The sequence below is a fragment of the Lyngbya sp. CCY1209 genome, from assembly GCF_035615495.1.
In the GTDB taxonomy this organism is placed as follows: domain Bacteria; phylum Cyanobacteriota; class Cyanobacteriia; order Cyanobacteriales; family Microcoleaceae; genus Limnospira.
In genome coordinates this window covers 1-44,768 of the sequence record NZ_JAJENU010000495.1, presented here as the reverse complement: position 1 = coordinate 44,768, position 44,768 = coordinate 1, and the positions used below count along the sequence as shown (strand labels likewise).

24 protein-coding genes are annotated in these 44,768 nt (G+C 55.3%); 10 read left to right on the top strand and 14 right to left on the bottom strand.

Annotated features, from left to right (window positions below):
* The first annotated feature begins 23 nt into the window (after positions 1 to 23).
* Together LKE08_RS15530 and LKE08_RS15525 are read left to right on the top strand one after the other, a co-directional pair.
* Positions 24 to 3,374, top strand: coding sequence for a hypothetical protein (locus LKE08_RS15530; RefSeq protein WP_324705150.1), 3,351 nt, complete (start codon positions 24 to 26; stop codon positions 3,372 to 3,374).
* Positions 3,375 to 3,497: 123 nt separating this feature from the next.
* The gene (locus LKE08_RS15525) at positions 3,498 to 4,535 is read left to right on the top strand and encodes a serine hydrolase domain-containing protein (RefSeq protein ID WP_324705149.1); all 1,038 of its coding nucleotides are present in this window, start codon (positions 3,498 to 3,500) and stop codon (positions 4,533 to 4,535) included.
* Between the two features lie 118 nt (positions 4,536 to 4,653).
* On the opposite strand, the gene LKE08_RS15520 is transcribed toward LKE08_RS15525, so the two are convergent.
* The 3 genes from LKE08_RS15520 to LKE08_RS15510 all read right to left on the bottom strand — a co-directional run bounded on the left by LKE08_RS15520 (position 4,654) and on the right by LKE08_RS15510 (position 11,376).
* The gene (locus LKE08_RS15520) at positions 4,654 to 9,204 is read right to left on the bottom strand and encodes a PAS domain S-box protein (protein WP_324705148.1); all 4,551 of its coding nucleotides are present in this window, start codon (positions 9,202 to 9,204) and stop codon (positions 4,654 to 4,656) included.
* 264 nt (positions 9,205 to 9,468) lie between these two features.
* Positions 9,469 to 10,017: a DUF3124 domain-containing protein gene (locus tag LKE08_RS15515; RefSeq protein ID WP_324705147.1), complete on the bottom strand. Its 549-nt coding sequence runs from the start codon at positions 10,015 to 10,017 to the stop codon at positions 9,469 to 9,471.
* Between the two features lie 126 nt (positions 10,018 to 10,143).
* The gene (locus tag LKE08_RS15510) at positions 10,144 to 11,376 is read right to left on the bottom strand and encodes a potassium/proton antiporter (RefSeq protein WP_324705146.1); all 1,233 of its coding nucleotides are present in this window, start codon (positions 11,374 to 11,376) and stop codon (positions 10,144 to 10,146) included.
* Between the two features lie 236 nt (positions 11,377 to 11,612).
* On the opposite strand from LKE08_RS15510, the gene LKE08_RS15505 reads away from it, so the two are divergent.
* Positions 11,613 to 12,497 (top strand): hypothetical protein, encoded by an 885-nt coding sequence (locus LKE08_RS15505; RefSeq protein ID WP_324705145.1) that lies wholly within the window; start codon positions 11,613 to 11,615, stop codon positions 12,495 to 12,497.
* Between the two features lie 111 nt (positions 12,498 to 12,608).
* Here the strand turns inward: LKE08_RS15505 and LKE08_RS15500 are convergent, their stop codons facing one another.
* Positions 12,609 to 13,184, bottom strand: coding sequence for a hypothetical protein (locus tag LKE08_RS15500; protein WP_324705144.1), 576 nt, complete (start codon positions 13,182 to 13,184; stop codon positions 12,609 to 12,611).
* Positions 13,185 to 13,650: 466 nt separating this feature from the next.
* On the opposite strand from LKE08_RS15500, the gene LKE08_RS15490 reads away from it, so the two are divergent.
* Entirely contained in the window at positions 13,651 to 15,486 is a 1,836-nt protein-coding gene (locus tag LKE08_RS15490; protein ID WP_324705142.1) for a glycoside hydrolase family 15 protein, read from the top strand.
* A 170-nt stretch (positions 15,487 to 15,656) separates the two neighbouring features.
* On the opposite strand, the gene LKE08_RS15485 is transcribed toward LKE08_RS15490, so the two are convergent.
* Positions 15,657 to 18,632 (bottom strand): exonuclease domain-containing protein, encoded by a 2,976-nt coding sequence (locus LKE08_RS15485; protein ID WP_324705141.1) that lies wholly within the window; start codon positions 18,630 to 18,632, stop codon positions 15,657 to 15,659.
* A 250-nt stretch (positions 18,633 to 18,882) separates the two neighbouring features.
* Between LKE08_RS15485 and LKE08_RS15480 the strand changes: the two genes are divergently transcribed.
* A complete protein-coding gene (locus LKE08_RS15480) occupies positions 18,883 to 21,270 on the top strand; it encodes a DNA phosphorothioation-associated putative methyltransferase (protein WP_324705140.1) in 2,388 nt (795 codons plus the stop codon).
* Between the two features lie 188 nt (positions 21,271 to 21,458).
* Positions 21,459 to 22,406, top strand: coding sequence for a pentapeptide repeat-containing protein (locus tag LKE08_RS15475; protein WP_324705139.1), 948 nt, complete (start codon positions 21,459 to 21,461; stop codon positions 22,404 to 22,406).
* Positions 22,407 to 22,441: 35 nt separating this feature from the next.
* Here the strand turns inward: LKE08_RS15475 and LKE08_RS15470 are convergent, their stop codons facing one another.
* From LKE08_RS15470 to LKE08_RS15460, 3 genes are all read right to left on the bottom strand, one after another.
* On the bottom strand, positions 22,442 to 26,008 hold the full coding sequence (locus LKE08_RS15470) for an AAA-like domain-containing protein (protein WP_324705138.1): 3,567 nt from the start codon (positions 26,006 to 26,008) through the stop codon (positions 22,442 to 22,444).
* Between the two features lie 244 nt (positions 26,009 to 26,252).
* Positions 26,253 to 29,705 carry an AAA-like domain-containing protein gene (locus LKE08_RS15465; RefSeq protein ID WP_324705137.1) on the bottom strand — a complete coding sequence of 1,151 codons (3,453 nt, stop codon included), beginning with the start codon at positions 29,703 to 29,705 and terminating at the stop codon, positions 26,253 to 26,255.
* 194 nt (positions 29,706 to 29,899) lie between these two features.
* Positions 29,900 to 32,626, bottom strand: coding sequence for a valine--tRNA ligase (locus LKE08_RS15460; protein ID WP_324705136.1), 2,727 nt, complete (start codon positions 32,624 to 32,626; stop codon positions 29,900 to 29,902).
* A gap of 112 nt (positions 32,627 to 32,738) precedes the next feature.
* On the opposite strand from LKE08_RS15460, the gene LKE08_RS15455 reads away from it, so the two are divergent.
* Complete coding sequence (locus LKE08_RS15455; RefSeq protein ID WP_324705135.1) at positions 32,739 to 33,371, top strand: hypothetical protein; 633 nt, start codon at positions 32,739 to 32,741, stop codon at positions 33,369 to 33,371.
* Between the two features lie 284 nt (positions 33,372 to 33,655).
* Here LKE08_RS15455 and LKE08_RS15450 read toward each other — a convergent pair whose 3' ends face one another.
* Positions 33,656 to 35,059 carry a phospholipid carrier-dependent glycosyltransferase gene (locus tag LKE08_RS15450; protein ID WP_324705134.1) on the bottom strand — a complete coding sequence of 468 codons (1,404 nt, stop codon included), beginning with the start codon at positions 35,057 to 35,059 and terminating at the stop codon, positions 33,656 to 33,658.
* 280 nt (positions 35,060 to 35,339) lie between these two features.
* On the opposite strand from LKE08_RS15450, the gene LKE08_RS15445 reads away from it, so the two are divergent.
* A complete protein-coding gene (locus tag LKE08_RS15445) occupies positions 35,340 to 35,555 on the top strand; it encodes a hypothetical protein (RefSeq protein WP_324705133.1) in 216 nt (71 codons plus the stop codon).
* Positions 35,556 to 35,776: 221 nt separating this feature from the next.
* On the opposite strand, the gene LKE08_RS15440 is transcribed toward LKE08_RS15445, so the two are convergent.
* The 5 genes from LKE08_RS15440 to LKE08_RS15420 all read right to left on the bottom strand — a co-directional run bounded on the left by LKE08_RS15440 (position 35,777) and on the right by LKE08_RS15420 (position 42,462).
* A complete protein-coding gene (locus LKE08_RS15440; RefSeq protein WP_324705132.1) occupies positions 35,777 to 36,136 on the bottom strand; it encodes a rhodanese-like domain-containing protein in 360 nt (119 codons plus the stop codon).
* 518 nt (positions 36,137 to 36,654) lie between these two features.
* Positions 36,655 to 37,527, bottom strand: a complete 873-nt coding sequence (locus LKE08_RS15435) for a calcium-binding protein (protein WP_324705131.1) — start codon at positions 37,525 to 37,527, stop codon at positions 36,655 to 36,657.
* A 71-nt stretch (positions 37,528 to 37,598) separates the two neighbouring features.
* Positions 37,599 to 39,347 carry a DNA repair protein RecN gene (recN, locus tag LKE08_RS15430; RefSeq protein WP_324705130.1) on the bottom strand — a complete coding sequence of 583 codons (1,749 nt, stop codon included), beginning with the start codon at positions 39,345 to 39,347 and terminating at the stop codon, positions 37,599 to 37,601.
* Positions 39,348 to 39,492: 145 nt separating this feature from the next.
* On the bottom strand, positions 39,493 to 39,702 hold the full coding sequence (locus LKE08_RS15425; protein ID WP_324705129.1) for a hypothetical protein: 210 nt from the start codon (positions 39,700 to 39,702) through the stop codon (positions 39,493 to 39,495).
* Positions 39,703 to 42,462, bottom strand: coding sequence for a GAF domain-containing protein (locus LKE08_RS15420; RefSeq protein ID WP_324705128.1), 2,760 nt, complete (start codon positions 42,460 to 42,462; stop codon positions 39,703 to 39,705).
* Positions 42,463 to 42,616: 154 nt separating this feature from the next.
* Between LKE08_RS15420 and LKE08_RS15415 the strand changes: the two genes are divergently transcribed.
* Together LKE08_RS15415 and LKE08_RS15410 are read left to right on the top strand one after the other, a co-directional pair.
* The gene (locus LKE08_RS15415) at positions 42,617 to 43,765 is read left to right on the top strand and encodes a quinone-dependent dihydroorotate dehydrogenase (RefSeq protein WP_324705127.1); all 1,149 of its coding nucleotides are present in this window, start codon (positions 42,617 to 42,619) and stop codon (positions 43,763 to 43,765) included.
* Between the two features lie 256 nt (positions 43,766 to 44,021).
* Positions 44,022 to 44,696, top strand: a complete 675-nt coding sequence (locus tag LKE08_RS15410; RefSeq protein WP_324705151.1) for a glycosyl hydrolase 108 family protein — start codon at positions 44,022 to 44,024, stop codon at positions 44,694 to 44,696.
* The last annotated feature ends 72 nt before the right edge of the window (positions 44,697 to 44,768 follow it).

Sequence of the window (44,768 nt, the reverse complement as noted above, 5' to 3'; positions counted from 1 at the left end):
GAGCCGTGTGAGGTGAAAGTCTCATGCACGGTTCTGAATGGGAGGGGGAGAAGGCGACTTCTCTCTCGACCCCTAATTGCGAGTTGGACGTCCCCGACCACCGCCCCCCGCGATGGCGGGCGGAGCGGGTCGAGCCGGGGGAAACGGGCGACAAATTCGACCGTCGCGCGGATAATAGTCGAGATGAGCGTGAAAGTGTCTTGGTAAGGGATTGGTCAGCATTAACCCAATGGTCTCAGGATGCCGTCGGTTCGGCCGAAGTTCAGGTGCAGACTCGGCTGCGGGGGAATCATCTGCACGTTTTGTGCGAAGCGCCCCGGTGTCCCCCGGAAAAGCGGGTGGTGTCCGACTTTGAACGGGCCCTGGAGCGCACCCGCCTGGAATCACTCCTCCCCCCCGATGCCCCCAAAATTTACAAAATCTTCCTCTGCGGCCGTTCCGCCGGTGCCAAACGCCCGGACTGGACGGTTAAATTGGAATACCCCGCATCCGAACCGGACGACTCCCCCCGGGCGGAAGAACTCCCCGGGGAATCCAACCCCCTGCTGAAGTGGTTCGCTCCTCGCAAAGCCGAAGCCGAGCCGATGTCCCCCGCCCCGGCGGCGGAATCCGTCATTTTGACCCCCGTGCGGGAAGCGTCCGAGGAGGAGAGTCAACCCCCGGCCACCCCGGAACCCGCGCCGCCGTCACCGCCCGCCACCCCCGCTCTGGCCGTCTCCACCGAAAATCTGGCCCGCCGCGGCAACCCGGACGCGATCGCCCGCGTCCTCAGCGAGATCCTCGGGGGGCTGGGGGTGAGCGTCCAAGTCAACATCCGGGGCGACCGGCGGGGCAAATCGGCCGGACGGCGGCTGTGGGTGCTGTGCGAATCGGCCTACAGCCCCGACCCGTCCCTGCTGGCCGAACCCATCGCCGGACGGCTGCGGGAATTGCAACTCGAAGACTTCCGCGACGCCTGCATCCTCCTGCAAGTTCGCGGGGAAACCACCCCCGACTGGATGCTGCGGATCGACCTCACCCCCCCCGATCGCATCCTCCGGGACTGGGCGCGGTGGGGGGACGACGAGGCGATCGCCCGGCTGCTGAATCAAAACCTCGCCGAGCGCCACATCCAGGTGCGGGCCACCCGCAAAGAATCCACCCTGCACCTGTTCTGCCACCGAGCCCGGGAACCCGAAAAGCGCCGCCGCCGGAAGGCACCGGACAAATCGACGGTCCTCAAAGCCCTACAACCGCTTTTAGACGCGATCGCGCCCCAGGGCATCCGGGCGGCCACCCTCTACGGTCTGGAACTGCGGGCGGACGGCCAGGAGGCCGAAACCCCCGTCTGGATCGACTGGCTCAACCTGCCGGCGTTCGGACACCCCGACCTGCAAACCCCCACCGCCACCCGGGCGGCTCGGGGGGATATCGACGCCCTGAAATTCCTGCTGGAACGGCTGATCAACCCCGATCTGGACGCGAAGCTGGCGACGGGGGGAATTCGGATTTTGGCCCTCCGCAAGGGGAAGCTCCTCCACGTCATGAGCGAGGCCCCCACCTGCCCCTCCCAGTCCCGGGTCGCCCTCCCCATCGCCCGGTTCCTGCGATCGCTCGAAATCGAAGGAATCGCCGGTGTCCGCATTTACGGCCGTCGGGCCGGACAGAAATATCCCCTCTGGCGCTACGGCATCGCCCTGAAACCCGCCCCGGCCGAACCGACGGATTTCCCCACGGAAGAGACGTTCGCGCCCTCCGAGGCGGCGGGGACTCCGGGACGGGCGGGGCAGTTGGTTTGGTCTCCGGCCATCCACCTCGACCGGGGAGACGAACCGTTTGCCGTCGAATCCGACACCCTGCCCAAACTGCACCGCCTGGCGGGGTTCCTCCAACAAGGCCTGATCGCCACCGGGTTGTTCGCCACTCCGGCGGGGGGGGCGGTGGCGGAGACTTCGCGATCGCGCCACTATTTGAAGATAGGATTGGCCGCGGCCTGTTCGGCGGTGGGGTTGCTGCTGGTCTGGCAGGGCGATCGTCTCCTGGGAGCGGGCCTGGACTCCATCGCCGAACTGCCCGCCCCGACGGTTCCCCAAACGACAGAAGCGCTGGAAGTTTCCGCCGTCGCCGAGAACCGCCAGACGGGTTGGCTGTCCGGTTTGCAGGCTTTGGCACTCAATTCGGAACCGCCCCCCGACTCCGACGGTGCCTTCAACGCCTCCGGGTTTACGGCCCGCCCCGGGAACGATGCGGCGATCGCGGCTGAGTGTAAAGAGGGAGAAGAAACCTCTTCCAAATGTCGCTTATCCCGATTCCTCTACCCCACGTTCAGAAGTCAGCAACTCGACGAACAACTCGCCCGCTACCAACACTATATCGCCACCCACAAGCGCCCCCCAGATATTTTAATTATCGGCAGTTCCCGCGCCCTGCGCGGGGTCGATCCGGAGGTTTTGGAACGGGGGTTAATTGAGCCAGGTCATCGGCCTTTGAAGGTGTTCAATTTCGGCGTCAACGGGGCGACGGTGAAGGTGGTGGATTTAATTATCCGGCGCATTTTGCCGCCGGAACAACTGCCCCAATTGATCGTTATCGCCGACGGCGTGCGGGCCCTCAACAGCGGCCGGGAAGATCGCACCTACGAGGCGATTTCCACTTCTGAAGGCTACCAACAAATCAGCCAGGGTACGTTTGAAATTGTCGCGCCCCCCGAGTTGGAAGCGCCCCCCACCCTGCAAGAAACGTTGCTGGAATTGGCGGCGACGGCCCTGAAAGGACAGTTGAATTTGGATCGACTCGGGGAGGCGACTCAGGAGCAAATTTCCCGGGCTTCGGGAGCCTACGCACGGCGCGATCGCCTGAAAGCCATCTTGCAAGCGATCGCCAACGGCCGCGCCTTCCAACCCCCAAAACAGACGGCTGACGTGACAGAAACCGGGGGAGACAATCAGAATGAATCGCCCCGATTTGAAGCGAACGGTTTTTTGCCCCTGTCTGTCCGGTTCGACCCCGAAACCTACTATCAAAATCATCCCACGGTTTCGGGATATTATGACGGAGATTATCAAGGATTTGAATTGGAAGGAAAACAAACCCAGGCGTTAAAAAATACGGTCGCCTACGTCCAATCCTTTCAAATTCCGGTGGTGTTCGTGAATATGCCCCTGACGGAGGAATATTTGGACCCGGTTCGCAGTGCCTACGAGGAAAAATTCCGCGACCACATGGAAGCGGTGGCCGCAGAAACTGGGCTGGTATTCGTCGATTTGACATCCAGGTGGCTTCGGAACTATGATTATTTTTCCGACCCCAGCCACCTCAACCAATACGGTGCGGTGGCCGTCTCCGAACACCTGGCGACGGTGAAGACCATTCCCTGGCCGGGGGGTGGGGAATAGGGGATAGGGAATGGGGAATGGGGAATGGGGAAGAATTGACCATTTTTAATTCTATAATTTCAGCTTGAAAAACGCGAGAATAACCATCAAAATATCATCGAAAACTGAGGGTTAAGACTGATAATGCCACTGACTCAAACGCTGCAATTTTTGTTGGATGAAGCCATCCACGACCAGAAGGTTCCGGGGGCGGTTTTGTATTTGGGAACGCCCGATCGCCACTACGAAATTGCCTCGGGAATTGCTAATCAAAAAAAGCGCCGCTCCATCAAACCCCGCGATCGCTTCCGGATCGCCAGCATCAGCAAAATGTTCGTGGCGACGGTGGTTTTACAATTGCATGAAGAAGAAGAATTGGATTTGAGCGATCGCCTCCCGGACTGGCTGCCGGAGGAAATGTGCGATCGCCTGGAAAATAGCGATCGCATCTCCATCCGCCACCTGTTGAACCATACCAGCGGCTTGGATGACTATCTCGAAACGGAGGAATTTCAAGAAGCCGCCGCCGGACGAGATTACAAAGACATTTGGACTCCCCAAGAGGCGATCCGATTCGCCTACGATCTCGAATCTTTGAATCCCCCCGGGGAAGAACGTTGCTACTCCAACACCAACTATATTTTGTTGGAATTGATCGTCGAAGCGGTGACAGGAAATCCGCTGTATGTGGAAATGCGCGATCGCATCCTGGAACCAATTGGCCTGAAACATACGTTCACCGAAGCCCGAGAAACCCTTCCGGGCGGCTTCGTGGAAGGTTACGAAGATTTGGACGAAGACGGCGTTCAAGACTGCACCAGCCCACTCAATTTCGGCGCCGGTTTGGGCGACGGGGGCCTGATTTCTACCGCCCGGGATGTCGGCAAATTTGCGGAAACACTGTTCATGACCGACGACCTCCTCGACGAAGACAGCTTCGATAAAATGATCGATTGGATGGAGGATGGCGAAGGGGGTTTTTACGGCCTGGGGGTGAACAGTTGGGATACCGAAGAATGGGGCGACGTGTGGGGACACGCAGGGGGAGTCGAGGGATATTCATCGACGTTATGGCACCTTCCCGACGAAGAAATGACGGTCGTTGTTTTGACCAACGACGGCGATCGCGCCCACCCCGATGATATCGTCGAGCGGGTTCTAGAAGTGGTGATGAGGAATTAAAAATTATTAATTATTAATTATTAATTATTAATTATTAATTGTTAATTGTTCCCGATGATATCGTCGAACGGGTTCTAGAAGTCGTTTTGAGGAATTAAAAATTATTAATTGTTAATTGTTAATTATTAACTGTTAATTTTTCGTCAGAATCCGGCGCGATCGCGTACTGATTTCGGCCCCGTTCTTTAGCTTGATAAAGAGCCGCGTCGGCCCGGTCTAACAACGTTTTAATGGGGGTAATATTGTGAAAATCGGTGGCGGTGATGCCGAAGCTGAGGGTGACGTGGGAGGCGGATTTGTGGGCTTTGTGTTCCCGGTTGAGATCCGCGATCGCCGACTGCATTTTCTCGACGATGAAAACCGCCCCTTTCAAATTAGTATAAGGTAAAATAACGACAAATTCTTCGCCGCCGTAGCGAGCCAGACAGTCCGTTTCCCGGTTGATGCAACGCTGCAAAGTTTGGGCGACGGCCACCAGACAGGCATCCCCCGCCGGGTGGCCGTAGGTGTCGTTGTACTGCTTGAAATAATCGATATCGCACAAAACCAAAGAGAGCGTCATCCGTTCCCGCCGGATGCGCCGCCACTCCTGTTTGAGTCGCTCGTCGAAGTGGCGGCGGTTGGCGATTTGGGTGAGGGAGTCGGTGTTGGAGAGGCGTTCGAGTTCCTCGTTGGCTGCGTGCAAGCGCCGGTACAATTCCGACTGTTGGATCGCGATCGCCAACTGGTCGGCCACCTGTTCCAACAATGCCAGTTCCTCCGGCTTCCACCGCCGCCGTTCGCCACAGGCGTGGGCGACGATCAACCCCCAAACGATCGCCGAATTATCCTCCCCCCGCTGCACGATGGGGGCGACCATCTTGGAGAGCACGCCGATTTCCCCCATGAACTCCACCAGGCAACTCCCCCAGTCGTCCCGGGCGACATCGGGGACGATGCGCCCCCGTCCCTGCCGGTAAAAGTCGTAGCACTCGGAAGGGAAACACTCGTCTTCCCAGCACAGGGTGGCAGTGACGGGATATTCGGGCTTAACTGCCTCTTGAATGACGACCCCGGCACGGTCGGAGGTGAGTTGAAAAATAATAGCGCGGTCGGTGGCGAGCGATCGCTGGATTTCGGTGACGGCGGCGGATAGGATCGCGTCGAGTTCCAAAGTTTCTCGGATGCGTCCGGCGATCAGCCGCAGGGTGTGTTCCTGTTCAACCTGCTGTCGCAGGGCATTTTCGGCCCGTTTCAAATCGGTGATATCCCGGGCGACGACCAACACCGACGCCACCTCCCCATCCGGCCCGAGTTCCGGCGCGATGCGGGAGTAGAAGACGTGATTTCCATCCGGCAGCGACATTTCGTATTCCAGGGACTGTTCCTCTCCGGCGGCAAAGACGCGATCGATCGCCTCGTGCCAAACCGCGACCAGATCCGCCGAAAATCCCAACTCCTCGGAGGTTTTGCCCCAAAAGGCGGTATCGGGCAACCCCGCCAAACTGGCGACGGTGGGGTTGACGTACAAAAAGCGGTAGTGGCGATCGCAGCGCATGATGCAATCCGGCGAATTTTCGGCTAGGGCGCGAAACGCCTCTTCCCGCTCCCGCAGGTCATTTTCCGCCCGTTTACGGGCCGTGATGTCCCGCTGGATGCCGAAATGTCCGGCGATCCGGCCCCGGTCGTCGTAGATGCAAACGTAGTCTCCCTCGACGATCATCGGCGTGCCGTCGAATTTGCGCTCGTCGGTTTCGATTTGCAGGTGTCCGGTATCGAACAGGCGTTTCCAAACGTCCCGCCCATGTCGGGGGTTGTGTTCAAATAAATCAGCCGGAGTCCGACCCAAAAATTCCTCGCGGGTGGCACCGTATTGCGCCAGCAGGGCATCGTTGACCCGGGTCATTCTTTGATGAGTCAAAACGTAATCCAAAGCGGCTTCCACGTCATCGACTTGCTCCCAGGCGATCGCCTCGTCCAACATCATAAAAAAGAACCCGTCCAAGGATTGGGAAAAAAACAAATCGAGCAGGGCTTCCGACGCCTTCAATGCGGTTTCGAGTTGAATCCGTTCCGTCACTTCCCAAAAGATGCCCTGGGTGCCGACAATATTGCCGTCTCCGTCCCGGATGGGAGATTTCACCACCTGCACATAAATGAGCTCATCTCGATGGGGGACCCGATGTTGTTCGACGGTATCCAAAATGTGACCCGTTTCCAACACCCGGGCATCGTCGGCGGCATATTGGGCAGCCAAAACCGGGGGATAGACATCGTAGACGGTTTTGCCTAACAGATCCGCCTCGGCCATCCCGGACCATCTCACCAAAGCCGGATTGACGTAGGTGACTTTCCCCTCGCCATCTTTGCGGTACAAACATTGGGGCATGGCTTCGGCCAGGGATTGATAGCGGGAAATGCTTTGGCGGAGGGCCGCTTCCGATGCCTTGCGATCGCCGATATCTTCGATGGTACCGAGGATGCGGACGGGGTTGCCTGCCCCGTCCAGGATCGCCCGCCCTTTCGCGGCGATCCAGATGTAGTGTCCCCGTCGGTGCCGCATCCGCATTTCGCCCCGGAAGGATCGCCCGGATTCGACGGACACCTGAAATTCGCCGTAGAGCGCCCCCCGGTCGTCGGGGTGAACCCGCCCCATTTCCGCCTCGAAGCTGGTGTCGGGTTGGCGTTTGGGGTCGTGGCCGAGAATTTCCCAGTAGCGGTCCGACACCCGGACGCGATCGCTGGTCAAATCCCGGTCCCAGATTCCCTCGCCGATGCTTCGCAACACCAGGGCATATTGTTCGTGGGAGTCTTGGAGTTGCCGGTAGAGGTTGGCTTGGTGGATTGCGATCGCCAGTTGATCGGCCACCCGCCGCCCCAGATCCATTTCTTCCGGGTCCCAGGGGGTGGCTTGGTAGGGTCGGGCTAGGGTCAAACTGCCCCAAATTTCCCCGTTGACGGGGATGGGGACGAGCAACCAGGCCCCCGGAAAGGCCCGGGCCAGTTCCCGGTTGATCGGGTCGGCGACTGTCGCTGTATTGTCGATCTGCACCACCTGCAACTGTTTGAGTCGCGCCGAAAACGGGTTGCCCGCGTCGGGGATGTCGGTTTCGAGTTGCTTGGGATAGCTGCTGCCCTGATTCCGGACGATCCGATTCCGCCAGCACTGCCGTTCGGGCAAATACTGCACGATGGAGACTTCGCCCTTCAACAGGCTGGCAATTTCGACCGTCGCCGCCTCGAAGATGGCGTCCAAGTCGAGGGATTGGCGGAGGGCTTTCACCACTTCGTTGAAAGTCCGTTCTCGGCGGGACTGTTGCTTTAAGGCCCGTTCCGCCGCCTTGCGATCGCCGATATCGATGTAAACGATGGCGACACCGTAATTCGGCAGGGGGATGGGGGCCGCGCTGACGGATATCCAGGAGATCCCGCCGTCCGGACGCACGATTCCCTTTTCCACCCCGGCGACGACTCGCCCTTCCCGCAGGGCCCGCACGCTCGCATATTCGTCTCGGGGCATCGGAGTGCCGTCGGGGTGAATGATTTGCCAAACGGGGGCGTCGCAGGTGCGCCGGTCGTGTTCCGATCGCGGAATGCCCAAAATCCGCTCGGCGGCGGGGTTGGCTTCGATCAGGTTGCCCTCGGCGTCGGCGACTGACACCCCCACGGGCAGAATTTCAAATAGGGTATGGTATTTTTGTTGGCTTTCCCGCTGAGATTCTTCGAGTCGTTTGCGCTCCGTGATATCGACGGAGGTACCCACCACCCGCCGCGGTCTGCCGTCGGCTTTCCGGGTGACGACCTTGCCGCGATCGAAAATCCACTTCCAACTCCCGTCTTTCGCCAAAATCCGATATTCGCTTCGGTAGGTGGGGGTGCGTCCGCTGAAATGGTCGCGCATCTGGTCCCGGACGCGATCGCGATCGTCGGGATGAATGCGACTTTCCCATTCTCTCAAGGTATCCTCCAGTTCGCCCTCATCGTAGCCCAGCATGGCTTTCCAGCGGTGGCAAAAAAAGACTTCGCCGGTTTCGACATTCCAATCCCAAACCCCATCCCCTGCCCCCTCTAAAGCCCCCTGCCAGCGGGATAGTTCGTTGCGACTCGCTTCCAGGTGGCGTTGCATTTCCAACCGTTCTAAGGCTAATCCCATTTGGGTGGCGACGTGTCGGATGGCGTGGCGGTGGATGGGGGTCCCAACCCGGGATTTGCAGGAGTTTTGCACGATTAACAGACCCCACAGTTGGGGTTCGTCGTCGGTGGGGACGGGCGATCGCACCCACACCGGGGCGACCAACAGGGCTTGGATTTGGAGGTTTCGGAGCGATCGGATGTGGCAGGGTTCTAAGCCGCTTTTTTCGAGATCGGAAATCGCCCAGAGGTCTGGCCGGCGATCGCGATCTTTCCACCGAGTTTCTAAAGCCAACAACCAGCCATTGTCCGCCGAGGGTTCCGGGTTGGAAGGGTGGCGGAGTCCGCCGGACTCCGCCACCACCGCACCGCCATTTTGTCGCCCCCGATACATCAACACCCGATTGGCTTTGAAGCCGGCGCGGACCTGGGCGAGTCCGTAATCCAGGATACTCTCTGCGGTTTTCAGTTGATGTAAGTTTCGGGTGACATTCCCCAACCATTCCAAGATCGGTTCCAATGTAGTTACCCCTTGGGCGGACTGACTCAGTGGTGGCATTGAGTTGAACGGATTATTATCAATTGCAAATATACTATCACGGCTCTTTTTGACCGGCTATCCGCCTTGAATTTCGGGCGACTAGCATCTGCCCGCCGGAATGATTCTCCCGCTCGGTCGCGATCGCCCCGGCTTCAAGTCCGGTAAAATCGATCATTGATAATCGATAATCAAGATGGGAAATTCAGTTGAAATTTGAGGGCAAAAATTTGCAAGTTTTTTCCAAAAAATTCCTTTCTTAAAATCCAATAAAATTGTTAATTGTTAATTGTTAATTGTTTTCCCCCGACTGGTGAACGCCAATCCCTGAGTCCCCGAAACGCCGACCATCACCGCTTCGATGACGGGTTCGGATAGGGCTGTTTCGGATATCCACTCCACGATAAAGTTGGCGCCCGATCCCCCCCGGGTGTTGCTTTGTTCCACGAAAAAATCCATGCTACCCAGGGGGGGCAGTTTTAACGCCTGTTCGAGATAGCTGTTGACCAAATTTCCTTCGGTATTGTAATATTTGACTGCCGTCACGATCAGCGGATTTTCCAGGTCGGTATTGCGGACACTCAACGTGGTCGCCAGGTTGTAAACTTGCTGGGTATTGCGATAGTAAATGTGCGAATAAACCGGGACGTAGACTGTATGGCCGGCGATCGCTTCAATTTGTGTAATATCAACGGGTTCCGCCGCCCGGGTCAACTGTTCTATCGTCGGGCCGGAAGATTCCGAGGCGATTGGCCCCCCGGTTGGCGGGGATTCGCAACCCGTCAAAATTGAGAAAGCGATCGCGATCGTAAATAAAAGAGATAATTTCATCATGATTCTAGGGTGACTCCTTAACCATTTGAAAATTGTCTCGCCCCCAAACCCCCAATTCTGGGGGCTTTGAGTGGAGCGAAATTTGACGAATCATTTCACACGGCTATATTTTCAATTTTCGCTCAATTATGCCTCCTCAGCCGATGCCATCAGACCCAACTTTTTCGCCAAGGGTGACAGCGACAAACCCTGCATCAGCAGGGAGATGAGAACCATAAAAAACACGAGATTGAACATTTTATCCGCGTCGGCGATACCGCTGGTCAGCGGGAACGTCGCCAGGACGATGGGAACCGCCCCCCGCAACCCCACCCAGGACACGAACAGTTTTTCTTTGACCGGCATCTGCAGCAATCCCAGACAGGAAAAAACCGCGATCGGACGGGCGACAAAAATCAGAAACAGTCCGATGGTGATTCCCACGGCGGCGACGGAGGGCAATTGAGAAGGGAACACCAACAATCCGAGGGTGAGAAACATGACAATTTGCATCAGCCAGGATAGGGTATCGTAGAAGCTGATAATATTATTTCCCGCCGCCGGAAGGGGATAATTTCCCACCACCACCCCCGCCACATAAACCGCGAGAAATCCGTTCCCCCCCACATTTGTACTCACGCCGTAGGTGAGTAACACCAAAGCCAACGTCATCACCGGATACAGGCCCTCGGCGGTCAGATGCAGGCGGTGAATCGCCCACACCGTCCCGCGACCCAAACCGTATCCCAACGCCACCCCCGCGACAATTTGCAAAATCAGCGACAACGCCAGACGCCACAGGGAAACTTCCCCTGTCGCCACAATTGCCACCATTTGGGTCGTCAACAACGCCGCCATCGGGTCGTTGCTGCCGGATTCGAGTTCGAGTAACGGTTGCAGGGTCCCCCGCAGGCCCAAATTACCCGATCGCAAAATCGAAAATACCGCCGCCGCATCGGTGGAGGAAATAATCGCCCCCAGCAACAATCCCTCCGTCCAGGTGATCCCTTGCCGGCCGATATCGAAGCTGGAAAAGGAACCGAGAACGAACCAGGCGAACGTCCCCAACAAAAGGGCCGTCATGCCGACACCGACGGTGGCGAGGGTGAGTCCGGGCGCCAACACGGGGCGAATTTTTGACCACTGGGTATCCAATCCCCCAGCGAATAAAATAACGATCAGGGCCACATCTCCGATCGCCTTCGTCAGTTCGGGATTGTCGAATTGGATGCCGCCCAACCCCTCCGAACCCGCCAGCATTCCGATCAGCAGAAATAGCAGCAAACTGGGGACACCGAAGCGGCTGGCGGCTTTGCTGGCGAGGATACTGGCCAGCAAGAGGAGGGCGATGATGATGGAAAGTTCCGCGATCGCGATCATGAATTCCGGTCTAATTTTCAGTCATTTTGAGGTTATCCCATCTGGCTTTGATTTTCAACAACGTCGCCCGAAATGCCGGTCAACTCTCTTTTGTTTCCGGTTTGGGGGTTCTCCCCGGCGAACCGATACCCGCCGCTGTCAAATGCCGGTTTTGACGGTTTCTATTTTTTATGGTATACCCAGTTTTTGGAGCGATAAAATTGCACGCTATAGTTGTGACGAGAGGGTGGGGATCGGTGAGAAAAATCAATGGCGATAGCCCGCTTCCGGCCGGGATATTCGCGATCGCATTGGCGACTCTGGTTTCCGGTTTGACGGCCCTACAGTCACGATCGCAAACTCCGGTTCGAGAAACGGGATTTGTTTTTGAAGGCGAAGGGACAATGAACCGAGTCAGTGCTCTGATGGTAGAATATACTGGCGAGTGTCCGGGAAAAGATGAACCCCCCGATATGACGGCCTGGTTTATCTCCGACTCGACGCCGACGGGACGGCGGCGGCGGGTCCGCATTACCAACGTGACGACGGGTTTAGATCCGAATCGATTGCCCTATACGGATCGAGGTTACGAGCAGAACAAATCCTCGGAAAAAATTTCGTTCCGATTTGGCAACAAACACGGCGATAGTCGGTTTCGAGTCCGGCCGGGTTTGAACCAATTTCAGTATCAAATTCGGGAGGGAAATGATCGGATTTTGGAAGAGGGAACGTTTGCTGCGAACTTCGACCTGGAGACGCGATCGCAGGTTCGCAACAGTCAGCTAATCTCCTCCCAAGTCTGCGCGAATTCGAGCATTTCCTTGAATCGATGCGCGGATATTCGCACGGAAAATAAGTGGCAATGTCCGAATGGGAGCGTCGTCCGCCGGGAGATTTCTCCCCCAGGCCCGCCACAAACGGTGATTCGCAACGATTCCCCCGATACGGTGTATTTTCAAGTCAATAATGGCGATCGCGTTCTCGGGCCCGGGGAGGCGATGGAACTGAGGGGGAACAGTCCGGGTTCGGTTCGATATTCCCAATCCTCCGGCGATCGCTTGAATCGGACAATGTTTTTGCAGCCGGCGGTATTGTATCGCTTCCGGCGATCGGGCAATTCCCTTAATCTCGTCGATCGGTGACGTTTTTTGCGTTCTGCCGAGAGGGGAATTCCGCCGGTTTTCAATTCCCCTCACCGGTGACATTAACTCAATTTGACGCGGACAATCCGGGTTTCGCGTCTCATCGAGAATTTAAAACAACTCCATAAAATTGTTGATCGCCAACGGATTACCCGACGGCTGAATCAAATTGGGGATATCTTCTTTGGTCAGCAGCGTATTCTCCAATACGGCCAAAACTTGACCGGTTGCCGCGATAATGATAGCGGTGCTGTTTGATGCGACATCGGGAGTGAGCGTCACATCATTTGCGGTCAAACCCGATCCGGTTTCTAAGAAAAGAATATCCCGGCTATTCGGATCGAAGCCTTGAATTCTGTCGGCGTCAGCGGAGTTGAAAACCTGATCTTTCGGCGTGATGGTAAAAATATCCCTGCCGGAGCCGCCGACTAAAGTATCTCGGCCGAAATCTCCGCTAAGGTTCGTCACACCACTACCGCCGATAATTGAGTCGTCACCTTGTCCGCCGTATAAAAAACCTTCATTAATAAAGAGTGTATCGTTCCCTTTATTGCCATACAGAAAGTTTCTGGAAGCCGAATCCGGCGGGGATGAATCGGTTAGATTATCATCGTCCTGACCCCCAAAGAGGGTATCTGCACCCGCACCGCCCCGGAGGAAATCGCCCCCTTGATTGCCAAAAATCAAGTCGTTGCCATCGTCTCCTTGAATGAAGTCGTTATTTTGCAGGCCAAAAAGGGTATCATCTCCCCCAAAACCCAGTATTGTATCGACCTCCTGAGTTCCCATTAAATTGTCGGGGCCTTGGGTTCCGTTGATTTCCGCCATGATTGTTTCATGCTGTAAAATTAGGGTCAATTATTGTTCATAGCACGGAACGGAATTTTTGACAATTTTCGGACTCGTTGGCGGTGGTATGGCCAGTTTTGGGCGGCGATCGCCCCATGAATTCGGTTCCGGAGAGGGACTCTGGGAAGACCACAAAGGGCTACAACCAACGACAATATTTGATGTTAAGTGGGGTTAAATATGATATAATACGGAGACGGTTTTTGATAAAAATAACCGCAAAAACAACCCAAAAATCTACCTTTTGGGGGATGACGATCGCGGCAAGGCGACCCCCCGGAGGGCAAAGCGTAACGGGAGAAACATGACCTATCAACCCATCGAAAACTACGGCATCATCGGCAATATGTACACCACCGCCCTGGTGGGCATCAACGGTTCCATCGACTGGTTTTGTTTTCCCCGCCACGACTCCCCCAGCGTGTTCGCCGCCCTCCTCGATCGCCACAAAGGAGGACATTTCCAAATCCATCCCACCACGGACGCCCCGATCACCCACAAACAATTTTACTGGCCGGAAACGAACATTTTAGTCACCCGGTTTCTCGCCCCCTGCGGGGTGGGAGAAATTATCGATTTTATGCCGGTGGGAAAAACCGTCCGCGATCGCGGTTATCGGTGGCTGGTGCGGCAGGTGAAAGCCATCCGGGGATCGATGACATTTCGGATGGAATGTTTCCCCGCCTTCGACTACGCCCGCAAGCCCCCGAAAGTGCGACTCACCGCCAGCGGCGCCCGGTTGGCCGGTCCCGATTTGTCCCTGGGATTGGCGACCTACACGCCCCTGGAGGCCTGCGATCGCGGCGTTTTTACCGAATTTACCCTGGAAGCCGACGAACGGGCGGTTTTCGTCCTCCAGGAAACCGGAGATGACTTCACCTGCACCCTGCCGCTGTCCCGGGCGACGGCCCAAGACCTGTTTGAAGAAACCGTCGTCTACTGGCGAAATTGGCTGTCCCAGTGCACCTACCGGGGCCGGTGGCAGGAAACCGTGGAGCGATCGGCCCTCGTCCTCAAACTCCTCACCTACGAGCCCACCGGGGCGATTATCGCCGCCCCCACCTGTTCTTTACCCGAAGAAATGGGCGGCAGCCGCAACTGGGATTATCGCTACACCTGGATTCGGGATGCGGCGTTCACCCTTTACGCACTGCTGCGAATCGGGTTCACCCAAGAGGCGGCACAGTTCATGAATTGGATCGAATCCCGGTGTCAAAAACAGCCCGGAGACGACCTGCTGCACGTCGTTTACAGCGTCGATGGCTGTTACACACTCGATGAGGAAATTCTGCCCCATTTGGAAGGGTATCGGAAATCGGCGCCGGTGCGGATCGGGAATGAGGCGGCGAATCAATTGCAGTTGGATATTTACGGCGAATTGATGGATTCGGTGTATCTGTTCAACAAATACGGGGCGCTGATTTCTCACGACCTCTGGACCCATTTGCGGCGGATGATCGATTGGCTGTGCGACAACTGGGACCAGGAAGACGAGGGGATTTGGGAAACGCGGGGGGGCCGCAAGCATTTTTTGTATTCCAAATTGATGGTTTGGGTGGCTTTTGATCGCGCCCTGCGGCTGTCCGAAAAGCGATCGTTTCCCGCCGATCGCCTGCGGTGGTTGAAAGTGCGCGATCGCGTCTACGAGGAGATCATGGACCGGGGTTGGGACGACACCCGTCAGGCTTTCGTGCAATCCTACGACAGCGAGGCCCTCGACGCGGGGGCCCTGATCATGCCGCTGATCTTTTTCATGGCACCGAACGACCCGCGAATGTTGAAAACCCTGAATGCGATCGCCAAAACTCCCAAACAGGGGGGCCTGGTGTCCAACAGTTTGGTCTACCGCTACAATCTGGCCTATTCCGACGACGGACTGTCCGGCCAGGAGGGGACCTTCAACCTGTGCACGTTCTGGCTGGTGGAGGCCCTCACCCGCGCGGGACGGGTCGATCCCACCCAACTGAACCGGGCCCGGTTGATTTTCGAGGAAATGCTCAGTTACGCGAACCACCTGGGGCTCTACGCGGAGGAGACGGGCGCCAGCGGCGAGGCGTTGGGCAATTTTCCCCAGGCGTTCACCCACCTTTCTCTGATCAGTGCGGCTTGGAATTTGAATCGGGCGATCGAGGATCGGTAGTTTTGGCCCTCACCCCCGACCCCTCTCCCAATTTTGGGCGAGGGGAGTAAGATATAGCGCTGGGGTGTGGGGTGTGGGGTGTGGGGTGTGGGGTGTGGAAATTCCCTTTTCATCGGGGTTTCGAGGTTTATCACCCTTTCCGGAACTGTAAATGGGAGGCGATCGCTCCGTTATTGCGTGAGGCACTGAATCAGCCAGTAATCGCTCAGGTTGCAGGTCATCCAGTTTACAACATCAACCAGTTTAATTTTAGGGGGCAACTCCCGGTTTTTACAATCAACAATCAGTTTATGGAGACATTCAAATATTATTCTATCGTGCCGATCCATTACCACATATTCTCCATTGTCTGCTGCCAGTAACGTTTGTATTGCAGTCCATCCCTTAGTCCCAGGATTGATCGGGTTCAATTGTTGATCTCGTATCAAGCGAAATCTGATATTTTGATGCGTCCGAACAAAGTAATCGTTTAAGTTTTGTATTCTGGAAGTGAAGGCTTTTCCAGATAAGTGTAAAAAAGCGATGACATGAGTTCTGGTTCTGGTTGTAATTTGCAAATTTTCTGGAATGACCAGATGCTTTAAAAATAACTGGTTTGTGCTTAGATAATATCGAGTGGAAAAAGCTGATACGATCTCGTTGAGTTTACCGACATCATCTTCATCGCTGATAATGCGGTGCGTTTCATAACGTTTGTACCATCTCTCCAATAAATCTTCCCAATATTCATCTAATTCCCAATATTCATCTAAATACTCCTCATTACCACCAATAACAAAAGGTTCGTCCGGCTCATCACCACCAACAATAATTCTTTGTTCCAACTTTTCTTTTTCATGTTTCCAATTGGTTCTCTCATCATCGAATTTTATTTTCGTTTCAAACAACTCTTTTCTGGTACTATTCAGATCTCGTATCGTTTCATCCAAGCGATCTTTAACTCGGATCAAGTCTTGTTTTTTGTCATTCAATCCTCGTCTCGCTACATCCAACTGACTTGTAACTTGAACCAACTCTTTTTGGGTTTTATGCAACTCTTGTATCGTTTCATCTAACTGATTTTTAATATCGGAATCTTTGTCTGGATTTTGTGAAATTCTCAAGTCTCGTATTTGTTCTTCCAGACCTAGAATTTGTTGTTTCAAGTTCTTTTTTTCTATTTCCAATGCTTCGATTTTCGCCGTTGTAGCCCTTTCTCTTTCTATCAGTTCCTGTTCTTTTTTAGCCGCATTACTTTCTCTATTTTCTACTTCATGCTGTTGTATTTCCAAATATTTTTCCCATGCTTTTAAATTTTTACCTCGTTCCTGAAATTCTTGTTTGAGTTCTTCTAAAGCTGTCTTGAGTTCTTGGAAAGCGTTGGCAACTTCTACTTGTTCTGGATTGGATTGGGGTTCAATTTGATTTGGATTGGATTGGGGTTCAATCCCATTCCCCGGAGGCAGACCGCCTTGAACTTTATAACGGTAATATTCAGATGCTCGTTTGATGACGGCACGAATTGAAGACCGACTCAAGACATCTTCTAGTTCATGGATTCCGAATAATCTCTCAAGCTCAAGCCTTGGATAAAGGGGTGATTTTTGCTGCCATAAGGTTTTGAGAATATGAAACAGTTGTACTTCGTCCGGGCGATTTAAAGTGACGACGGTTTGGGATACGCGATCGACAACTGAACCGTCAAATATTTCTTGGAAACGCTGCCAGCGATCGGGAAATAGGTTGAGGATAATGAAACTATTGGGAACGTGAGTTAGAATTTCCTTCACCGTCGAGCCGAAACTCTCCAATGTCAAACGGTTGCGTTCCTCAAAGAGGGATTCTAATTGATCGAAGATCAGGATCAGCGGTTCATCCAAAAGAGATAACTTACCCAAAGTTTGTATCGCTTCCAGGGCAAACTCCTCGCGGTTGAAATCATCGGGCCAGGGCTTGAGATCGACGCTTTTTAATTCTTCCGAATCCGCATCACTATTTCCCGCCAGCCAATGACGAATGATCTCTTTTCGGCTGGTTTCTGTATACCGACAGAACCGAATAATCCCTTTCAAAATCTGGGAACTGTAGTATGTGGACAATCCGGACTGCTCCTGCCACCAAGTCAAGATGCGTTTTTCGATAATATCCCAATTGTTGCGATAGCGATCAGTTCCAGGTGTTCCTACCCGTTCGTATAGAGATAAATTATCATCTTTCAACTTTTCAATGATCTGGCGACCTCTCGCAGTGTTTGCCCAGTCGGTTTGACTGAGGATGTTCACAAAACTTTTGGCAAAGAATTGTTCGAGCTGGGTGAGTTTTGTGTTTTTGATTTCCTCGGAAAATGATTCTAAGATTCGAGCATAGACATGGTAATTGACTGCCTTCTCATTATTGGGGTGGCGGATAAAGAATAGGCGGTTGGTTTTCAGTACCTCCCGTGCCAGCCTCATCATCAGGTGAGTTTTTCCCGAGCCGGGTTCTCCTAAAACGATCGCACCCTGGCTTTGATTGTTGGGCGCCCCCTTAATCTCGTGGAGGACGGCTTTCAGAGTTTCAAATTCGTCCTTGTAAATTTCCGGATAGTCGGGATGTTCTTCAAAGGGTGTGTTGACTCGAATGCTGCTGAACGGGTTGGGAGTGTTCTTGTATAGTTCGGCTAGAGTTTGAGACATGGTTGGTGGTTGTAAGGTGTACAAATAACGATAAAGTTGGTAGGTGAATTGTGCGTCGTAATCGGCGCTGTGTGCTTGGCGAGTGTCGAAACGCCGTCCCTGCGATCGCACGTCCAAACTTTTGCACAAGTAACTCAGGCTGTAGCTGTGAAGGTTGGGTAACTGCTGCCGTGCCAGCTTCCGGGTACAAATAAACGTGAAATCGGGATAGGGGATTCCCACCCGTTCAAAACTGCGTCGCAAAATGCGATCGTCGTGTTCGGCGTGGTGGCAGACGATGATTTTATCTTGACAATGGGCGGCGATCGCTTCCACGATGGTACTGAGGGGGTGGGTGTTGAGTCTGAACCTCGGTTCCCGATGTTTCCCTTTGACAAAAGCGTGATAGCACACCTCCCCGCGATCGCCCACAATTCCCACTTCGGTTAAAGTGTCGTTTCCTTCGGTATCCAAGACGACAAAATCGTTCGGGGCTTGGTGGTATCCCTGCATGGCGCGAACTGAACCCGCTATCCCGTAGCATACCCCCAAACCGACACCGCACCCTCGGAAATGTTACAAAACTTATCCATTTTAGAAGTGGCAAGAAACCGGGTTTCTCGGAGACGCTGGGGTTGGAGTTTGCGAATTCTGATAGAAACCCGGTTTCTACATCTCACCGGCAGGGGTTTCTAAAAACTCGGAGTTGATGCTAGACTATCAACAATTCTGCTAGGCAACTCCTCTCGCTGAGGTCCGTCTGATGAGCAGCCAAGATGTCGCGCAAGATCCGGGTGAAACGTGGAATTTGCTGGCCCGTGACGGCCCCGAAACGGAGCCGGATTTTTGCCCGAGTGCAGATGATTTGATCGTCTACTTGGCGCTCAAAGCGATTCATACCCCCCTGCCGCCGCGCCTCCGATGGCTTTCGGAATTGTCCCCGGCGTTGCGGCGGGAACTCGATCGCACTTTCGGAACGAACCGCCGCGCCTGCGAAGCCGTCAACGAACTGTTACTCGAACTCCACCAACCGGAAGCGATCGCCCTTTACTGCCAGCGGAGTTCTATTGGCAAAAAACTCCCCACCGCCCTCTACGTCCACAGTTCCGCGATCGGCAAACTGCCGCCCCTGCTGCGGGTTTACGAACGGTTAGCCCGCAATGCCCTCGATCCGATACCGCCGCTGACGCTGATTAAAATTAACAGCGATCGCCCGGTTATTTCCTATCTGTTTTACCCCGATTTTGACACCGATCCCCACCCAGCCCTCGCCGCCAGTATCCAAGTCCGGGTTCCCACGGGTCAGGTCAATTCTTCCAACTACGCCGAGAGCGAAAATCCCCCCATTTTGCACCGGAAAGAAACCTTCGTCGCCCCGGATTATCCCAACTATGAAATCTTCGCCCGCCTCACCCGCAGCGAGGAGGCTTTGGGGCTCCTGGGGCGCAATTCCGCCGAATCCACCCGACTCTACCGCACCATCGGAACCCGGCGGGGGTGGCTGGAACTCCTCGCCAAACGGGGGCTGGAAATCCGCGATCACGCCGTCGTCCACCGTTCCCAAACCGAAACGGTTGCCGATGGAACTCCGCCGCCGCGCATCGAACGCCACAAAGCCGCGATCGCCCGCAAAACCCTCTCTCGCCCCGTCCGCCGAGCTTTGGAGATGGAATTATTCCGGGAAAATACCACCTTTTTCGATTACGGTTGCGGCTACGGCGGCGACATCCGCCACATCAAAGAACGGGGTTATCAGTCGGCTGGGTGGGACCCGTACTATTCCCCCGACACGCCCAAAATTGCCTCGGAAATTGTTAATTTGGGCTACATTATTAATGTGATTGAATGTCAGGTGGAACGGCGGGAGGCGCTGATCAAAGCCTGGGAATTGACGGGGCGGTTATTGATCGTGGCGGCGCAAATTTTGATCGATGACAGCGATCGCGGCATCATGGCTTATAGTGATGGCATTATTACCAGCCGCAATACTTTTCAAAAATATTATCAGCAGGAAGAACTCAAAACCTACATCGACCAGGTTTTGAATGTGGATTCTATTCCGGTTGATTTGGGGATTTATTTCGTGTTTCGGGATGGGGCGGAGGCGGAAAATTTTCGCGCTTCCCGATTCCGATCGCGGATTTCTTCCCCGCGAATTTGTCTGTCCGTCAAACGGTTTGAAGACTATCAAGAATTACTGCAACCGCTGATGGCATTCGTGGGCGATCGCGGCCGGCTACCGGTGGGGGACGAACTGCCAGAAGCCCCGGAAATTGAGGCGGAATTGGGGTCGCTCCGGCGGGCGTTCAAAGTGGTTTTGCAGGCGACGGATCGGGACGAGTGGGAGCGGGTGGCCGATCGCCGTCGCCAGGATTTGTTGGTTTACCTCGCCCTCAGCCACTTCGGAAAACGCCCCAGACTGTCCCAATTTTCCGAGCCGGTCAAAAATGATATCAAGGGGCTGTTTGGAACCTACAAGCGGGCTTGTACGCTGGCTGACGTGATGCTTTTTAGTGCGGGCAACCCGGAAATTATCGCCGAATGTTGTTACACCTCCCCCGTCGGCCAGCGGCGGAAAAAATCCCTCTGGGTGCACGTCAGTGCCCTGGACAAACTCGACCCGTTGCTGAGGGTTTACGAGGGTTGCGCGAACCGGACCATCGGGCGTTTGGAGGGGGCAACAATCGTGCAATTTCACATTAAAAGCCCGAAAATCACCTATTTATTTTACCCGGATTTCGACGCGGACCCCCACCCCGCCTTGGGGACCCGGATGGCGATCGACCTGCGGGATCTGCACGTCAGCTATCGGAGTTACGAGGGCAACAATCCGCCCATTCTGCACCGAAAAGAAGCCTTCGTCACCCCCGACTATCCCCAGTATCAGAAATTCGCCAACCTCACCGCCCAGGAAGAGAATTGGGGCCTCCTCGACGACCCCGCCGCCATTCAAACCCGCCGAGATTGGCTAAAATGTTTGGAGGAACACTGCGCCGAAATCAGGGGACATCGCGTTTACTGGCGTTCCGATGCCGATCCGTACCGGGTCAAACTGATCCGATCCGCCCGTCGCGCCCGTCGGAAATCGTCCCGATCCGATCCGAATCTGACCGAAGCCGAAACAGGCGAGGTGATGTCAACTCGGGAATAGGTCGGGGTCAATTCCCGTGATTTGACTCTCCCATTTTCGATGCAGATACGGTTTAATTCGTCGGATATGGTATTTTTATTGACTGCCGAAACCCTCCGGTTGAGATAGCCTCCGTCGGTGACGAATTGACGGGGGGCGATCGCGTCAAGGTTATTTTGATAAATTGACGGTTGAAGGGGCAAAAAAAAGTGCTGCGATCCTCCCTGCCAATCTGGGCGGGTCGAAATTTGCCTCAAAAAGATGGGACAGCCCATCCGTTATTTGGCGGGGTGCCGATCGCACGAAAAAAGTTGGCATGGAAGCCGGCGATCGGGTCGGAAGTAGGAGCTAAAGAAAAGATGAACACCGGGACAATTTTGGAAGATTATGCTCGGGGAGAACGAGATTTTCATCGGGTAATTCTGATTGGAGTCAAGCTTCCGGGGGTCGATCTGAACAGTATCGATCTCAGCGCGGCAAACTTGATGAATGCGACCCTTACCGAAGCCAATTTGAGTTGGGCAGAACTGATCGGAACCAATTTGATCAACGCGGATTTGAGCAGTGCCGACCTGAAAGGTGCGGATCTGAGCGACGCCTATTTGAACGGGGCAAAGTTGGTGGGAACGTCCCTCGAAAAGGCGAAACTGGTGGGGGCAAATCTCAGCGGCGTCAATTTGACGTATAGCAAGCTGACCGGGGCCGATCTGAGGCGGACGAATTTGACCCAAACTAAATTGATCGGGGCGAATTTGAGCCGCGCCGACCTCCGAGAGGCGCGGCTCACCAACGCCAATTTGATCGGGGCCGATCTGCGGGGTACGGTGCTCTTGGGAGCCGACTTGCGGGGCGCCAACTTGAGCGGAACGTTGGTCGATAAAACCACCCAATTCGATAAAAAATGGCATCGGGTTTGGGAGGTTTGCAACAAAGGCGGCGAGGGACGGGATTTGAGTTGTGCCGACCTGACGGAAGCCAACCTGATCGGGGTCAACTTCAAAGGGGCGAATTTGAGCGGAGCCGATTTACGGGAGGCAAATTTGAGCGGTGCTTATTTAACGAATACCCAGGTCGATCGCGCCCAATTGACGGGGGCGATCGGACTTTCAGAAGCGGCGAAATTTGACCTACAAAAGCGAGGAGCGATCGTGGATTAATTGAGAATTGAGAATTGAGAATTGTTAATTGTTAATTATTCCCCGCATCCCACTTCGATTTGGGAGTTGTGCAGGTAATCCTCCACCCACTCGCAGGCGCCGCTGACGATATTTTGAAAATCGATCGCGGATTGGAGATTCCAGACGATCGCGATACCGTCGGCGTCGGTGGAAATTAACCGCTGGCCGTCGGGGCTGAAGGCCACCGATAAAACCTGGGTTTGCCGGGTGCGGTGGCCGTTGAGGACGGCCAGATTTTCGCCGTCGAGAGTCCACAGTTTGGCGCTGCCGTCCGTCCCCGCCGTCGCCAACATCTGACCGTCGGGGGAAAAGTCGATGTCGGACACCGTGCCGCCGTGGTCGGTTGGAAAGCGGGCGACTCGGTTGCCGTCGAGATCCCAAACGATGACCGTATCATCCCGGGCGCCGGAGGCCAGCAGGCGGCCGTCGGGGGAAAAATCCAGGCCCGACACCGTGCCGACGTGGCCGCCGAGGGTGCGTTGCCGGGTGCCGTCCGACCCCCAAATTTTTACCGTTTCGTCGGTGCCGCCGGAGGCGATGCGACGTCCGTCCGGGGCGACCGCCACCCGCCAAACTTTCTGCCCCCCAGAAGGCCAACTCCGCAGCAAAGTCCCGTCTCGCCCCCAGACTTTCAGGATGCGATCGTTGCCGCCGCTGACCAGAAACTCGCCGTCGGGGCTGAAGTCAACCTCCCAAACCGCCTCCCCGTGGTCGGGCAGGGTGGCGAGTCGCGTCGCCTGGGTGCGGGTGGGGGAGAGTTCCCACAGGTTGACCGCCCCATCGTATCCCGCCGTCGCCAGCAGGCGATCGTCGGGGGCCAGGGCCACGTCCAAAACGCCGCCTTCGTGGGCGGGGACGGTCGCCAACAATTGGCCGTCGGGCCGCCAGAGTTTGAAACTGCGGTCGTCGCTGCCCGTGACCAAAAAACTGCCGTCGGCGGAAAAAACCGCCTCCAAAATGCTGCGGTCGTGTCCCCTCAACACCGTCAGCACGGGGTGATCGAGGCGCCACAGGCGGATCGTCTTGTCCTGACTTCCGGAAACGAGGGTGTTGCCGTCGGGGGCGAAGGCGACTGTCCAAACGCGATCGCCGTGTCCTTCCAGGACGTGTACGAGGGTGCCGTCTTCCCGCCACAGCTTGATGTTGTTGCCCAAATCGGCGGTGGCGAAGGCGATGCCGAGGCGGCGGGCGGGGCTGTCGGGGGGACTGAAGGCGACGCCCCACACCCAGCCGTCCTGGGAGGGCAGGGTGGCGATCGCGGTACCGTCCCGACTCCACAATTTTGCCGTCCCGTCGTTGCTGCCGGACAGGAGGGTTTCGCCGTCCGGGGAAAAGGCGACATCCCAGACGAAATCCCCGTGGCCTTCCAACGTGCGGATGGGGGTGCCGTCAGACCGCCACAGTTTCACGGTCTTGTCCTTGCTGGCCGTGGCGAGGGTGGTCCCGTCGGGGGAAAAGGCGATCGCTTCCACGGTGTCGGTGTGGCCGTCCAAGGTGGCGCGGGCAACGGCGTCGGCCCATCCCCAAGCTCCGGGCCGCCACAATTTCACGGCGTTATCCCGGCCTCCGGTGGCGAGGGTTTGGCCGTCGGGGGAAAAGGCGACGGAGCGCAGGCCGTCCCCCCGTCCCCCGAGAACGGCGGCGGATCGTCCGTCGAGAGTCCACACCCGGGCGGTTCCGTCGGCGTGGGCGGAGGCGATGTGGCGCCCGTCGGGGGAAAAGGCGACGTCGAAAACGTCCCCGCCGTCGGATGTGAAGGTCTGCAGGAGGCGACCGCCGCGATCCCAGAGTTTCACGGTGTCATCGTTGCTGGCGCTGGCGATATATTGGCCGTCCGGGGAGACAGCGACCCGCCAGATCATGTCGTCGTGGGCGAAAATGCGGTTGAATTCGTCGGCCCCGAAGAAGGTGCGGCGCAGGGTGTTTTCTACATCCCCCGCGATCGCCTCTGGAGGGCGTCTGAGGGTTCGGAGGGTTTTTCGGGCTTTCAGGGCTGCTATGAGGGCGTCCCGGCGCTGCTGTTGCTCGAACAGGGCGTTGGCGGAGGTGAGGACGGCGCTGATTTCGCTGATCCGGGCCTGCCGTTCGCTGGCAGCAGCTTTGCGATATTGCCAGAAGGTGGCGATTCCCAGGGCCGAAGTCGCGGCCAGGGCGATGCTGAGGGCGGCGATAAAAAATTGTTGCTGTCGGGCGGTTTTTTGTTCTTGCAACAGCCGTTTTTGCTGTTCCTCGAGTTGGGCCGCGATCGCCTGGGCGCGATCGATTTCCAGGGTTTGCCGCAGTTGCACCTGTTCAAATTCGGCGGAGGCGGACAAAAATTGATAGTCCGAGGGGGTCAAACTTTTGCCCGCCGCCCACTGTTGGGCGTCGTGTAGCGCCTGTCCCCGCAACAGGCGGGATTCGTCGGTTTGACCGGAATCGATCCAGGCTTCAAAGGCTTGGGAATAGGGGCGCAGTTGGTGTAATTTTTTCTGCACCCATTCTTCGGTAAAGATCCGCTCGTAAATTTTATTTTTGACTTTTAAATGGTTGTTTTTTTTGGCGATCGCCCCCGACAACAACAGTTCCATATGTTCCGGATTTCCGTCCGCTTCGATTTCCGCACCGCTCAAAATTTGCTGATACAGACCCAACAAATTGGCAACTTTATTTTCGTCCCTCAACAGTCGATTCGTGATGGTTCGTAAATGTTCCGGTTCGTCCTGGGTTTGCCAATTTTGAAGGACATAGTTTTGAACGACTGTTTCGACGATCTCAATTTCGGTTGCCGTTATTTTGAAGCCGTTACCGCCGGATTGAACAGATTTTTCAGATAAGATTCCGCAAATTTTTTGAGTTAAAAATGGTTGTCCGCCTGTCCAATCTAAAATGGCTCTCAGCAGTTTGAGGGGATCTTTTCCGGGAATCCTCAAACCGTCGATCAGGGGGAGGGCTTCGATGTCCCTAAACCCGCACAGCTCGATCGCGGTGCCGATATTGAAGGGGGTGCGGCGGGGATCGCGGATCAGATCCGACGGGGTGGCAACTCCGAAAATGGCGAAGGTGAGGCGGTTGTATTCCGGGTTCGTGGCGCGTTGATTGTAACAAAATCGGATGAAGGCGAACCAGTCATCCACGGAAAATGATAAGCTCAAAATACTGTCAATTTCGTCGATAAAAATGCAAAAATTATCCCCGGCAAACTCCGGCAACAAAATCTCACAAATAAATTGATTTAATTTTTGAATCCACGAAATCTCCCCCTGTTCGGTCCACCATTTTTTAAACGGGATTTTGCGCGACAGTCCGAATCCCCGCAACAGTTCGACGAAAATCCCCTTGTACCATTGCAGCGGCGTGATATTTTCGCTGCCGATCACCGTCATGTCCAAGGTCGTGCAGTGCACCCCTTCCCGTTCCAAACGGTCGCGAGTCCGCACCATCAGGGAAGATTTTCCCATCTGCCGGCAGTTGAGGACGTAGCAAAACTCCCCCCGCTTCAAAGCCTCGTAGAGGTTTTCATCCGCCTGACGGGTGACGTAGCTGGAAGCGTCGGCTTGGAGACTGCCACCGACTTGATAAATCGAGATTGAGTCGTTCATTATATCAGATCCCGATAATTAACCACAAAACATCTGAGATCGAGGGAGTCGGGAGTCGGGAGTCGGGAGTCGGATTTTTCATCTTTCTCCCCAAATTCTCCATCCTCTCAATGTCTGAGCAATTATCAAGATTTGATATTAAACAGTTGGTTCCCCCCTCGACGGCACTGGCAGAACTCAAATCCGATGCCACGATTTTTAACGGTCAAGTCTAGGGTAATTCAACCGCCCATAAATGTCAATTTTATCGACCGTCGCACAGGTCGCGATCGCCCGTTTCAAGTTTCGCATTCGTTCGCAAATAATCCCCCATCCAATCGCAGGCGTAGACCAGTTCATCCAGGTTGATAACTGCCTCCACATCCCACATCGCCACGGTGCGATCGTCGCTGGCGGTGACGATGGTTTTGCCATCCGGACTGAATTTCACAGTCCAGAAGCCGCCGCAGCAGCCGTAGAGGGTTTTGATTTCCTCGCCCTCCACCGTCCACAATTTCACGGTGCGATCGGTGCTTCCCGTCGCCAGCAGGCGCCCGTCCGGGCTGAAATCGACACCGGGCACGCCATTTTCGTGACCTTCAAACGTCCTCACCGCCGTCCCGTCCCACCGCCACAGTTTCGCGGTCTGGTCCATGCTGGAGGTGGCGAAAAATTCCCCCGCCGGACTCGCCGCCAACCCGAAAATATCGCTGTCGTGGGCGATGACAGTTTTGAAGGGGGTCCCGTCCGCGTTCCAGATTCGCACCGTCCCATCCGACCCCGCCGACGCGAACTTTCGGCCGTCGGGGCTGAAAATCACCCGGTAGACCCGTCCCCGGTGGCCGGAGAGAGTTTTCAGCAGGCTTCCGTCCCGCGTCCACAGTTTGACCGTCCCATCTTCGCTGACGGAGGCCAATTTTTGGCCGTCCGGACTGAAGCTGACATCCCAGGTCTGGTTTTGATGTCCGGTCAGGGTATTTAAAAGAGTGCCATTTTTATTCCAAAGTTGCACGGTTTTATCGGAACCCGAAACTGCAATAATTTCCCCGTCGGGGCTGAAATCGTAGCCGAATAAAGTGCCGCTTCCGCCTTCGAGGGTTTGGGTAATTTTTCCGCCGCGATCGCGCAAATAAACCGTCGGCCCGTTGCTGGCGATCAAGGTTTCACTGTCGGGGGAAAAGGCGATATCCCAGATTTCGGCATTGAAATGAAACGCCGTGACGAGGGAAGTTTGGGGATGCCACAGCCGGATCGAATGATCTTCGCTGCCCGAGACGACTAAGTTGGAATTGACGGGGGAAAATGCCACCCCCCGGATGATGCCAGTGTGTCCGGAAAAGGTTCTCAATAACGTGCCGTCCGCCAGCCAAACTCGCACGGTCCGATCTTGGCTTGCGGAGGCGATTCTCTGTCCGTCCGGACTGAAGACTAAATCTTCGATCCGCTGTCCGTGTCCAGCCAGGGTTCTGATGAATGTGCCGTCCGATTTCCACAGTTTCACGTCCTTCTCATCCCCGGTGGCGAGGGTTTCGCCGTCGGGACTGAACGCCACGTTCCAAACATCGGTTTCGGACTCGAAGGTTTGCAGGAGTCGGCCGTCCGAAGTCCATAATTTTGCGGTATTGTCGATACTCGCCGTGGCGATTTTTTCACCGTCCGGGCTGAAGTCCACATCCCAGATCATGCCCTCGTGTCCTGTCCAATTTTTTAACAAATTCCCGTTTATATCCCAGACTTTAATTTGGCGATCGCCCCCCGCCGAAACCCAGGTTTTTCCGTCCGGATTGAAACTCAAACTCCACGCCGGCCCCTCGTGGGCTTTAATCGCTTGTTTGACTTCCCCCGTTTCCCAATTCCACAGCTTCACCGTCCCGTCCAAATGGGTCGCGCCAACCCACGGTAAATTGGGGTGAAATTCGACGGTAAAGACGGTGGCGTGGCTGTCCAAAGTTGTGACGGGCGTTCCGTCCGCTTTCCAAATTTTTACCTGTCCCTTACTCACCGCCCCGGCGACCAATTGCCCGTCCGGGCTGAACGCCACATCCAGCAGCGAAAACGGCGTGTCATCGATGCGATTGACTTCGTGAACCCAAAACAGCGATCGCTTCAAATTTGACTCGATATCTTCTTTCAATTGGGGGGAATAATTCTTGAGGGTTTTTAGCTGTCTTTTTGCCTTCAATAAATCGAAGACAGAATCGAGTCTTTGGTGGGACTCGAAACGGGCGACGGAGGATGAAATCGTCGCTTTTATTGCGCTAATTTTTGCCAATCTTTCACTTTCTAAGGCTTGGCGATATTGTAAAAATGTGGCGATCGCCAGCCCGGAAATCACCGCCGAAGTCGCCCCCAAAAATGCCAGCAACCGCCGCTGAACCTGCGAGGCTTTTTCCAGGGCCCGGGCGCGTTCCAACTCCAATTTTTGCTGCACTTCTCGGCGATCGCGATTCTCACTCGCCGCCAAAAACTGATAGTCGTCATCCCCCAGACTTTTCCCCCTCGACCAGTTCTTCGCATCCTGCAACGCTTGACCAATTAAAAGACGAGAGTTATCGGTTTTTTCGGAGGCAATCCAAGCATCCATCGCCTGGGAATAGGGGCGCAACTCGTTTAATTTTCGTCCCACCCATTCCGAATTAAAAACTTCTCGATAAATGGGATTTTTGACCTTTATCAAACCCTCCTGTTTTGTCGCAATTCCCGATAACAATAACTCCATCTGTTCCCGGCTGTCGTCTGTCCGGATCGCCTCGCCCCGCAACATCGCCTGATACATCCCCAGCAGCCGCGCCGCCCACTTTTCATTTCGCAAAATGCGATCGCGGATCGTCCGCAAGTGTTCCGGTTCGTCCCGGGATTGCCAATTTTTGACCACCCGAGTCTGCACGATATATTCCACAAAAAAAGTTTCGGAACCGGGCAGAATTCCAAAACTCGATTTTTTGTCATTCTCCGCAAACGAAACCAGCAGGTTGCACAATTTTTGCGTCAGGAACGGCTGGCCCTCCGTCCACTCCAACACCGCCTTTAAAATCGCCCTCGGGTCGGCAAATTTTCCCTCCAAACCCGGTATCAAAGCGTCAATACAATTGTCGTCAAATCCCGTCAGTTCCACCGCCGTCCCGATATTGAACGGCGTCCGTTTTTTGTCCCGAATCAAATCCGAAGGCGTGGCGACTCCAAAAATCGCAAACGTGATCCGATTGTACTCCGGATTCACCGCCCGCTGATTGTAACAGTACCGGATCAACGCGAAAAAATCATCCACCGGAAAATTGAGGGTCAAAATGCTGTCGATTTCGTCCACAAAAATAAACAGCCGTTCTTCCGGAAACTGATTCAACAACTCTTCGATAAATTGACTCAACCGCTGCAATAAAGAGAGTTCTTCCCGTTCCTGCCACCAGGTTTTGACCTTGAACTTCCGCGACAGTTTGAACCCGAACCACAGCTTTGTCAGGATGCCTTTATACCACTGCAACGGCGTCACGTTCTCGCTGCCGATGCAGGTCATATCCAAACTGCTACATTTGAACCCCCGCTGTTGTAGCCGGTAGGAAGTCCGCACCAAAAGGGAAGATTTCCCCATCTGGCGGCAGTTCAAAACGTAGCAAAACTCCCCGCGAATTAATGCTTCGTAAAGTTCGCGATCGGCCCCCCGTTCCACATAGCTGGGGGCTTCTGTACTTAAACTGCCACCGACTTGATAATGATTCATTGGGGGTGGGGGGATAATTGATAATTGATAATTGATAATTGATAATTATTTATTGTTTTCCTTTTCTGTGGGGGCAACCGTCTCAGGTTGCCAAAATTCGGGGTGTTGGATCTTCCGCAGATTACGCAGATGACACAGATTTAATTGGGGGATGGGTAGGGGCGCAAGGTTTGCGCCCTTCGACTTGTTTACAATTAGAAACCGCTCAGACGATTTCGCAGGATTTCTGCCTGTTTTTCGGCTTCTGCGAGGGCATCCCGCGCACCCTGAACCACGGCGGGATCGGCTTTTTCCACGAAGTTGCGGTTACTCAACCGCTTGTTGTAACTGTCGATTTCCTTCTGGATTTTCGCCAGTTTTTTCTCCGTGCGCTTTTTCAGGGCTTCCAAATCCACTACGCCGGCTAGGGGAATCAGGGCTTGCACCGTGCCCACCACACCGGCAATACTTTGACCTTCATCGCCTTTCAAAGCCTCGGCAATTAGCAAATTTTCCACGCCTGCGAGGTCTTTTAGGTAGGTTTCTCCCCCTTCTAAAATATCCCGTTCCGTGGCATTTTCGCTTTGTAAAATTGCCGTAACTTTGACCTTCGGTTTGATGTCCGCATCGGCGCGAAGGTTTCGCAGGGTGCGGATGGCGCCGATGATCAGGTCGAAATTCGTTTCCAGTTGGGGATCGATCGCATCTTCCTCCACTTTTGGATAGGCTTGAACCGCCAGACAATCCTCCTCGCCGGTTTGGGTGAGGGTGTGCCAAATTTCTTCAGTAATGTGCGGCATGAAGGGATGTAATAGCTTCAAAATCCCCTCCAAAACGTGGGCTAACACCTGTTGGGCGACTCGCCGGGAGGCCCCATCGTCCCCCTGCAGGCGGGATTTGGCGAGTTCGATGTACCAGTCGCAGAAGTCGCCCCAGATGAACTCGTAGAGCCCCTTGGCGGCTTCTCCCATGCCGTAGGCTTCCATGTAATCGCAGGTTTGCTTGACGGTTTGGTTGAAGCGGGACAAAATCCAGCGATCGCTCAATTCTAGCTGAATGATGTCCGGCGCCCCCAACTGGGCGGGGGTGTGTCCCTTCAAATTCATCAACACGAACCGGGCGGCATTCCACAACTTATTCGTAAAGTTGCGGGAGGCTTCCACCGAGGGGGATTCGTCTTTTTCGCGATCGTATTCTAGGCGGATATCCTGTCCGGCGCCGATCACTTCTCGCATCAGGGTATAGCGGAGGGCGTCGGTTCCGTATTTGTCGATCAGCAATAACGGATCGATGCCGTTTCCTGCTGATTTGGACATCTTTTTGCCATTTTCATCCAGGATCAACCCGTGGATGTAGACGGTTTGGAAGGGCATTTGGTCGGTAAAATATCCCGCCATCATCGTCATCCTGGCGACCCAGAAAAAGATGATGTCGAAGCCGGTGGAGAGGGTATTTGTGGGATAATAGGTTTGTAAATCGGGGGTATTTTCCGGCCATCCCAGAGTCGAAAACGGCCACAATCCGGAAGAAAACCAGGTGTCGAGTACGTCGGGATCTTGGCGGAGTTCCACGGTTTCGCCGAATTTTGCGATCGCCTGTTTTTTCGCTTCGGCTTCGGTCCGGGCGACAACAAAGGGCGTGGAATCGGTTATTTCTCCCCCGGTTTCACTCACCGCATACCAGGCGGGAATCTGATGTCCCCACCACAGTTGTCGGGAAATGCACCAATCCTCCAACCTCACCAGCCAATCGCGATAAACTTTCGTCCACCGTTGGGGTACAAAAGCGGGGCTATTGTGATTATCTAAAGCATCCAAGGCGCGATCGGCCAGGGGGCGAATTTTCACGAACCACTGAGTTGATAATAGCGGTTCGACGGGAACTTTTCCGCGATCGCTATAAGGAACAGAGTGGCTGTAATCCTCCACCTTCACCAAAACCCCATCTTCTTCCAACCGCTTCACCACATTTTTGCGGGCGACGAAGCGATCCTGCCCCTCAAACGGCCCCGCATTCTCATTCATGGAGCCGTCTTTATTCATAATATTAATCATCGGCAAATCGTGCCGTTTCCCCATCTCGAAATCGTTGGGGTCGTGGGCGGGCGTCACCTTCACGCATCCGGTTCCGAATTCCGGATCGACCAACTCATCGGCGACAATCGGAATTTCCCGGTTCATAATCGGCAGGGTGAGGGTTTTGCCGATCAAATCTTTGTAGCGATCGTCCTTCGGGTTGACCGCGACTCCCGTATCGCCCAACATCGTTTCCGGGCGGGTCGTCGCCACCTCCACGAAGCCGCTGCCGTCGCTGAGGGGATAGCGGAAGTGCCACAAATGTCCGTTGACTTCCTTATTTTCCACCTCCAAATCCGACACCGCCGACTCGCTGGCGGGGCACCAGTTGACCAGATATTCGCCCCGGTAAATCAACCCATCTTCGTAGAGGCGGACGAAGGCTTCGAGCACGGCTTTGGAGAGTCCTTCATCCAGGGTGAAGCGTTCCCGGGTCCAGTCACAGGAGACGCCCAACCGTCGCAGTTGGTTGACGATGCGATCGCCGGACTGTTCCTTCCACTCCCAAGCCCGTTCCAGGAATTTATCCCGCCCCAGATCGTAGCGGTTTTTTCCCTCTTCCCGCAGTTGCCGTTCCAAAATGGTCTGCACGGCGATGCTGGCGTGGTCGGTTCCGGGCAGGTAGAGGGCGTTGTAGCCCCGCATCCGATGATAGCGGATCAGGGCGTCGATGAGGGAGTTGTTGAAGGCGTGGCCCATGTGCAGGCTTCCCGTCACGTTCGGCGGCGGGATCATGATGGTGTAGGGTTCGCCCGGATTCGCCGGGTCAGCCTTGAAAACCTGCTTTTCTTCCCAATATTTCTGCCATTTGGCTTCGGTGGAAAAGGGGTCGTACTGGGTCGCCAGGGTCGGAATGGTTGCAGTCATGGCAGATCGTGGACAGTGTGGCCAGATTGGTGGTTCTTAAACATTTTGCCACAGGAGTCGCCCAACCTGAATTAGATTATGGGTAAATCCAGGCTTCACCCCAAAATCCAAAATGGCGAAACCCAACATCCTCCAAACCGGAAAATCCTACACATTTCGCAGCTATTTTGAGATGATCTACGAGCCGGAAGACATTCTGGCCGAATTCGGAGTCTCGCTCCGCCGCGACACCCTCACCCTCCCCAAAGCGGATCTGGAATCCAACGCCATCCCCATCGCCAACCTCAAACAGAACCTTCGCCGCCGCCTCCCTTTTGTCAGCCTCACCAGCGAAGCGGCGCGGCGAGAAATCCTCATTGCTCCGGTGGTTCTGGAGTTGATCGACTACACCCAAGCCCAGCTCAGGATCGAATATTCTATCAATGTTTCCGAGCAGCTTAAAGGCTCCCTCGACTATTACCTTCGTTCGGAAAATCGTCTGCTGATTATCGAGGCAAAAAATGCGGATCTGGCGCGGGGACTGACCCAGCTTGCGGTGGAACTGATCGCCCTCGATCGCTGGATTGATGAAGGCGAAAACCCATTGTACGGTGCCGTCTCGACGGGCGATATTTGGCAATTTTCCCGGTTCGATCGCCGCCAAAAACAAATCGAACAAGACCTGAACTTGTACCGAGTCCCCGCCGATCTTGAAGATTTGTTTTCCATCCTCATTGGCATCTTATTAAAATCGGAGTTATACTAGAACGATAGAAGAAACCCGCTTGGGAATCAATTCCCAAGCTAACAGCGAAAATCCTCTCAAGAGGATTAGAGTCTAATTTTCAGATTTAAAAATTCATAAAATTTCACCACAGAGGCACAGAGAACACGGAGAATTGATCGGTTTTTCCTGTAGTCTAGTAGTAGACCGTTTCGGCTCAAATGAGGCAAAATTCAAAACGGAGCATCGGGCATCTTGCCTGTGGATTCAGATCGGATCGCCTCATTTAAGATGAAACAGTCCACTACTAGACTCGATGACAAACCCTAAATCCATGAATTCAACCACATTCGCAGCTTCCATTCTTCCGGGGAAAGGGGTAAACCGAGATAGATGGGAAGCCAGTAGAGAAACGCCATCACCACCAGAACGATCGCGGTCATTCCCATGATTTTTCGGTCGGGTTGGCGGCTGTGCAGCCAGCGATCGCACCACCAAGCCGCCGCCATGATCGCAAACACCACCGCCCCCATATAATGATAGATGAACAGGCAGCGACTCACCATCGCCCAGGGGAGAAAATTGGCGCCCCAGTTGGCGATCGCGTACAGGATGACCCAATATTCCGGCTTCGGGAGAATGCGATCGCGCGAAACAAGATCGCTCAAGGCGACCCCGACAAATCCGGCAATTGCCAATATTGAAAACCACCACAAAACGGGATTTCCCATGCCGTGCACGTCGTAAATTATCGGGAATTCCGGAATCGAAATATTATTGAGCGACGGGGGGATATTTTCGGGGCTGTTTACCCGTTCAAAAAAATAGACCATCGGCCGGATCGTCCCGGGCCAGGTGTGCCATTGGGAACAGTAGGGATGAATGTCCGTATCACCCCCCAAATTTTGGTGGAAGGTGAGAATTTTTTGGTGCAATTCCCACAGGTTATATTTGGGATTTTGTCGGAGGTGGGGAATCCAAAGTAGGGTGTAGGTTAAAAATGGAACGATCGCCAAGTTCAGGATAATGTGGATCGGTTTCAATTCCGTCAGCCGTTCCAGGGGGGAGGAAAAAGCGGGCGATCGCCATTTCATCAACCCTGCCACAATCAATAATAAATAAATCCCCAATAAAAATCCCAACCCGTTCCACTTGACGGCGACGGATGCCCCGAAACAAACCCCGGCGAGAATCAGCCAAACCGGGCGATGCTGATTTTTGCAACTCAATGAAATTAAAAATAAAAGTTGAGCCAATAAGCCGAAAAATATGATATAAATATTGTTGAGGGCGTAGCGGGATTCCACCAAAAATAAACCGTCCAACGCCATGAAACCGGCGGCGATGAAAGCGAAACTGGAGCGGCGGGTCAGTTGGTAGGCGATCGCGCCCACCAGCACCGGAATCGTCGAACCGATCGCCGCATTCATCCAGCGGTAATTCCAGGGCGAGAGGGGATAACCCGCCGCATCGTGGACAGCATCGCTTCCCCAATTAAAAATAGAGCCGATTTGGAGGGCGATCGCGATCAGATATTGACTCAGGGGGGGGTGGGAATTAAAAAAGGGGGTGCGGGTGAGATAGTTGTGGGCGAACTTGGCGAAATACACCTCGTCGAAAACGAGGGTATTGAAGCGATCGAGATCCCAAAATCTCAGCGATAGCGACAGCAAAAAAATCGCCGTCATCCCGACCCAAAATTTCCGCGAAAACCGTGTCAAGAGCTGCATGACTGGGATGGATGCGATCGCCTCACAATTTTGGCTATTTTATCCGAGAAATGCTCCCCCCGTCTCCGAGATGCCCCCCCGGGGGGGTCAAACCCTCCATGCATGGGGGTTCTGGCTTCCCTAAATCTAAAAATTGGGTTAAGATGTGACGGCGATCGCAGTTGACCCGTCAGTTGACTCACTCAAAGTGCCTCGGATTGTCACGGAGCCTCAGAAGGTGAATCACCCATGAACTCGGGAAAACGGGCGATGATTAAAGTGTCGAGTTCAAACCCCGCCAATGTTTCCAGTCAAACTCCTTCCCGGTGCCATCAACGAAATCACAGTTTCCGTCTGCGAAACCAAATCTCTGACCCTCGCCGACCGCTACGGCCTCATGGCCGCGATCCTCGATGAGTCCCTCGACGAAGAAGAGCGTCGGGCCATCGATCGCCTGCTGCGCTCCACCCTGCGGGGACGGGTCAAACTGGTAGACGAACTTTCAGTCACAAACTAGGTCAGGTTTCTCCGCGGCGATGGCGCAACAGATCGAACTCGACAGCTTTCTGCTCCGTATCGCCCCCCGAGCCGACCCCCAGAACTAGGAGAGTCCGCAGACGCGGACTCTTTTTCGATCGCGGTCAATTATGGCAATGAGCGCTCGTGCGTCAACTTGCTTGGGGGAACCTCGGGGCTTTCAATTCTCCCGACTCCCTAATACCGACTCCCGACTCCCGATTAATAAAGCGGGACGCTCGGATCGACCGCTTTGGCGTAGGCGTCAATGCCACCCGCGATATTTTTGACGTCGGTGAATCCCTGTTCGACGAGCCACATACACATTTGGGCCGATCGCCGTCCGTGGTGGCACATCACCAGGGTTTCCTTGTGGGGGTCGAGGTCGGTCAAAATGGGTTCGGCCCACTGCTGGTATTCGCTCAACGGATAGTTGAGAAATCCATCCACCCTCGCGATCGCCAACTCTTGAGGTTCGCGGACATCGATCAGTTGCACCGCCTCCGGAGAGGCTTGCAGGCAGGAGGCGAGGGTTCTGACATCAATTTCGGAAAAGGATTGATTGAAAGATTGGGCTGACATAAGTTGCGTATGGACCGATTGAGTTCAAGCATTGATATTTTTCACTTTAACCGAATCTCTCCGGAATTCCTCACTCGTCTGCCGGGTGGGGATGGATGGCGACACCCCCCGCGATCGAGAGACTTTCCCTGCGGATTTTGGTACAATGCGGGAGCGATTCGATTTGGCTTCTCAGGAAACACGTTTCGGGTCGCGTTAGATCAATCTTGTCGCGTTATGGGGCGATCGACCGATGGACGAAATTTTCAAACCGAGCCTGATCGAGCCGGTGCTGACCCTCCTGGGGACGCTGGGGTTCTTCTTCTTTGCCATTCAAGCCTATCGGCAATTGGAAAAATAGTGATCTAAAATCCGGTTGATTGCCCGGAACAAAACGGGTTGGATCTCCACACCGCTTGGGAATCAATTCCAGAGGGCGCAAGCCAGGGGCCCCTACCCGATCAAATCATCTGAAGATGATTGGGAAGTTGGTGCGACTCAATAATCGGATCTGATATGAGTTGAGCCGCGATCGCTCTCTAGGATTCTTCTCCGGACAATTTGACCTGCTTGCCAATCAAGCTCAAGAAGTTGGAACCGAAATGTTGAATTTCCAAAAAGTTGGCGTACTCGTCCGCCGGTTTGTAAATTTTAAAGGTTTTCATAATCCCCAACGTTGCCGCACTTTCCAACGGTCCGATAAAACTGCTGTCGCGGTCTAAAAAATAGGGCTGTTCGGCCCAATATTTCATCTGTTCTGCATTGAGAAAATAACAGCCCGCGTGGGGGTTGAGGGTGCGCCGAAACTGGAGTGGCTGTTCCATGACTTTCCCGGTCAACTGGGGGCGATCGCGCACGTTTTGAAACTTGGCGGTGACGTGGGGCAGTAAATTGCCGTCGATGTAGGCTTTGTTGACTTTCCCGTAGGGAGAAATTTCGTAGCGGTTCGGCTGCAAAAGAGTTTCATTCCCCGCGTGGGCATTAAACCACCTCAACTTGACAAAAAACCAGGGGTCGTGTAAAATTAAGTCATCTTCCAAATAACAATAATAATCGTATTTCCCCAACTCATTCCGCAACACGTCCTGACACTCGAACCCCAATTTCATCGGCTCGGCATCGGTGGCGTGGTGGCGGTAAAAACCTGGGGGCAAGGGCAGTTGTTGCAACAGGTGACAATTCTGGGTGGTACAAATGACGATATCCACCGCATTACCCCCGCAGTGGTTGACCGGAAACGTGGCGCATTTGCCGATATCGATGACGCACTGACTGTCGCTGTAGAGTCCCCGCAGGGCGGTCAAACTCATGCTCAACCCCATCAATCTCGGTCGCGGATCTTTGTTGAGGGAGGCGTGGCTACCGTCGCCTTCGGGATTATAAAAATGGGGGATCGTGACTAAAATTCGCATCTGAAATTAAAAAATAGTAAATCAGAAATCTGCGTCATCTGCGTCATCTGCGGACGGAAATCAAATATCATTCACGATTGTAAAGCCTTCGCCCCATTTTGACGCAGGGAATCCGCCTGGGTCAGCAGGGACTCCGCAAATGCGATCGCCTCCCGGACCGATCGCCCGCTGGCCAGTTGGGCCAACTCCTCCCGCCGTCCCCCCGTATCCAGGGACGCGACCCGAACCACCGTCCGCTTGTCGGAGGCGGGTTGGCCGTTCTCATCGGAGGGGATCACCGTTTTAGCCACCCGGAAGTGGTGATCAGCCATCGCCGCCACCAGGGGTTGGTGGGTGACGCAGAGCACCTGGTGGCGGTGGCTGAGTTGGTGCAATTTTTGTGCGATCGCAGTGGCCACCCGCCCCGACACCCCCACGTCAATTTCATCAAAGACCAGAGTTCCCGACCCCTCAATTTGGGAAAAACAGGCCTTCAGGGCCAGCAGAAATCGGCTCATCTCCCCGCCGGACGCCGTGTCGCTCAAGGGTTTCAAGGGTTCACCCGGGTTGGGACTGAAACAAAATTGGATGCGATCGCTTCCCGTCGGCGTGGGTTCGGTGGGGATAATCTCCACCTTAAACCGGACGCTCTCCATCGCCAACGGTTTCAACTCCCGGATGAGGTGAATTTCCAGGCGGCGGGCGATTTCGTGGCGTTCGGCGGTGAGGAGGTGGCAGGCCTCTTCCAGGCGGGTTTGGGCCTCGCAGTAGGCTTTTTCCAGCCCTTCGAGGGACTGATCCGCGTCTTCGAGTTCCGCCAATTCGGCCCGGATGCGATCAAAATAGTCCATCACCTCCGCCAGCGTCGGGCCGTACTTGCGACAGATCTGTTTGAGGTCATGAATCCGATCTTCGACATCCTGCAAGCGGTCCGGGTCCGATTCGAGTTGCTCTCCGTAGCGGCCGATTTGCTGTCCGGCTTCCGTGACCTGGGCTAAAGCATCCTCCACCATTGTCAGAATGGGTTTGAGTTCGCTATCGTATTCCACCATATCTTGTAATAGGGTTTCGGCGCGACTGAGCAGGTCGGCGGCGGCCTCTCCCCCGCGATCGTGTTGGTAGAGGGCTTGATAAATTTGATAGCTTTGCTGCTGCAATTCGACGATGTGGTTGAGGCGTTGGTGCTCTTGCTGGAGGTGTTCCAACTCGTCCGCATCGGCGAGCTCGGCGGTTTCGAGTTCCTGAATTTGATATTGCAGTAAATCCAGCCGCTGCAGCCGCTGCTGTTCCCCCTGCTGCCGCTTTTCCAGGGCGATCGCGGCGTTTCGGGCTTTGGCGTGGGCGAGTGTTACCTGTTGTCGTAGGGCAATTGTAGGGGCTCCCCCGTACAAATCCAACCACTCCCGCTGCAAGGTGGGTTCCCCCAACTGCACGGTTTGGCCCTGGGCGGTAATTTCGACGAAGCGATCGCGGAGGCGATCGACGGTCCCACGGCTGACTAAAATACCATTCAAGCGCGATCGGCTGCGAAATTTATCTTGGTTGACGGTCAATTCCCGGGAACAGACCACCAGGGACCCATCGACGAGATCGATTTCCTGTTCTGCGAACCAGTCCATCAGGGCCGGATTCACCTCGAAGGCGGCTTCCAAAATCGCCCGATCCGCCCCGCTGCGGATGCTGCGGCGATCGACCCGCCCCCCCAAAACGGCATCGACGGCATCCAAGATGATGGACTTACCCGCCCCGGTTTCCCCCGTAAACACGTTCAATCCGGGACCGAATTCGAGATCCAGGTGGTCGATCAGGGCAAAATTGTCAATTCGCAGAGAAATGAGCATAGGGGAATGGGGTGTGGGGTGTGCTCGGTGGGGTGTGGGGAGCGGGGGGGGCGGAGGAAGCTTCGGTAAGCGGAGGGAGCGGGGGAAGCGGGGGAAGTGCAGAAACGGGTAGAACATCTGCACCGCTTGGGAATCAATTCCCAAGCTAATAGCAAAAATCATATTCAGATGATTGGGGAGGTTGTACGAATCTGATATAAGATGTCGCCTCTGCCTCCTCTGCCTCCTCTGCCTCCTCTGCCTCCTCTGCCTCCTCCGCCTCCTCCGCCCCCTCCGCCCCCTCCGCCCCCTCCGCCCCCTCTGCCTCCTCTGCCTCCTCCGCCTCCTCCGCCCCCCTGCCCCCCTGCCCCTCCACCTAATCGGCCAAAGGCAGAATCAAATGGATGGTGTCGGATTTGAGTTGGAGTTGACCGCCCATTTGTTCGACGATTCGGCGGCAGATGAGCCAGTGTCGGGCGGGCGATCGCGCCAGGGGGGGCATTTCCAGCCAGTCGGGGACTGATTCGTCGAACCGGCGGGGGTCGAGGGGGGAGGCGGGTTCGACGGTGACGACCGCGACCCGGCGATCGGGGGGGGAAACGGCGATTTGGATGGAGTCTCCTTCTCGCGATCCGTAACACACTAACTGTAGCAACTCTCCGATCGCCAATTCGAGTTTGATGCGATCGCCCGCGATCGTCCCCTGCCAGTCCCGGCGGATGGGCAGTATCAACCCCCGCTTTCTGAGTACCGGGTCGATGCGACTGCGGATGTGTCGCAGTAAACTGGCGATGGGGACCGGTTCCCGGGTGTAGCGGAGTTGCCACTGTTCCTGTTTGATAGCCGAGGCGGTGGTGGCGAGGGCGTTGCCGATCTGCCGCAGCAGTTGTTGTTGGCGGAGGTGGGCGAGTTGCTGTTTGTGTCCCTCCTGAGAGTTGAGAGGGGAGTTGTCGAGTTCCTGGAGTTGTTTGATCCCCGATCCGACGGTGCGGCACAGCCAATCCAGGCGGCGGTGTTTGTACCAGTTCAGGCAGGCCAAGCTTTGCTGTCGGGTTTCCAACTGCCGGCCGAGTTGCAGGTAGCGGCAGGACCAGGCGAGTTGCGTCAGCAGGGGTTGCAAACCGTCCGTTTCGTCGGGATGATGTCGGGGATCGATCGCCAACAATAGCGTCTGGGTGAGGTGTTGGGGGGCTGTGGGTAATGCGATCGCGCCCATTTGGCGATCGACAGTTCCGGGAAGCCAATTTTTGGTTTCCGGGGACAGGCGGGAGGCGTCTACACATATTATTTCGCCTGACGACAGGCCGCTTTGAATCAGGGGATCGGCGGCGACCGGGATATTGACGCCGGCGGGGACGGGTTCGCCATCGGCCGTCCAAACGGCTGCAATTGTGGCGGTTTCCGGCGCTTCCGACCGGGCGACCAGATACACCCGGGGACTCTCCAAAAACTCGGCGATCGCTTGTAAAAGGCCCCCGGTGGCGGATTGGATGTCTTGGGTGTCGTGCAGGGCATCCCAACTGCGGGCGATCGCATCTTGAACCTGTTGGCATCGGTGCAATTCTTGATGCAAGTGCCACTGTTGGACGACGGCGGTGAGTTGCCGTCCGACGTGCCGCACCAGATCCCGTTCCAGGCTGTCCCAACTGCGGGGACTGTCGTGGCAGATGACCAGCAAACAGTGGGTGTCGGGCCGGGACAGGTGTCCGTGGGCCACCAACAGCGATCGCGCCCCGCCCTCCCACAGGGGTTTCCGCCAAGCCGCCAAAATCCGCTCCTCAGCCCAATTTTCCACCGCCAGCACCCCTTCCAAGTGCAGGGTTTCCCACTCGGCCTCCGACAGGGGACTCAAAGGCGCGGATAAGGGTGCGACGGGGCGCTTTTCGGGGCTCGGTTCGGTTTGGTAAATCGCCTCGAACCCCGCCGAGGGTTCACCTTGCAGCAGCAACACCCGCGTCCCCCCCAGGCGCCGACTCAAGCGATCGCCGATATCCTGAAAGATGGCATCCCCCTCGGCCGAATTCGCGATCGCCCGGATCGACCCGCAGGCGAGGGCGCGGTCGAATTCGATTTGCTGGATTTTCTCCGATCGCTCCCAAACCGGGGCGGTGAGGGATAATAATTGTGCGATCGCCTGCAACCCCAACTTTTCGGACTCCTGCCAGATCCGGGCTTGCTGCCCCTCCACGGCCACGAAGCCCAGCAGGTCGTCCCCCGAGCCGATGGGGGCAGCTAGGAGCGATCGGGCGCGGATTTTCTCCATCAATATCCCCGTGGTATCGGCGCTCAGGGAACTGTAGGCCTCCCCGATGGAGACGAGGCGGTTGGCTTTGAGGGCGCCGTAAAAATCCCCCAGATCCTGGACGGTGATGCCGGAGGAGGCGTGGTGGTTGCCGCCGACGGATAATTTCTGCTGGGTCCGGGCTCGCAGCCAAAAATACCGCCCTTCCTTGGCGTACCAGTAGACGCTGGTGCGGCTCGGTTCGATGAACCGCTGGATTTCCTCCACCACGGCTTCCAGGGCGCGATCGGGGGTGAGGGGTTGAGAGAGCCGCGACAGGAGTTTGAACAGGGGTTCGTCCAGGCGTTTGAGTTGTTGCTGTTGCCAGCGGGTTTCGAGTTGGCACAGCGAGGTGGCCAGGGTCCCCAAAACGATGGATAAATGGCTCGTCTCGTCGTCACCCGGGGAAATGCCCCAGGATGTCGATCCCAGCAGCACGACCCCGAAACAGCGATCGCGGTGGCGGAGGGGGTAGAGGAGGGTTCCTTCGATGTCGAACCGGGCGGCGATACTCCGCCATTCTCCCCCCCGAGTTTCGGACTGCAAGCTGGGGACGACGACGTGGCGGAGTTGGATGACAACCTGCTCCAAAAGATCCCCCGGAGACAGGGAAAATCGCTGTTGGAGGAGATCCGTTTCCCCCGTGGGGGTGACGCCCCCTTTGCCCACCAACTGATGTTCGAGGCGGTCGTAGAGCCCGATCCAAATCAAGTTGTAGTTGAACTGCGATCGCAGATGGGATAAGGTAGTTTGGAGTAAAACATCGACGTTCTCTTCTTCTCGCAGGGTTTGAAGGATTCGAGCGAGGGCGATGATGCGATCGTCGGACGCGGTTGGCTGTTGCTGGCAATCCATGAAGTGACCCGGTAAACGATGAAAACCTGCACGGCACAAGTCGAGTGAAATTTCAGGACGGCGACCTGGATTTTTATAGCGGATTTTATTAATTTTAAATTTCGGATACCTTAATTTTAGCGGGTCAAGGGTTGTTCAATTTGAGGGCTGGAAATTGGATCTGTATCGATCGCTGCTCAAACCGATTTTGTTCCGGGGACTGAAGGTCGATCCGGAATGGGCACACCACCAAACCATGCAACTGCTGCACTGGCTGGATCTCAACAAATCCCGGCTTCCGGTGTCCCGGCTGGAAACCCTATTGCAACCGGGGTTTTCTCTGAGCGATCGCCGTCTGGAACAGAAACTCTGGGGCCTGGATTTTCCCAACCCCGTGGGGCTGGCGGCGGGGTTCGACAAGGACGGCATGGCGGCGGGTTTGTGGGGGAGTTTTGGCTTCGGATTTACCGAACTGGGAACCGTGACGCTGCACCCCCAACCGGGAAATCCCCGCCCCCGACTGTTCCGACTTTTGGACGATCGGGCGGTTCTCAACCGCATGGGGTTTAACAATCAGGGGGCGGCAACCCTCGCCACCCGCCTGCAAAATAGCCAACCTTCTTCGGTGTCCCCGAAAATTCCCGTCGGCATCAATTTGGGCAAATCTAAGATCACCCCTTTGGAGGGGGCGGCGGATGATTATTTAGGCAGTTTCCAACTGTTGCGGGACTGCGGAGACTATTTCGTGGTGAATGTCTCGTCCCCCAACACGCCGGGGTTGCGATCGCTTCAGGCGGCGACGGAATTGGACAAAATTCTGGGGGTGTTGCAAAATGCCAATACTGAGGGAAAACCCCTGCTGGTGAAAATCGCCCCGGATCTGGAGTGGGAGGCGATCGCGGAAATTGTCGATCTGGCGAAAACGCACCGTTTGGCCGGAATTATCGCCACCAATACCACCATCCGCCGGGATATGCTCAAAACCCAATGGCTGACTCAAACGGGAAAACCGATCGCGGAAGAAGCGGGGGGGATCAGCGGTGCACCGTTGCGGGAGCGATCGACGGAGGTGATCCGCTACCTGTGGCAACACACCGGGGGCGAAATCCCCATCATCGGGGTGGGGGGTATTTTCACCGCCGAGGACGCCTGGGAAAAAATTACAGCCGGCGCCAGCTTGGTTCAAGTGTACACCGGATGGGTCTACGAGGGACCTGGGATGGTGCGCCGGATTTTGGAGGGGTTGTTGCAGAAATTGCAGGAACGGGGACTCGATGCGATCGCCGATGCGGTGGGTTCGGAAGGCGATCGGGAACGGTATTAGGGAGTCGGTATTAGGGAGTCGGGAAAAGGTTCCGAAGTCGGGCGACAATTTCCAGAACCCAATACCTAGGCAGATCGCTCCCCGCCTGCTATCCTGTTGTCTAGTTTTGTGTGCATCGATCGCGCCCGCTCGTTTTTACCCTGAAAACATCCGGGGTGGCGGAAGTCGAGAGCAAAGAAATTGAATTGTCAATTATCAATTGCCAATGATCAATTCTTCCCAAAACCCCAAACCCTACCTTGAATTGCATACACCGATGAACTGGCAAAACTTGACACCCAACCCGTTGAAAAAACTCAATCTCAAGTCTCGCCTAATCGCAGGCGGTCTGGGATTGGCCCTCGCCGTCGGCATCCCCCTCGTCAGCCACCAAAGTTTGGCTCGAACCCGCGCCGCGGGCGACTACGAACAGCGGTTGTTCGATGCGGCCCTCGCCTTTACTCTCTATTTTGAAGGGGGTTTCAGCGATCACCCGGCTGATATCGGCGGTCGCACTTATCGGGGAATTTTGCAGACAGAATACAACGCCTATCGCGCCAGAAGAGGTTTGCCGCCCCTGGATGTTACCCAAATGTCCGAGGCGGAAATGTTGGAAATTTACGATAGCTATTGGGACGGCAGCGGCGCGGCGGCGATGCATCCCGCGTTGGCGATCGTCATGTTCGATACGGCGGTCAACTTCGGGATTAACAATTCCATCACGTTCCTCCAGCAGGCCTTGGGACTGCCCCAAACGGGCGTTTTCGATGCCACCACTCGGGCGGCGTTGCAGCGGGGAAATAACAAATATACCGCCCTGCAAATTGTCAATGAACGCATCCTTTACCGTTACAAACGGGTTCAGGAAAATTCCAGCCAGATGGCGTTTTTCCACGGCTGGCTGAGTCGGGATTACAGTCTGTGGGGATACGTCAATCAGATTCAAAATTAATCCCACGTAGCACAAGCTTCTAGCTTGTGAAAACAGGCAAGATGCCTGTGCTACATTAATCCCACGTAGCAC

Coding starts and splice junctions, on each gene's coding strand:
- LKE08_RS15420 (WP_324705128.1), bottom strand. CDS start 42,462: ATGGATTGCCAGCAACAGCCAACCGCGTCCGACGATCGCATCATCGCC.
- LKE08_RS15440 (WP_324705132.1), bottom strand. CDS start 36,136: ATGTCAGCCCAATCTTTCAATCAATCCTTTTCCGAAATTGATGTCAGA.
- LKE08_RS15515 (WP_324705147.1), bottom strand. CDS start 10,017: ATGATGAAATTATCTCTTTTATTTACGATCGCGATCGCTTTCTCAATT.
- LKE08_RS15455 (WP_324705135.1), top strand. CDS start 32,739: ATGGCGAAACCCAACATCCTCCAAACCGGAAAATCCTACACATTTCGC.
- LKE08_RS15490 (WP_324705142.1), top strand. CDS start 13,651: ATGACCTATCAACCCATCGAAAACTACGGCATCATCGGCAATATGTAC.
- LKE08_RS15510 (WP_324705146.1), bottom strand. CDS start 11,376: ATGATCGCGATCGCGGAACTTTCCATCATCATCGCCCTCCTCTTGCTG.
- LKE08_RS15530 (WP_324705150.1), top strand. CDS start 24: ATGCACGGTTCTGAATGGGAGGGGGAGAAGGCGACTTCTCTCTCGACC.
- LKE08_RS15520 (WP_324705148.1), bottom strand. CDS start 9,204: ATGCCACCACTGAGTCAGTCCGCCCAAGGGGTAACTACATTGGAACCG.
- LKE08_RS15410 (WP_324705151.1), top strand. CDS start 44,022: ATGAACTGGCAAAACTTGACACCCAACCCGTTGAAAAAACTCAATCTC.
- LKE08_RS15435 (WP_324705131.1), bottom strand. CDS start 37,527: ATGCGAATTTTAGTCACGATCCCCCATTTTTATAATCCCGAAGGCGAC.
- recN (WP_324705130.1), bottom strand. CDS start 39,347: ATGCTCATTTCTCTGCGAATTGACAATTTTGCCCTGATCGACCACCTG.
- LKE08_RS15485 (WP_324705141.1), bottom strand. CDS start 18,632: ATGCAGGGATACCACCAAGCCCCGAACGATTTTGTCGTCTTGGATACC.
- LKE08_RS15450 (WP_324705134.1), bottom strand. CDS start 35,059: ATGCAGCTCTTGACACGGTTTTCGCGGAAATTTTGGGTCGGGATGACG.
- LKE08_RS15460 (WP_324705136.1), bottom strand. CDS start 32,626: ATGACTGCAACCATTCCGACCCTGGCGACCCAGTACGACCCCTTTTCC.
- LKE08_RS15480 (WP_324705140.1), top strand. CDS start 18,883: ATGAGCAGCCAAGATGTCGCGCAAGATCCGGGTGAAACGTGGAATTTG.
- LKE08_RS15470 (WP_324705138.1), bottom strand. CDS start 26,008: ATGAACGACTCAATCTCGATTTATCAAGTCGGTGGCAGTCTCCAAGCC.
- LKE08_RS15465 (WP_324705137.1), bottom strand. CDS start 29,705: ATGAATCATTATCAAGTCGGTGGCAGTTTAAGTACAGAAGCCCCCAGC.
- LKE08_RS15445 (WP_324705133.1), top strand. CDS start 35,340: ATGTTTCCAGTCAAACTCCTTCCCGGTGCCATCAACGAAATCACAGTT.
- LKE08_RS15525 (WP_324705149.1), top strand. CDS start 3,498: ATGCCACTGACTCAAACGCTGCAATTTTTGTTGGATGAAGCCATCCAC.